Consider the following 54,711-nt stretch of genomic DNA (forward strand, 5'->3'; position numbering starts at 1 on the left):
CCCGCGCCCAGATCCGCGCAAGCCTCGAAGCCGAGATGGCCGGGTTCGACGTGACCGCCACGCCCGCCGCACTCGCGACGCTGGTGCGCGCCCGCGCCCGCGCCGCCGACCCGGCCGACTCCGTCTACCTGTTCCTCGGTGACGACGGCCGCCGGGCCGGCAATGCCGACGCGATCATCCGGGGCGACCGGGCCAAGCTCGTGCCCGCCGGCCCCGACCGGCAGCTGTCGGACGCGGGCTACGAGCAAGAGGTGCGTCGTCTGTCATCGGGTTGGCTGATCCTCGCCGAGAGCCTTGCCCCGCTCGATGACCTGCGGCGGACGTTCCTGACCCTGCTGGGTCTCAGTCTCGGACCAACGGCGCTGCTGTCGCTTGGGCTCGGCACGTTGATCGCGCGGCGCTCGGCCCGGCGGGTGGCGCGGATCGAGCGGACGCTGGCGGCGCTGGCATCGGGCGATCTGGCGGCGCGCTACGCGGGCGACCACCGCGCCGATGACGACCTCGCGCGGATCGGGCAGAGCGTGAATCGCATGGCCGAGCGGCAGGAGGCCGCCACCGAAGCGCTGCGGCAGGTGTCGAGCGACATCGCCCACGACCTGCGTACGCCCTTGCAGCGGATCAGCGTGACGCTGGCCGATCTGCGCGCGCGGCTCGGGCCGGATCACGAGGCCGCCCATCTGGCCGAGGCCGCGGGCGACGAGGCGGACCGCGCCACGGGTGTCTTCCGCGCGCTCCTGCACATCGCGCAGATCGAGGGGGGCGGGCCGGCACAGCATTTCAGTCCGCTCGACCTGACCGAGGTCGCTGCCGAGATGGCAGAGCTCTACGAACCGGCCGCCGAAGAAGCCGGCGTGGCGCTGCATGTCGCGCCCGCGCATGGCCCGGTGCCGGTCCTCGGCGATCGCGACCTGATCGCGCAGGCGCTCGCCAACCTCATCGAGAACGCGCTGCGCCATGCCGGCGGCGGCGCCGAGGTCTACATCGCCGTGTCGCCGGACCGGGCGCTGACGGTCGAGGACACCGGCCCCGGCATCCCCGAGGCCGAGCGCGACCGCGTTCTTCGCCGCCTCCACCGGCTCGAGCGCAGCCGCACCACGCCGGGCAATGGCCTGGGCCTCGCCCTGGTGGCCGCGATCGCCCAGGTTCACGATGCCCGGCTCGAGCTGACGGATGCGACGCCGGGCCTGCGGGTGCGGCTCGAGTTCCCCGAGCCCGTGGGGGCTGGGACATCCGGCTGACACATTATTTTCGTGCGGGCCTTGTCCGGGGGTCAACCGCTCCCGATTTCCGTCGCGCGTTCACCCCATGTCCGAAGGACACTCCCACATGCGCACCCTCCTCGCCGCACTCGCCCTGTCGACGGCGGCCCTGCCCGCCATGGCCGACAGCGTCACGGGCACCGTCGCCGCCTATGATCGCGTGGACAACGTCCTCGTCCTCGATGACCGCACGATCTGGTCTCTGGAAACCCTCGCCGAGGTGCCGGAAGGCCTTTCCGCAGGCAAGGAAGTGACGATCCGCTACACCTCTAACGCCGACAACGGCTGGCAGAAGATCAATGCCATCGAGGTGAAGGGCTGAGATCAGCCCCCCGCGCGGGCGCCCGGCGTTCCGCCACGCTCCGGGCGCGGAACATGCCCGAAGGGCACCGCATCATCGCCAGCCTGCCCACTCGGGCTGGCGATCCTCTCTGCCCGAGCGCCTTCGGGTCGAAGTCATGTGGGTGCGGCCGGGAGACGTCGGCATCGACTGGCGTGATTGTCGGCTCGCGGGCTGGAGATGGCGCACACTAACGGGTTGGCCCACCACTCGGGACGCACGCTCTGCCCAGGCCGAAGGCCGTTCAGCGCGCGAACACGCGGCTCAGTGAATTCCGTCCGGCCCGTGCTTCAGGATCACCGGAACGATCAGCTCTTCCTCGTCCACCAGGTGCCGGTCGAGCAGGGCGTCGAAGGACAGCAATTCCTCGCGGAACGGGCCGACCTCGGCGCCCTCGCGCAGCACGCCATTGGCCTTGCGGGTGAACCGGTCGAGCAGGCCGTCCATGGCGTCGTGATCCTTGTCGAGAATGCCGAAGCCACGGACCAGACCCGGCTCCATCTTGCTTAGCGCCGGGAAGTAGTGGTGATCCTCGATCTGGTGATGGCCGTGCAGTTCGTTCACCAGCGCCCCGCCATAGCGCGCGAGCCGGGCCTGCTGCTGCTCGGGGTCGAGCGCGCCATCCATCTGGCGCTCGGCATCCTCGCGCAAAAGCGCGGTGATCTTGCGGAACATCATGTGCCGCTCGAGCCAGAACTGCACCAGCCCGGCAAAGTTGGCGTGCGCGTCCCATTCGGAACGCGGATAGGTCTGCAGCAGCACGCGCAGGGCGTCGGGCAGTCCGGTGCGCGCGTCGAGCGCGAGATCGTCAGTCATGGCTCACCTCCGATGCGGCCATATGCGCGGGTGCGGTGCGGGATCAAGTCAGGGCGGCCATGTCCGGGGCGGGCGGCTGTGCCCCATCGTGGCGCGGGGGGCACGCCGTCTTGGGGTCGGGACATCCTGACTGTCGGGAGCGGTGCAGGCCGGGTTACCCTTGCGTCACCCAGAAACGGCAAACACCGGGATCCGGACATGACCCGCCGCATCTTCACCCTGCTCGCCGCGCTCACGCTGATCGCCCTGCCCCTGATCGGGGCCGCCGATCGCTCCGGGCAGACGGCCACGCCCGACGCCGCCACCGGCGCCGCGGACCTCTGAGCCCCGCGCGGGGCGCCCGCGGCCCGCTCAGGCGGTGCCGTAGACGGTGCCCCAGCGCTTGATGAGCTCCATCTGCCACTTCTTCGCGCGGGTGTTGTAGGTGCGTGCGCCCGGCGGGCCCTCGCGGTCTTCGCGCGCGATGGTGGCGCGGTGATCGAGGTCACCGGAAAAGATCGCGAAGGCCAGTTCGGTCCCGTCGGGACAGTCGATGTAGCCCGCCAGCCCCGAGACGAAGTTCAGCGTGCCGGTCTTGGCGTGCACGTCGAGCGGATGGTTCGACAGGATCCGGCGCGAGTCGTCGCGCATGGGAATGGGCTTGAGGATCGGTTTGAGATCCAGCCGCTCCCGCAGGGCGATCAGCGCGCGCGTCATCGCCACCGGCGCGACACGACTGTCCTCGCCGAGACCCGAATGATCGACCAGCGCGATGCCGGTCACGCCCAGCTCGGCCTCGGCCCAGCCGTTCAGCTCGGCGGCCGACGCCTCGAGCGAGGCGGGCACCGATCCGGTCGCGGCCGCGGTGGCCGCACAGCCGACAACCTCGGCGGTCAGGTTCGTCGACCACTTGAGCATGTCCTGCAGGATGTCGGTCAGCGGCTGGCTCTCGCGGCGTGCCAGTTCGCGCGCGTCCTCGGGCAGCGTGTCGACCACCTCGGGGGACTTCAGGCGCAGACCGTTCGAGCCTGCCACGGCCTGGAACACCTCGCCGGCGTAGAGCGTCGGACGCCGCACCGGCAGCCAGCGCGAGCCGGCATTGCCCAGCGCGGACTTGGCCACGGTCCATTCGTCCCGCGCGTCGCCGTCGTGGTAGGTGTAGACCGGCGTCCGCCGCGCCACGACAACCATGCGCGCCATGTGCACCGGCGGGCGCAGGCTGTCCGAGCGGCCGTCCATCGCCACCTGGTAGCCCTCGCCAGCGCGCTGCCATTCGAAATGCACGCGGTTGTAGTTGAGGTTCAGGCCTGCGACCGACGGGTTGTAGCCGACGTGATCGGGCTGACCGGGATCGATCGCCGGCACCTCGGGCAGTGCGCCGCCCCAGACCAGCAGTCGGCCGGTGACCGACGACACGCCGGCATCGCGCAGATCGCCCGCAAGCGCCGCCAACCCGTCGGTGTCGAGCGTGGGGTCCGCGCCGCCGGCAAGGATCAGGTCGCCGTCGAGCGTGCCGTCCTCGGACACCTCTCCGGTGGTCAGGAGCCGCGTGGCGAAGCGGTGATCGGGGCCCAGATGCTCGAGCGCGTAAGACGCGGTCAGCGCCTTGGCGACGGAGGCGGGCGGCAGGCCTTCGGCGCCGTTCAGGTCTTCCAGCAGTTCGCCGGTCTCGGTGTTGCCCACCGCGCAGCCGAGAAAGCCGTCGAGGTTCGCGGCCGAGGCGATCTCGTCAAGGGTGGGCACCGCGCGCTTGAAGAAGTCCTCGCCACGCGCAAGCGGGCGGAGGGACGTCTCGGGCGCGTTGGCGAAAGCGGGCGCGGCGGCCGTGGTGGCGGCGAGCGCGGCAAGGAAGCGGCGGCGGGTCAAGGGCGCGGTCATGGCGCGGAGTTAACCGGACGCCGCGGGGGGAGACAAGCGGGCCCGTGCGCGTGGGACCGGGCAATTCGTCGTGAGCGCGCCGTGTCATGGGCGAGGCGATGCCGGACACGGCCTTTCACCGGAGGGAATTCCGCCGAGAGCGGCGGAGTGTCTGCGTGGCACCTGCCGCCCCCGCACCAACGGTCAGGATCGACATCGGAGCAGGCCAATGCCCTCGAGACACCGGCGGCTGCGGCGCCCGCTCATCAGCGCGCGACAAAGCCACCGGAACGGGCGGCCTGGCGGAAACCGGACGTCAGCGCTTCCAGCCGCCGCCCGCGCGGATCGCCGACGAGCTGAGGTCGACCATCGGCACGTTCAGGAAGCACCAGGCCGGGGCCTCCATCAGGGGAAGGAGATGCGCCGCCTCCTGCCGCAGGCGCGCGTGGGCATAGACCCGCGCCGCCTTGGAGGTCTGCGCGGACATCCGGCCGCCCGGCCGCGCCAGAACACCCACAGGCACCTGCGCCATGATGCCGTGCCAATTGTCCCAGCGGTGCAGCTGGCGCAGGTTGTCGGCCCCCATGAGCCAGACGAACCGCACCCCGGGATGCCGGGCGCGCAGGTGAAACAGGGTCTCTGCGGTGTATCGTGTGCCGAGCCGGGCCTCGGCGTCACTGATCGTGACGCGGGGGTCATCCACCACCGCGCGCGCCGCGGCCATGCGTTCGGCCAGCGGCGCGGGACCGTGCGCCTTGAGCGGGTTGCCCGGCGAGACCAGCCACACCACGCGATCGAGTCCGAACCTCTTGAGCGCCTCGCGCGTGACATGGGCATGGCCGGCGTGGGCGGGGTCGAAGGACCCGCCAAGAAGACCGACCCGCGTGCCGCGCGGCAGGCTCAGCCCGGTGCTATGCTCGGTGTCGGCCATGATGGTTCCCACTGAAATCCGACCTGTCTCAAACACGGGGTCGGCTTTCGGTGCAACGCCATTCGCTTTTGACACCTGTCGTGCGCGACCCAACTCGTGCACCAGACAAACCCGGAGGAGACCCCATGCAAAGACGCCAATTCCTCGCCACCGCGCCGCTCGTCGGCGCCGCCGCAACGCTCGGCGGCCTTGCCCCCTCGCTCGCTCGCGCAGCCTCCCACAGCGGCGGCGGCAGCGCGCAGGTGCCCGCCTACCAGCGCTTTGCCGTGGGCGACATGACCGTGACCTGCCTCGGTGACGGTTCGCTGCATATCGGGCCCGACTCGCTTATCGGGATCGAGGCCGACGCCTATACCGAGCTCATGCGCGCGCAGTTCCGCGACCCCGAAACCTATCCCACTTCGGTCAACGCCTTCGCGATCCAGCGCGGCGACGAAACCATTCTCGTGGACGCCGGCACCGCCGATGCGATGGGTCCGGGCCTCGGACGCCTGCCCCGGAGCCTCGAGGCCGCTGGCATCGATCCCGCCTCGGTCACGCGCCTCCTGGCCACGCACCTGCACCCCGACCACGTCGCCGGTGCCCTGAGCGGCCAGGACGCGATGTTCCCCAATGCCGAACTCGTGGTCAGCGAGACCGACCGCGCCTTCTGGTCCGACGAGGGCAATTTCTCGGGCGCGCCCGAGATGATGCAGAACTTCGCAAACCTCGCGCGGTCGGTCCTGTCGGCCTATTCGGACCGGCTCGTGACGTTCTCCGGCGAAGAGGACATCGGCTCGGGCATCACCTCGATGCCGCTGCCGGGGCACACGCCGGGTCATTCCGGCTACATGCTGTCCTCGGGCGACGACAGCCTGCTGATCTGGGCCGACATCGTGCACGTCCCGCCGGTGCAGTTCGCCCGGCCCGACGTGGCCATCGGCTTTGACGTCGATCCCGAGCAGGCCGTCGAGACCCGTCAGCGGACCATGGACATGGTGGCCACGGACCGGCTGCAGGTCGCGGGCTCGCATATCGGCTTCCCCGGCGTGGTGAACGTCGAGGCGGCCGAAGACGGCTACCGGATGATCCCGACGGTCTATCACTACGACGTCTAATCCGGACGCGGACGGGCGGCCTTTTTGCCGCCCGTCAGTCCGCCGGACACACCGGATCGCCCAGCGCGACCCGGCCCGGTTCCAGCACCTCGGCGCACCAGCCGCCATGGCCCCGGACCGCGGCGTAGCCGCCGGGGCCGAACGTCTCCTCCATGCGGGAGCACGGCGCGCAAACGACCGTCATGCGCAGCACCGCGCCCCCCACGCGCACGGCGCGGCCCTTCAACGATGCAAGGTTGATCCCCGCGATCAAGAGATTCCGGCGCAGGTCCTCCGGGGCGACCGGCGCGCCCCCGAGATAGGCGCCGATCGCCGCGCAATGTTCGTTCTGAACCAGCGTCACGGCGCGCTTGCCCGCGCGGCCGTGGTCGCCGGACAGCCCGTCCGTCTCGATCCGCGCGGTTTCGACCGCCTGCAGTGGCGCGCGCCGCTCTGACCGGAGGCCGATCCAGGTCACGCGGCCGGGCTGCGCTGTGCGCGCGATCATCTCGGCAAGCTCGCTCATCTCGCCCTCCTTCCGGAAACTTCGGACTTACCGCGAAGCGTGGCTTGAGACACGGCGGCGGCAAGGCCCGGGACCGCCGCACGCAGCACCCCCTCCGTCGCCGCTGTCGCGACGACAGCGTCCCGACACGGCGCGCGCCCCTTGTTTCGCGCGCGTCTCTGGCCAGATCGAACGTATCCGCCGGGCGCGCCGCGCCCGGGCCGTCGAGACAACGACAGGAGGCACGCATGGCCGACCAACTCCGCCGCATCACCCTTGCCAGCCGCCCGCAGGGCGACGCGACAACCGAGCATTTCGCGCTCGAGACAGGTGACATCCCCGAGCCGGGCGCCGGCGAGGCGCTCGTCGCGGTCGATCACTTCTCGCTCGATCCCTACATGCGCGGGCGCATGGACGACGGTCCGAGCTACGCCGAGCCGGTTGCCGTGGGGGCGACCATGGGCGCGCAGGGCGTGGGCCGGGTGATCGCCTCGCGCGCGGACGGCCTGTCCGAAGGCGACGTGGTCACCGGCATGACCGGCTGGGCCAGCCACGCGGTCCTGCCCGCCGAACAGCTGACCAAGGTCCCCGACGGCGTGCCGCCGACGGCGGTGCTGGGCGTCCTTGGCATGCCGGGCTTCACCGGCTGGTTCGGCCTGACCGAGATCGGCAAGCCGAAAGCCGGCGAGACGCTTGTCGTCGGCGCCGCGACCGGGCCGGTCGGCTCGATGGTCGGGCAACTGGCGAAGGCGCACGGGCTTCGGACGGTCGCCGTCGCCGGGGGCGCCGACAAGTGCGAGATGGCGCGCGAGGTCTACGGCTTCGACGCGGCGGTCGATCACCGCGCCTACGGGTCTGTCTCCGAGATGCGCAAGGCGCTGGACGAGGCCGCGCCCGACGGCATCGACATCTACTTCGAGAACGTGGGGGGCAAGACGCTCGAGGCTGTGCTGCCGCTGATGAACACGTTCGGGCGCATCCCGGTCTGCGGCATGGTCGCGTGGTACGATGGCGCGGGCGACGTGCAGACGACGATGCCTGCGCTCTGGCGCACGCTGCTGGTGAAGCGGATGGCCGTGCAAGGCTTCATCATCGCCGACCACTGGGACCGGTTCGGAGCGTTCCAGTCGGACGTGGCTCCGCGCGTGAACAAGGGCGAGATCGAATGGCGCGAGGACGTGGCCAAGGGCATCGAGTCCGCCCCGCAGGCCTTCCTCGACATGCTCAAGGGCGGCAACACCGGCAAGCAGATCGTCGCCGTGTGAGGCGACGGTTGCGTCCCGGGACTGCGTCCCCGGGCCGCCGCCCGGCGGGTCGCCATCGGGAACGCGGCGCATCCCGGCGCCGCGGTTCGACGTTCTGGATTGGCGATTGCGGCAAGGGGCCGGTTCGCCGCCCTTACAACCCGAAGCTCGAGAACGGCAGGTAGCGCACCGGGTCGCCCTGCGTGACCGTCAGTGCCCCGTCCGGCAGCTCGACCAGTCCTTCGGCCCACGACAGGCCGGAGACCCGGCCGGACCCTTCGGAGGGAAACACCTCGGCCCGGCCCTCGCGGATGCGGGCGCGGAGATATTCTCGGCGTCCGGGCTTCTTGCGCTTCTCGAACGCCGCCGGCACGTCGAAGCCCTGCGGCGCGGTCCACTCGGCCCCGGCAAGGCGCGCGAAGGCCGGCCGCGCGAAGATCAGCGCGCAGACGAAGGCCGCGACCGGGTTTCCCGGCAGCCCGAAGACCGGCACGCCCTTCCAGAGGCCCAGCGCGAGGGGCCGCCCGGGCTTGAGCGCGATGCGCCAGTCCTGCATGGCACCGGCCTCCTTCAGCAGCGCGGAGACGTGGTCCTCGTCGCCCGCCGAGGCACCGCCCGACGTGACGATGACGTGCGCCTCGTCCGCCGCCCGATCGAAGCGTGCGCGCAGTTCGTTGCGGTCATCCGGGACACGCCCGAGGTCGAGGCCCGCGTGACCCCAGCGGTCCGCCAGTGCCAGCAGCATCGGACGGTTGGCGTCGTGGATCTGGCCCGGGGCCACCGGCTCTCCGGGTTCGAGGATTTCGTCGCCCGTGGACAGGACCGCGACCCGCAGGCGGTCGCGCACCGGCAGCGCGCCGTGCCCGGATGCCGCCGCCAACGCGAGGTCGGCCGGGGTTAGTACGCGGCCCCCGGGCAGCACGCACGCCCCGGTCTGCACATCCTCACCCGCGCGGCGGGTGTTGGCGCGAGGTTTCACCGGCCCGCGGAACGCCACACGGGTGGCGTCGGCGCGGGTGTCCTCGTCAAGCACCACGGTGTCCACGCCCTCGGGCAGCGCCGCGCCCGTCAGCACGCGCACGGCATGGCCCGCCGGCACCGCTCGGCCCAGCGGACGACCCGCGGCGGCGCGGCCCTCGACCAGCGGCAAGACGATCTCCTCCCCCTGCCCCGCTTCGGCGGCGAAGCCGTAGCCGTCCACGGCGGTGTTGGCCTCGGGCGGGTTCGGACGCAGCGCGTGCAGGTCGGCGGCGAGGACGCGGCCCGCCGCTTCGGCCAGCGGGACTTTCGAGGCCGCGACGACGGGCGACAAGCGATCCCGCAGCGTGGCCAGCGCGGTGTCGACCGGCGTCCACTCCACCCCCGCGGGCAGCGCGAAACAGTCGTCGCGCAAGGGCGGCGGGGCGAGGGTCGGTTGGGCGCCAGCGGCCTCGATCAGCGCCGCCTCGTGGCCAAGCCCGAGGATCCACCCCTCCTCTGTGTCGCCTTCGGCGAGCATGGCGTCCAACGCATCGGATGGCAGCGCCGCGAGCGCCTCGGCCAGCACGCGCACCTGGGCGCGGTCCTTGATCTCGTCCGCTCCGGTGCGCGCGGCGACGGCCCCGGCGATAAGCGAGGGGAAGACCTCGGCCAGCACGATGCCGTTGCCCGCGGCCTCGAACGGCGGCACAGTCAGCTCGGCGCCGAAACGGCTGCGAAGGCGCTGGAGGACCGGCAGCCCGAGCAGCGCCTGAGAGCCGACGGAGCCTGTGGTGTAGAGCTTCCAGCACGGCTGCGCGCGCGGAAGATCGGCCTCGGCGCGCCGCCGTTCCGGCATGCCATGGCCGTCTCGCTCGGTCCCGCGCGCGGGCAGAACGGCGTCGGCCTCGCCCGCCGGGCAGCCCCAGAACGGCCCGGTTCCCGGGAACAGCCCGTTCAGCGTCCGCGCCACGTCCCAGCGGTTGTTGCCATTGTCCGGCCCGTCCTCGACCGCGTCCGCCAGCCAGGCCCAGAGCGCGAAGGGGTCGTCCGAACCGGTCACGGCCCGTGCGAAGCCGCGCGGATAGCCGAAGGGGAAGTCGAAGCCCGCGAGCACCCGCCGCCCCTCCGCGCGCTCGGCCTCGAACAGCGCGACGAGATCGGCCTCGGCCGCCGCGCGGGTCCGGAAGTAGCGGGCCTCCGCCGGGCCTCCGTTCCGCGCGATGCCGATCCAGATCGCGTCCGCCACCGGCCGCGCCGGAGACGGGGCCGACCGCGCCGACCAGTCGACCACGACGACCGTATCGAAGCCGGTCAAAGCCCCACCTCGGACAGCACGAAATCCGCGATGGCGGCGGTGTCGTCCAGGTCGAAGACCGGTCGGTCGAGCGACAGCCGCGAGTCGCTCGCCACCGCGCGGATCGTCGGATCGTCGGGCGCGATCAGCGGCTGCCCGGTTTCGCCGCGATGGGCCTCGATCTTGGGGTGCCGGTCGCGCTTGTAGCCCTCGATCAGGATCAGGTCGACCGGCGCCATGCGGGCGATCAACGTGTCGAGCGTCGGCTCGGCTTCGCCGCGCAGCTCGGTCATCAGCGCGGTGCGGTTGCGCGAGGCCAGCATGACCTCGTGCGCCCCGGCAGTGCGGTGGCGGAACGAGTCGCGGCCCTCCTGGTCCACGTCAAAGCTGTGATGGGCGTGCTTGATGGTGCTCACGCGAAAGCCACGCCCGGTGATCTCGGTCACCAGCCGCTCCATCAGGCCGGTCTTGCCGGAGTTCTTCCAGCCGGTCACGCCATAGAGCCTCATGCGCGTCCCGCCCCAGCGGCGATCATCTCCTGCGCCGCCTCGAGGTCCTCGGGCGTGTTGACGTTGAAGAAGGGCTCTCCGGGTCCGTCGAACAGCGCCTCTCGCCCGTCATGGCGGTCGGTCCAGAGCACCACCTTGCGGACGCCGTCCCCGAGTGCCGCGCGCAGGTCGTCGCGCAGCGCGACCGGCCAGAGGCCGAACGTCGGGTGCCGGGCCGTGCCACGGCGCGGGTCGGGTGTGGCCGCCAGCGCGAGCGGCGCGTCCATGCCCCCGCACTCCGCCTGAAGCCGGGCGACCAGATCGCGCGGAAAGAAGGGCGTATCGGCAGCGACGGTCACGATGGTCTCGGCCCCTTGCCCGGCCGCCCAGTCAAGACCGGCGAGGACACCGGCGAGCGGCCCGGGATAGTCGGCCACGCTGTCGGGCAGGACCGGCAGGCCCCAGTCCGCGAACCGCGCCGGGTCTCCGTTGGCGTTGAGCGCCATGCCCGCGACCTGCGGGGCCAGCCGCGCGATCACCTGGTCGAGAAGCGTCGCTCCGCCCAGCGGCAAGAGGCCCTTGTCGCCCCCGCCCATGCGCGTGGCGCGGCCGCCTGCGAGGATGACACCCAGCGGTGCGGTCATTCCTTCCTCCGGTCGTGCTTGTAGGCGGTGGGCATCAGCGCCGGCATCGGCAGCGTGACAAAGCCCGTCTCTGCCTCGTCCGGGACAGCGATCAGCGCGCCCGGCGCGTAGTCCAGCATCAGTTCGCGGCACGGGCCGCACGGCGGGATCACCCGCCCGTGACGGTTGACGGCCGCGACGAAGGTCACCCGGTCATCGGGGTCAGCGGCCATCGCCATGCCCAGCGCCACCGGCTCGGCGCAGATGCTGGCGCGCGGCAAGGTGCTGTCGAGGTTGATCCCGAGATACTGCCGCCCGGACGCGGTCAGCACCACGGCCGCCACCGCGTGCCAGTCGCCCCGCTGGCGGCTGGCCGAGAACGCCCGCGCCGCCTCGATGGCCGCTGCATGGGCCGGGTCCGGACGCCGGGGGCCTGTCATGCGCCGGCCTTGCGGCGGGACTTGCGGCCCTCGTCAGGTACATCCGCCGGATCGGCGTCGCGCACCAGCCGCTCTTCGCCGGCGAGGCAGACGAAGCGCTGCCCGCGCAGACGCCCGATCAGGGTCAGGTTCACCTGCCGGGCGATCTCGACGCCCCAGGCGGTGAAGCCCGAGCGCGAGGCCAGCGCCGGGATCCCCATGAGAGCGCACTTGATGACCATTTCCGAGGTCAGCCGCCCGGTGGTGTAGAGGATCTTGTCCTCGGCCGTCGCACCTTCGAGCACCATCCAGCCCGCGACCTTGTCCACCGCGTTGTGGCGGCCGACATCCTCCATGTAGACGAGCGGGCGGTCACGCTCGCAGAGGACCGTTCCGTGAATCGCCCCGGCCTCGAGGTAGAGCGACGGCGTCGTGTTGATCTTGCGCGACAGGGCATAGAGCCACGAGGTCCGAAGCTCGGCGTCGGGCAGGCGCACGCCCTCCAGCCCCTCCATCATGTCACCGAAGACGGTGCCCACCGCGCAACCCGACGTGCGGGTCTTTTTCTGCATCTTCTCTTCGTAGGTGGTGGCCGAGGCGGTGCGGACCACGACGGTCTCGACCTCCTCGTCGTAGGAGATGCCGGTGATCTCCTCGCCGTCGCGCAGCATCCCCTGGTTCCGCAGGAAACCCACGGCAAGGTAGTCGGGGTGATCCCCGATGGTCATCGCGGTCACGATCTCCTGGCCGTTCAGGAAGATCGTCAGCGGGCGTTCCTCGACCACCTGCGTCTCGACCGGTGCGCCGGTCTGGTCCGTGCCGGTGACAGCGCGGGTCAGGCCGGGCGTGCCGGGGTCCGGCGCCAGGAGGTAGTCGTCCGTGTAAGGGCGGGCCGTCAATTGCATCTCCCTCGTCCGAGGTCTACGCGAATGGCATGGAATGAAAGGGGTAGCGATGGCGGCGCGCGGCGTAAAGTCACCTTACCGGCAGGGCGTCCTCGACGCGCTGCCTTTCCTGGCGGTCGTCGGGCCGTTCGGTCTGCTCTTCGGCGTGGTCTCGCGCGAGGCGGGGCTGACGATCTTCGAATCGCTGTCCTTTTCAGTCGTGGTGATCGCGGGCGCGGCCCAGTTCACCGCGCTCCAGTTGATGAGCGATCACGCCCCGACGCTGGTGGCCGTGGCCTCGGCGCTGGCGATCAACCTGCGCATGGCCATGTACTCCGCGTCCATGACGCCGCATCTCGGTCACCTGCCGCTGTGGAAGCGGTGCTTCGTGGCCTACTTCCTCGTCGATCAGACCTACGCGCTGGGGGCCCTCAACTTCGAACGCAGCCCCTGGAGCGCCGCCGAGAAGTTCCGCTACTTCATGGGCACGGTCACGCCTGTCTGTTTCCCGTGGTATATCTCGACGCTCATCGGGGCCTGGGCGGGCAGCGCCATCCCCACGGATTTCGGGCTCGATTTCGCAGTGCCGATCGCCTTCCTCGCCATGGTCGGACCGATGCTGCGCACGCCGGCGCACATGGCCGCCGCCTTCACCGGCGCGGTGGTCGCGCTGCTGGCGGCGGGCCTGCCGTTCAACCTCGGCCTCATCGTCGGCGGGCTGGCCGGCATGATCGCGGGCGCGCAGGTCGAACAGCGGATGGAGCGAGAGGAGGAACCGGCATGAACGGCAACGAGATCGCCACCTCCACGCTCTGGATCGTGATCTTCGGCCTCGGGATCGGCAGCTTCGCGCTGCGGATCGTGTTCCTGGGCCTCATCGGCGACCGGGCGTTGCCGCCCTGGGTGCTGCGCCACCTGCGCTATACCGCCGCGGCGATCCTGCCCGCGCTTGTGGCGCCGCTGGTGGTCTGGCCCGCCGCGACCGATGGCGAGCCTGACCCGGTGCGCCTGTTCGCGGCGCTGGCGACCTTTGCCGTCGCCTTCTCGTTCCGCAACGTGCTGGCCGCGATGATCACCGGCGCGGCCACGCTCGGCTTCGGGCTCTGGCTATTCAGCTAGACGCGCGCGGCGTCGGCTCAGCTTCCGCTGCGCTCTTCGAAAAAGGCGTCGACGGCGCGGCTCTTGTCATCGGCGTCGGTCTCGTAGCGCGTGCGCTCGGTCACGCCGGGCAGGCGCGCGAACTGGCGCTTGAGCGACAGCGGGAAGAATGTCGGGCGGATGGTCTCGAACCCGTCGAGCTGGCGCAGGATGCGCGAAGTCGACTGCGTGCAGAAGGCCTGCCCCACCCGGCCGTTCTCCATCACGAGCCGCAGCGCCTTCTCGGCGACCGGCGCGGGCACCTCGCGGCGCTGAACGATCACGTGGTAGGTCTCGCGCGCGTGGGCCCCTTCGTAGAGCTCGGCCAGCTCGGGCGTCATGCCGTAGATCACGTCGCCGCGTTCGATCATCCGGGGGTGGCTGACCGAGCCCGCCGGGTCGAACACCACGCGCTGCGAGGCATTGATCATCATCGAGGTGTGCGCGCCGTCACCGTTCTCGTTCGAGACCATGGTGAACAGCGTGATCGCCGGCGGGCCGTCGAACCGGTAGGCCGCCCGGGAAACCGCATCGGGCGTGGCATCCGGGCCCGACTCGGGCATGCCGCAGCCGGCCAGGCCCGCGGCCGAAGCCGCGGACACGAGAAAAAGACGTCTGTGCATCACGTGGCGCGGATCAGGTGCCGAAGATCGCGAGGAAAATGGCGATCGCCACGATGACGATCCCGGCGCGCGTGGTCCAGGTCACGAAGCCCGCAAAGGTCTTCTCGTGGTCGCTGATGTCCATCTGACCGTGCTTGTGCTCTGCCATGGATCGGGTCCTTCCAGTGTCGTGTTCGGGAACGGTCTCTAGCCGGTTTCCAACCACCTGTCACGAGGGCGAAGCGCCGCAACACGCGTTTGTCGCCGCGCGACCGGGCCTCGGTTCAGCAGGCCCGGAACACCCAGGCCCCGTCGTCCCGCACGGTCCGGGTGGCGCGGCCTGTGTGCCACAGGTGCAGGCAGTGGGCCATCGCCTCGACCAGCGCGAGGCCGTATTCGCCCGCGCCGATCTTGCGCTTGAAGAGCGGTGGAAAACACTCGCCCGCCGCGCGCGGCTCGGCGAGGTGCGTGTGCAGGCGGTCGAGCGCGCCATGGTGGTTGTCGATCAGCTGGCGCATCCGCGTGGGCAGCCCGGTGAACGGCAGCTTGTGCCCTCCGAGAACCAGGTGCTCCGGCCGCGCCAGCGCCGCCAGCCGCTCGCAGGCCTCGAGCCATTCAGCCACGGGATCCGCCTCGGGCTCGGTGGCGTAGACCCCGATGTTCGGGCTGATCGACGGCAGCAGCTGGTCGCCGCCGAGGACGAGATCGTCGTCGCGGCTCCAGAACGTCGCGTGCTCGGGCGCATGACCGTTGCCGATGTGCACGTCCCAGTCGCGCCCTCCCATGCGAATGGTGTCGCCCTGCCGCACCCGGCGAAAGCCGAGCGGCATCGGGTGGACCACGTCGGCGAAGTTGAACGGCCGCTCCTCGGATCGCTGGGCGAGGATCGCGGGGTCCATGCCCGCGCGCCGCCAGTAGTCTAGCGTCTCCTCGGCGGGCCGGTCCTGCTCATCGAGAAGCAGCATCCGCGCGAACAGCCACGCGGTCCGCGTGGTCACCAGCGTGGCGCCGCGCTCTTGGAACCAGCCGGCCATGCCCACATGATCCGGGTGGTGATGGGTGACCACCACGCGCGTCACCGGCTTGCCGGCCAGCGGCCCGTCGAGCAGCGCCTGCCACAGACGCTCGCCCCGGTTGGACCGGAAGCCGGTGTCGATCAGGGTCCAGCCGTCACCCTCGTCGAGCGCGTAGACGTTCACGTGGTCGAGCTTCATCGGCAGCGGCAGGCGCATCCACAGAACGCCCGGCGCCACCTCGATGGCCGCGCCCTCGGCCGGCGGCTCTGACCAGGGATACCGGATACCGTTGCGTGTGCCGTCCATGAAGGTCCTCGTCGGATCGTCGCGCCGGCGTGCGGGGCCGGCAGGTCGCGCGACCATGCGCGCGCGGGCCCCGAGAGGCAACCCGCGCCGCCCTGTGGCGCAGCGTCGGGACGTCCCTCCGCGTCGCACCGCGTCGAGCGTCATCTTTCAAAATGCACCCGCCGGAGGCCCGGTCGCCGCCGCCCATGTTCCGCCTATCAGCGACGGACGCGGCCGCCCGGCACACAACGGGGCACCGGCGAGCCGAAACCGCCCCAGAACGCCCGCAGGGTCTTAGTTGGAAGGAATATCCCCGCCGGAGGCACCCTGTCCCCGCCACGCAGACAGCCGCCGCCGGTCTGCCCGGCGGCGGCCAAGAGCGCTCAGGCCGCGAGGTCGTCCGGCGACACCGCGTAGAGATCCTCGGCCCCGGCGCGCGCGTGGGCCAGGTGACCGGCGTGCTGCGGCAGGAGCCGCGTGATGTAGAACCGCGCCAGCCGCGCGCGCGGGCCCTCGGGATCGGCCATCGCCGCCATCAGGTGCGCGTGACCGCCCAGCACGCGGGCAAAGCCCATCAGGAACGGCACCGAACCGGCGAACCGCGCATTGAGGTCGTCCTGGGCCACCAGCCATTCCACGGTCTCGCGCAGGGTCTCGGCCGCCTCCCAGACCGGGGCCGCGAGGTCGGGCATCCGCTCGCGCGCGGTCTCGGCGAAGCTCTCGATCTCGTCGAGCATGGCGAAGGCCGCCTCGCCGCCGTCCGCCATCTTGCGCGCCACGAGATCCATCGCCTGGATGCCGTTGGTGCCCTCGTAGATCGCCGTCACACGAACGTCGCGCAGGAACTGCGCCGCGCCGGTCTCTTCGACATAGCCCATGCCGCCGTGGACCTGGATGCCCATGTCGGCGACCGCCATGCCTGTCTCGGTCCCGAAGGTCTTGGCGATCGGCGTGAGGAACGCGGCCCGCGCCGCCCAGTCTTCCCCCCCGCCGGACCGCGCGCGGTCGAGCGCCACGGCGCACATCAGGGCGATCGCGCGCGCCGCGAAGATGTCTGCTTTCATCGTGGTCAGCATCCGGCGCACGTCGGCATGATCGACGATGGAGCCGGTGGCGTTCTCGACCTTCGACGCGCCCTGCCTGCGGTCCAAGGCGTAGGCCAGCGCGTGCTGGAACGCGCCTTCCGCGACACCGATCCCCTGCGCGCCGACACCGAGCCGCGCGTTGTTCATCATTGTGAACATCGCCTTCATGCCGCCGTTCTCGGGCCCGACCAGCCACCCGGTGGAGCGGTCGTAGTCCAGCACCGCCGTGGGCGAGCCGTGGATGCCCATCTTTTCCTCGAGAGACACGGTCCGCACGTTGTTGAACGGCCCCGGACCGCCGTCCTCGGTGGGCAGGTACTTGGGCACCATGAAGAGGCTGATCCCCTTCGTGCCCGGCGCCGCGTCGGGCAACCGCGCCAGCACGAGGTGACAGATGTTCGGCGTGAGGTCGTGATCGCCCCAGGTGATGTAGATCTTCTGCCCGGTGATCGCGTAGGTGCCGTCGCCGTTCGGTTCGGCCTTCGTACGCAGCGCGCCCACGTCCGAACCGGCCTGCGGCTCGGTCAGGTTCATCGTCCCGGTCCACTCGCCCGAAATCAGCTTCGGCAGGTAGAGCGCCTTCAGCTCGTCCGAGGCATGCGCCTCGAGCGCGTCGATCTGGCCCTGTGTCAGCATCGGGTTGAGCTGTAGCGCGAGGTTGGCAGACGATACCATGTCGTTGACCGCGGTGGTCAGCGCCATCGGCAGGCCCATGCCGCCGTGCTCGGGATCGGCCGAGATCGCAACCCATCCTCCCTCGGCGATGGCGCCATACGCGGCGTCGAAGCCCTCGGAGGTGCGCGTCACACCGTTCTCGAGACGCGCCGGGTCGGTGTCGCCCGCACGACGGGTGGGCGCGAGGACCTCCTCGCAGAGCCGCCCGGCCTCGGTCAGGATCGCCTCGACGGTCTCGGGCGTGGCCTCGGCAAAGCGCTCGGTGCCGGCGAGCGCGGCCAGGTCGACCACGTGCGCGTAGAGAAAGCGGAACTCGTCCACGGGGGCGCGGTAGGGCATGAGGTCTCCTCCATCGGCTCGGTCGGGTCGGCACAGCGTGGCCCGGCGGAGACGATCCGGCAAGCCGGGACGCGGCGTCCCGACGCGCCCGGGCACGGCCGGAACGTCGCGTCAGAGCGCGCTCAGGTCTCCCGCGGCCCCGGGCGCGGCGCCTCGTCGGCGTAGCGGCGCGAGGCCTCCCCGATCTCGTCCATGTCCGGAAAGCGCGGAAACGACAGCGGCGTATCGAGGTGGACGAACGGCAGTTTCTCGTCGGTCTGGGTCTCGACGAAGGGGGCGAGCTGCGCCGCCTCGTCCAGCATCGTCGCACGCACGTTGACGAAGCCGTAGGGCGCGTCGAACGTCGTGAAGATCCACGAAAGGCACTCCGGGCAGTGCATGTGGTTCTGCCCCTCGGTGCGCGCGCCGCCCCGCACCGGCGTCGCGCCCTCCGCGGCAAAGCCCGCCTCGGGAATCGCCACCGACAGGGAGAACGCGCCGCCCGTCATCTTCTGGCAGCCGCGGCAATGGCAGGCCATGGTCAGGATCGGCGGCGCCCCGATCCGCAGGGTGACGGCGCCGCAGCGGCACGCCCCGTGCCAGGGCAGGTTCCATTCCGGGACGGATTGCGTCATGTCGATCCTCGCCGGGGCGGCGTGCCCCGCGCCCTGCCTACCATGTCCGTTCCAGCCTGTATGCCCCGATGCCCGACACGCCCGCCAAGACCCAGCGCCTGAGCGCCGACGACGCCGGCATCGCCCGGGCGGCCGAACTGCTGCGGGCCGGCCGGCAGGTCGCCTTCCCCACCGAGACGGTCTACGGGCTCGGTGCGGACGCCACCAACGACGATGCCGTGGCGGGCATCTACGCCGCCAAGGACCGCCCGCAATTCAACCCGCTGATCGTGCACCTGCCCGATGTCGATGCGGCCCGCGCGCTGGTGGAGTGGCCCGAGGCGGCCGGACGCGTCGCCGCCGCCCACTGGCCGGGCCCGATCTCGTTGGTGCTTCCGCTGCGCGCCGGCGCGCGCGTCTCGAAGCTGGTGACCGCGGGTCTCGACACCCTGGCGGTGCGCGTGCCCGCCCATCCGGTGGCCCGCGCGCTCCTGCGCGCCACCGGGCGCCTCGTGGCCGCGCCCTCGGCCAATCGCTCGGGCCGGATCAGCCCGACGCGGGCCGACCATGTCCTGCACACGCTCGACGGGCGCATCGCCGCGGTGCTCGAAGGCGGCGGCTCCGAGGTCGGCCTCGAATCGACGATCCTCGGCCTTGCCGGCGCGCCGATGCTCCTGCGGCCCGGCGCGGTCTCCGCGGACGCCCTCGCAGCCACGCTGGGCGGGCCGGTTGCAGCACGGGCGGAGGACGCCGCGATCTCCGCCCCCGGGCAGATCGTCTCGCACTACGCGCCCGACGCCGGCCTTCGGCTCGAGGCGACCGCGTGGCGCCCGGGCGAGGCGCGGCTGGGATTCGGGCCCGTCGACTGCGACCTCAACCTGTCCAAGGCAGGCGACCTGCGCGAGGCCGCCGCCAATCTCTTCGCACATCTTCACGCCCTCGACGCAGGCGGACCGCAGACCATCGCCGTGTCGCCGATCCCGCAGACGGGTCTCGGCGCTGCCATCAACGACCGCCTCACGCGCGCCGCAGCGCCCCGCTAGACGACGCTCCCCCGGCGCAGGCCAACCCGTTCGCCGGTCATCTTCCCGGCAAGGCATACCGTGTCCGGAGGCCTCCGGACGGCTCCGCCCGCGCCCGGCGCGAGCCGCTTCTTCTCGTCCCAAATACTCCCGCCGGAGGCGTCCCGCGGGCGCCGTCCCGCGCACCGGGCGGGCCCTGGCGCAAACGGGGTCTGCCCCGCCGGGGGCTGTCAAAGGCCGAAAATGTTCATAAGTAGCGGACAGGCATTTCAGCGAACGGAGGACCGCATGTCCCTGCGCATCAACGACACCATCCCCGACCTGACCGTCGAGACCGACGCCGGCACCTTCTCCCTGCACGAGTTCGTGGGCGACGGCTGGGCGATCTTCTTCTCGCACCCCAAGGACTTCACGCCGGTCTGCACCACCGAGTTCGGCGCCGTGGCGCAGCTGGCCGACGAATGGGCCAAGCGCAACACCAAGCCGCTCGGCATCTCGGTCGACTCGGTCGACGACCACCGCAAGTGGAAGTCCGACATCGAGGTGGTGAGCAAGGGCGCCAAGGCCGGTTTCCCGATCGTGGCCGACAGCGATCTCGCGGTTTCCAAGGCCTTCGACATGCTGCCCGCCGAAGCCTACCTGCCCGACGGCCGGACCCCGAACGACACCGCCACCGTGCGTGCCGTCTACATCATCGGCCCGGACAAGAAGGTGAAGCTCATCATGACCTACCCGATGAACGTGGGTCGTAACTTCGCCGAGGTGCTGCGCGCGCTCGACGGCCTTCAGACCGCGGCCGAGTACGGCGTGGCCACGCCTGCCAACTGGACTGTCGGCGATGACGTCGTGATCCCGGCGACGGTCTCGGCGGAAGATGCGGCAAACCGGTTCGGTCAGTACCAGACGGTGCTGCCGTACCTGCGTATGGCCAAGCTGCCGAGCTGATCTTCCAGAAAAGGGCGCGGGGCATCGGCTCCGCGCCCTTTTTCATGCGCGCCGCAGGTGCGCGCCCGACCGCTTCCCAGGACAGCCGATGCCCGCACCGTTCCAGATCGGCGACGCCGAGATCGCCCCCGGCACGCGCCAGACCGTCGAGCTGCCGGTCTCGGTGCTGTCGGACCACACGCCCGTGACGCTTTCCGCGCACGTGATCCACGGCCGCAAGCCGGGACCTGCGATGTTCGTCTCCGCCGCGATCCACGGCGACGAGGTGATCGGCGCCGAGATCGTCCGCCGGCTCCTGCGCGCGGCCCCCGTGGCGCGGCTGTCGGGCACGCTGGTCACCGTGCCGATCGTCAACTCGTTCGGTTTCCTCAACCAGTCGCGCTACCTGCCCGACCGGCGCGATCTGAACCGCTGTTTTCCAGGCTCGGCCGAGGGTTCTCTCGCCGGTCGCCTGGCCGACCTGTTCCTGACCGAGGTCGTGCGCCGCTGCGACGTGGGCATCGACCTGCACTCGGCCGCCGTCGGCCGCACCAACCTGCCGCAGATCCGCCTGACCCCCGGCAACGCGCGGCTGCGCCGGCTGGGCGATGCCTTCGCCGCGCCGGTGTCGCTTCTGTCGAAGGTGCGCGACGGTTCGCTGCGCGGCGCCGCCGAGGAAGCGGGCGTGGACGTCCTGCTCTACGAGGCGGGCGAGGGCCTGCGCTTCGACGAGTTCGCGGCGCGGGCCGGTGTCGCGGGAATCCTGCGGGTGATGCACGCGCTCAACATGATCGGCCCGCGCGGCGTGCCCCGGATGCGCGCCCAGCCGGTCTTCTGCGAACGGTCCGGCTGGGTGCGCGCACCTTCGGGCGGGCTTCTCCGGACGCTCAAGGCCAGCGGCGACTACGTCGAGGAAGGGGCCGTGCTGGGTGTCGTCTCGGACCCGTTCGGCGACGTCGACCACGAGGTCACCGCACAGAGCGACGGCGTGGTGATCGGGCGCACGAACCTGCCTGTGGTCAATGAGGGGGACGCGCTTTTCCACATCGCGCAGCCCGCCCGCGAGGTCGCGCCCGAGGCCGCCGAACGCGAGCTGGCGCACCTGCTGGACGCCCCGGCCCTCTTCGACGAGGACGAGATCATCTGAGGCGGCCGGGTTGCACGCGCCACGCGGCGCGGTCCATACCCCGCGCGACACCCGAGAGACCCGGAGGCCCCATGCCGTTCACCCTCGCCACGTGGAACATCAACTCGGTCCGCCTGCGCGCGGGCCTCGTCGCCGACCTCCTGCGCGATGAGGGGCCGGACGTTCTCTGCATGCAGGAGTGCAAGAGCCCGGTGGACAAGATCCCCGCCGAGACCTTCCGCGAGGCGGGCTATGCCCACATGGTCGCCCGCGGCGACAAGGGCTACAACGGCGTGGCGATCCTGTCGAAGGTGCCGCTGGAGGACGCGGGCGATTTCGACTTCGCCGGCCTCAAGCAGTCCCGCCACGTGGCCGCGCGTCTCGAGAACGGTGTCGTCGTCCACAACTTCTATGTCCCGGCAGGCGGCGATGTGCCCGACCGCGAGAAGAACGAAAAGTTCGGTCAGAAGCTCGACTACCTCGCCGACATGCGCGCCCATTTCGCCGACAGCCGCCCCGAAAAGTCGATCCTCGTCGGGGACCTGAACATCGCCCCGCGCGAGGACGACGTCTGGTCGCACAAGCAACTGCTCAAGGTCGTCTCGCACACTCCCGTCGAGGTCGAGGCGCTGACCGCCGCGCAGGAAGCCGGCGGCTGGGTCGACGTCACCCGGAAGGACATCCCCGAGGGACAGCTCTACTCGTGGTGGTCCTATCGCTCGCGCGACTGGGACGCCGCCGACAAGGGCCGCCGGCTCGATCACGTCTGGGCCACGCCCGACATCGCCGGGGCCGCGCACTCCAGCCGCATCCTGCGCCACGTCCGCGGCTGGGAGAAACCGTCGGACCACGCCCCGGTCTTCGCGACGTTCGATCTGTGAGGTCTGGGCGGCGCGCGACCCCCTGCGTCGGGCGCCGCCCTTGCAAGAGCCCATCGGCTAAGCCATCTACCCCACCAACAGCGACGTGATGTCGCCACCGGCCATTGAAGGACAGACGCGATGATCGAACTCGGCGGATCGCAGAGCCAGCCTCAGGGCGGCGGCTCGGAGCACATCAAGGACGTCTCGGAGATGACGTTCATGCAGGACGTGGTCGAGGCCAGCCAGCAGGTCCCGGTGATCGTGGACTTCTGGGCGCCGTGGTGCGGCCCCTGCAAGACGCTTGGGCCGATGCTGGAGGATGCAGTCAAGGCGGCCAATGGCGCGGTCAAGATGGCCAAGGTCAACGTGGACGAGGCGCAGCAGATCGCGGCGCAACTGCGGATCCAGTCGATCCCCACCGTCTACGCCTTCTACCAGGGCCAGCCGATCGACGGCTTCCAGGGCGCGGTGTCTCAGTCCGAAATCAAGGCTTTCGTGGATCGTGTCGCCCAGCAGGGCGGCGGAGCGGCCGGCGACTCCTCCAACGGTCTCGATGACGCGCTCGCCGCGGCGGAAGAGATGCGCGAGGCCGGGCAGACTGACGATGCGCTTCAGATCTACCAAGCCGTGCTGGGCGAGGACGAGAAGAACCCCCGCGCCTATGCCGGTATCGTCGCGACGTTGATCGAGATGGGCGACGTGGACAAGGCGGAGGCGGTGCTGAATGGTGCACCCGCCGAGATTGCCACCACGCCGGAACTCGAGGCCGCGCACGCGCAGATCGCGCTGGCCCGGCAGGCCGAGAACGCCGGCCCGCTGGCCGACCTCCAGACAAAGGTCGAGGCCGACCCCGCGGATCACCAGGCGCGATACGACTACGCGCTGGCGCTTCAGGCGGCGGGCCGCACGGAAGAGGCCGTGGATCAGCTGCTGGAGCTTTTCCGCCGGGACCGGACGTGGAACGACGAGGCTGCGAAAACCCAGCTTTTCACGGTGTTTGACGCTCTCAAACCGAACGATCCCATCGTGTTGAACGGTCGGCGCAAATTGTCCTCGATGATATTTGCCTGATACCGCCACCGGGCTAGCTGGGCTTGGCATGAGCCGCCTCCCAGATCTGCCGGACACGATCCCCGTATTCCCGCTTCCGGGCGCGCTGCTGTTGCCGCGAGCCCGGCTGCCGCTGCACCTGTTCGAGCCACGCTATCTCGCGATGCTCGACGACTGTCTGAAAACCGAATCCCGCCTGATCGGCATGGTCCAGCCTGCCCCGACCCCGAGGAACGAGAAGGCCCTGCACAAGATCGGCTGTGCCGGGCGCCTCACCCAGTTCTCGGAAACCGAGGACGGCAGGTACATGATTACGCTGACCGGCATCTCTCGGTTCCGCGTACAGCGCGAGATCGACGGGTTCACGCCCTATCGCCGGTGCGAGGTCGACTGGGCCGGGTTCGAGGCAGACCGTGGCAAGCCGGAACACGACACCGAGTTCGGCCGCGAGTCGTTCCTCAAGCTCCTCGACAAGTACTTCTCGGCGCGCGAGCTGTCGGCGGACTGGGCGACGCTGAAGGAGGCCGATGACGAACTGCTCATCAACTCGCTGTCGATGCTTCTGGACTTCGATGCCGAGGAAAAGCAGGCGCTTCTCGAGGCGCCCTCGCTGTCGACGCGTCGCGAAACGCTCGTGACCCTCATCGAATACACCCTCCGCGGCGGCGGAGAGACCGGAGAAGGCCCGCTGCAATGACCGATCCCGTGCACGAGCCGCACACGCCGTTCGACCGCCGAATGCTCGAGGCGCTGGTCTGCCCGGTCTCTCAAGGGCGGCTCGATTACGACGCCGAGCGTCAGGAACTGGTCAGCCAGCGCGCCAACCTCGCCTACCCGATCCGCGACGGCATCCCGGTGATGCTGCGCGACGAGGCGCGCATCCTCGACTGAGGCGACCCGCGCCCTAGCTCGCCCCCGGACCATGCAGGCCCGCGCAGACGTCGCGCGGGCCTTCGCTTTTTCGGCCGGAGCCCCGCGATGAGCCAGACACGCGACCTCAACGACATGACCCCTGCGCGTGCGCTCTGGACGGTGAGCGCGCCCATGGCCATCGGCATCCTCGGGGTCATGTCGGTGGGCCTCGCCGACAGCTTCTTCCTCGCCCGCACGGGCGAGACCGAGCTGACCGCCATCGGTTTCGTCTATCCGGTGATCGTGGCGATCACGTCGCTGTCGATCGGACTCGGCGCAGGCGTCAGTGCCGTGGTCAGCCAGCGTCTGGGCGAGACCGCCGACGACCGCGACAGCGCCGCGCTGGCGCAGCACGCGCTGATCATGGCCGGCGGTCTCGCGATGATCGCGGCGCTGATCGTCTGGTCCACGTCAGGGCTGCTGTTCGGTGTGCTCGGCGCCGAGGGCGCGGTTCTCGAAGCGATCCTCGCCTACATGCCGTGGTGGTGCCTCGGCTTCCCGTTCCTCGTTTCGGCGCAGGCGCTCAACAGCGTGTTCCGGGCGGGCGGTCATTCCGAGTTCGCCGCGGCCGCCATGGTCGGCCAGTCGGTGCTGAACGTGGCGCTCGATCCACTGTTCATCTTCGGCCTCGGCCCGGTGCCCGAGCTGGGCATCGCGGGCGCCGGTATCGCCACGGCGACGGCCCGGGCGCTGGCGTTCGTGGCGATCCTCGTTTTTGCGATCCGGTCGGGGCGCATGGACATCTCGCGTGCGGGGCTTGGGAGCTTTCCGGCATCGGCCCGGCGGATCGGACGTATCGGCGTGCCCTCGGCCCTGTCGAACGCGATCAACCCCGCAGGCATGGCTCTGGTAACCGCCGCCGTGGCCGTCGTGGGTGACGCTGCGGTGGGCGGCTTCGGCGCGGCGACCCGGGTGCAGTCGTTGCTGTTCCTTCCGATGCTGGCGCTGTCCGCCGGGATCGGCCCGGTCGTTGGACAGGCCTGGGGCGCCGGGCATCACGACCGCGCCCGCACCACGGTGCGGCTGACCTTCCTGTTCTGCGTGGCCTATGGCGCGGCGACCTGCCTTGCCATGTGGCTGCTGGCGCGCCCGGTCTCGGTCTGGATGACCGACGGGATGGAGGCGGTGTCCTACTCGGCCGATTACCTGCGCTGGGTGTCGATCGGATTCTTCGGCTACGGCATCCTCGTGACCGCGAACGCCGCGATGAACGCGCGGGAAAAGCCGATGCACTCGCTCGGCCTCAGCCTCGGCCGCATCGCGCTGGTCTACGTGCCGGGCGCCTGGGCCGGGGTGAGCCTTCTGGGCTACGGCGGCATCCTCGGCGCGGCGCTTGCGGCGAACCTGGCGGCGGCGGTCGCCGCCGTGGCCCTGTGCAGCCGGGTGGGGCTTCTGGCGCCCTCGGCCTGGATCGGCGGGGCGCCGCGCGGGCGCTCTCCTGCGGCGAATTGACAGGCCGCGGCGGCTTCGCTACGTCGCCCGCTCTGCCGACAGGAGGACATCATGGGACGCACGCGGAAGGGGCGCGACATTTCGGGCTGGCTGGTCGTGGACAAGCCGGCCGGGCTGACCTCGACGGCGGTGGTGAACAAGGTCCGCTGGGCGCTGTCGGCCAAGAAGGCCGGGCACGCGGGCACCCTCGATCCCGCGGCGACCGGGGTGCTGGCGGTGGCCCTCGGAGAGGCGACCAAGACCGTTCCCTACATCACCGACGCGCTCAAGGCCTACCGCTTCACCGTGACCATGGGCGCCGCGACGAACACCGACGATGCCGAGGGCGAAGTGATCGCGACCTCGGAAACACGGCCCGGCGATGACGACATCAAGGAGGCGCTGCACGCCTTCGTCGGAGAGATCATGCAGGTGCCGCCGCAATTCTCGGCTGTGAAGATCGACGGCGAACGCGCCTATGCCAAGGCCCGCGAAGGCGAGGAGGTCGAGATCGCCGCCCGCCCGCTCTGGGTCGAGGAATTGACCATGATCGGCCGTCCCGACGTGGATCACGTCGAGCTGGAAATGGTTTGCGGCAAGGGCGGCTACGTGCGCGCCATCGCGCGGGACCTCGGCGAAAAACTTGGGTGCCTGGGACACGTCCTGTCGCTGCGCCGCGTGTGGTCAGGGCCGTTCGAAGCCTCCGAAAGCATTTCGTTCGAGAAGATCGAGGCCCTGGCCAAGTCGCCGGAGCTGGACGACTACCTGCTGCCCGTCGAGGCTGGTCTTTCCGATCTGCCAGAGGCGCGCTGCACCGCCGAGTCCGCGGTGCGCCTGCGCAACGGCAACCCCGGGATGGTGATCGCCAGCGACCTCGACTACGGCGAGGAATGCTGGGCCTCGCTCGACGGGCGCGCGGTGGCGGTCGGCCGCTACAAGGGAGGCGAGCTGCACCCGGTCCGGGTCTTCCGCTAGGATCAGCGCGGCGCGGCACCCTTCGGCGCTTGGCCGTCGGATGACCCGTGGGTTCGACGGGCCGTGTCGAACGGTGTTTCTTCGTGGGCTTGTTTGCCGGGCGCCGTGTGCCCATGCTCTCTCAGTTCGGTCGGTGATCCACTGGCGATTGACAACCCGGAGGGTTCCGGTGCGCCCGCATCGGAACCGGCGGGCACCGGTCCAATCGAACCGCAGTTAGAACCCCTCTGCGACAGACCAGCTTCTCAGGTCTGAGGCATGGCGGGGGTCCCGCCTCGCGCCAGCCCTCCCTACCGGTCAACGGTATCCGCCCCCGGCGCGCCCTTGTGGAACCACTGCGACGATGCAGCGAACGACCCGGGCATACCCGGACCGCACCGCCCCTCACCCCGGCAGTATGCGCGCCATTTCGGCCTCGTACTCGGCCCAGGTCATCGTGGCCGCGTTGCCAGCGTATCCGTGGTAGTGCGAGCGGCCGGTCGCGGTGGGCAGTCCCGCCCATATCTTCGCGAGGTTGTGCATGAAGGTCCTCCGCGGCAGTCGTCCGGTCATTGCCTCGGCCAGCCCGGCCTCGGCCAGCAGACGATCGCCGAGGCGGTCCTGCACCGCCGGGGTGAACATCGTCGCGGGCGACAGTCCTTCCTCCCGCACGAGGCGGCGCAGGGTCGCGGGGATGAACTGATAGCGTCCGATGGCGTGCGGCTGGCCGGGCGTCGCGCGGGTCCATGCCTCGATCTCGGCCAGCGTCATGCGGGTGGGCGGCTTCGGAGGCTTCCCGCGCGCCCCGTGCTGCACGGCGTCGTAGCCGTCGCGCCCGGCCTCCGCCCGCGCGATGAGATGGCGCAGTCGGTCCGCAATCGACCCGCCGGGACCGATTCCGCCCCACGGCGCGCGCCGGACGCGTCCCGTCGTGTCGCGCCGCGGCGGGGGCGCAAACAGCCCCGCCGCCGCGCGATCGGCAAACAGGCTGCCCCCCGCGGCCGTTCCGCCGCCTTTTTCCGGCGGAGAGACCAGCGCCGCCGCGCGCCCCGATGTCAGGGCGGCGAGGGATAGCTGGTTGGCCATCGCCCCGGGCGGACACAGCAAGCCAAGGACCAACAGCACCGGAAGAAGACGGTCGAGTCGCGGGAGATGGAGAGCCATGCCCCGGTCATCGCAGCCGAAGGTTCACATCCGGTTTCCGGTCTACGCGCCGGACACGGAAAGATGCGCGTCGCGGACCTCGGGGCGGGCGTCGAGCGCGGCGAAGCTGTCATCGAACCGAACCCGTCCGTGGTCGAGGATCACCGCCCGGTCGGCCACCGCGCGGGCGAAGGCGAGGTTCTGCTCGGACAGGACCACGGTCAGGCCCTCGGCCTTGAGCCGCCGCACCGCGCGGGCCATCTGCGCCACGATCACCGGTGCAATCCCCTCGGACGGCTCGTCCAGCAGGACGAGCGCCGGGTTGCCCATCAGCGTGCGCGCGATGGTCAGCATCTGCTGCTCCCCGCCCGACAGCGCCTTGCCAAGATTGCCGCGCCGCTCGGCGAGGTTCGGGAACAGCTCGAACAGCGCGTCCTCGGACCAGCCGACCGCACCCTCGCGCGGCGGCTGGCGGCCGACTTCGAGGTTCTCGGCCACGGTGAGCTGGGTGAAGATGCGCCGCTCTTCGGGCACGTAGCCGAGACCCGCCCGCGCGATCCGGTAGGAGGGCCAGCCGGTGATCTCCTGCCCTCGGAACGTCACCCGCCCGGCGCGCGGCGGGACCAGACCGATGATCGACTTGAGCGTCGTGGTCTTGCCCGCGCCGTTCCGGCCCAGAAGCGCCACGACCTCTCCGGGCGCGACCGAAAAGCTCACCCCGTCCAGGACCTGCGCGCGGCCGTAGAATGTCGCGATGTCCGCGACCTCGAGCATGGGGGCCCCCTCAGCCATCGCGCGCCTCCGCCGCCAGCGCCTCGGCCCCGCCGCCGAGATAGACCTCCTGCACGCGGGCATCGGCGCGGATCGCCTCGGGCGGGCCGTCGGCGATGATCTCCCCCCGGTTCAGGACCAGCACGCGGTGGGCATGGCCGAAGACAGCCTCCATGTCGTGTTCCGTGAAAAGGACCGCCATGCCCTGCCGCGCGACGATCCCGGCCGTCAGTTCCATAAGGGCGGCGCGCTCGGCCGGGGCCATGCCGGCGGTGGGTTCGTCCATCAGCAGAAGGCGCGGCCCGTGCGCCAGTGCCATCGCAAGATCGAGCCGTTTGAGATCGCCGTAGGCCAGCACCGCTGCCGGACGCCCGGCCTGGTCGGCCATGCCCACCTGCTCCAGCAGCGCCATCGCCTCGTCGCGGTAGAGCCGGCGGAACCGGGGCCATGCGGCGAAGGACCGGCGGTGATGCGACATGAGCGCGGTCTGCACGTTCTCGACCACCCGCATGGAGCCGTAGGTCGCCGTCACCTGGAAGGTCCGCCCCACCCCTGCGCGCCACACGCGCCGCGCGGGCCAGCCGCTGATGTCGCGCCCGTCGAGCAGAACCTGGCCCGAGGTCGGGTCGGTCTGGCCCATGAGCATGTCGAAGCAGGTGGATTTGCCCGCGCCGTTCGGCCCGATCAGCGCGAGCATTTCCCCGGGGGCAAGGCGGAACGACACGCCGTCCACGGCGCGGATCGCCCCGAAATGGCGCGACAGGTCGCGGACCTCGAGGATCGGGGTCATCGCGCATCCTCCCGCGCCGGGTCGGCGTCACGGGTGAGCCCCGCGCGCCGCGCGAGCCCGCGCGCCGCGCCGACGATGCCCTCGGGCGCCACGATGACAACGGCGATGATGAGAAGGCCCAGCGTCAGGCGCCAGAACGCGAAGCGGGTCAGCAGGTCCTCGGCGCTTTCGAACACCGCGCCGCCAACCCATCCGCCCGAGAGGGTCTTCACGCCCCCGAGGAACACCACGATCAGGGCGTCGAAGCTGCGCGAGATCTCCAGCTCGTTGGGAAAGACCGAGCCCTTGGAGAACACGAAGAGCCCGCCCGCGAGGCCCGCGAGCGTACCCGCCAGCGCGAAGGCCACGAGTTGCAGGCGACGGGTGTGCAGGCCGGTCGCCTCGGCCCGGAGCGGCGCGTCGCGCGCGGCGCGCAGGGCGTAGCCCAGTGGCGCGTGGGCCATGTGTCGCAGCGCGAGGATGCCGCCCACCGAAAGCGCCAGCGCGAGGTAGAAATAGGCGGTGTTGCCCGAGGCCCAGTCCGCCGGCCAGACGCCCACTATGCCGTCGTCCCCTCCGGTGACCGCCCCCCATTGCAGCACAAGGCTCCAGAGCAGCTGCGCGAAGGCAAGCGTCAGCATGGCGAAATAGACACCGCTGGCGCGCAGGGCAATCCAGCCCACGGCAAGCGCGGCGAGGCCCGCGCCCACCGGCGCGGCCAGCATCGCGACCTCCATCGGCACGTCGAGACGGGCCACGAGCAGGGCGGCCACGTAGGCGCCGCCTCCCCAGAAGGCGGCATGGCCGAAGGACACGAGTCCCCCCAGCCCGATCAGCATGTGCAGGGAGGCGGCGAAGAGACAGAAGATGAGGATGTCGGTCGCCAGGACCACCGAGAACGGGCTGCCCCAGAACGGCAGGGCGGCAAGCACCGCCAGCGCCGCCGCCACGGTCGCGCGGATCGGCCAGCCGGCAGGACGGATCGGCTCCTCGGGCGCGCCGACCTGTCCCAGTTCACCGGCGACCTCGGCCCGGCCCAGCAGGCCGAAGGGCCGCCACATGAGCACCGCGACCATCACCACGTACATCAGCACCAGCGTAGACTGCGGCAGGTAGGACACCCCGAAGACGTTGAGCACCGAGATCAGGACCGATGCGAGCAGCGCCCCCGGCAACGACCCCATGCCGCCGATCACCACGACCACGAAGACCTGCGCGAGAATGGTGAAGTCCATCAGCAGGTCCGCCCCACCCTTGGGCAGCTGCAGCGCGCCGCCGAGGCCGGCCAGCGCACAGCCGAGGAAGAACGTGCCGGTGAAGAGCCACCGCTGGTTCACGCCGAGCGCCGCGACCATCTCGCGGTCCTGCGTTGCGGCGCGCACCAGCACACCCACGCGGGTGCGGGCAATGAGATACCACAGCGCCAGCGCCACCACCGGCGTGATCGCGATCAGGGCAAGATCGTATTGCGGCACCGGCTCGCCCATCACCCGGACGACGCCACGCAGGCCCGGCGCCCGGGGCCCGAGCAGGTCGGTCGGCCCCCAGATCGCCAGCGCGAGGTCCTGCACCACGAGGATCACCCCGAACGTGGCGACGAGCTGAAAGAGCTCGGGCGCGGCGTAGACCCTCCGCAGGACGATCACCTCGACCAGCGCACCGATCAGGCCGACGACGAGACCCGAAAGCAGGATCGCCCCCCAGAAGCCAACGGCGCCCGGCAGAACCTGCATCAGCGAATAGCCGACATAGGCACCCAGCATGTAGAACGAGCCGTGGGCGAAATTGACGATGCGCGTGACGCCGAAGATCAGCGACAGCCCGGACGCCACCATGAACAGCGCCCCGGCGTTGGCGAGGCCGGTGAGGAGCTGGGCGAGGATCAGACCCATCGGGCGTGGTCTCCGGTCCGGTCGGGGCCGCGGCCCGGACGGGCGCGGCGCGGTCTGGTCCGGGTTAGCGGCTTGGCGGGCCGGGGGAAAGGCCGGCGCCGAGGTTTCGCCCTGCGGCGTGCCCGCCGGGCCGGGCCATGCCCGGACTTGCGGCGGAGACACCCCGCGCGTCGGTTCGGGATCCGACCAGAGGGTTGGGCATCGGGCCGGGCGCGGGTCCGTGCCGCGCCCGCGCCGGCTTACTCCGAGGGACGCAGTTCCTGCACGGTCTCGTCGTCGGGCAGGTAGTCCGCGCCGTTCTTGTAGCTCCAGTCCACCATCACGCCACCGCCGTCCCGCAGCGCCGTGGTGCCGACCCAGGCGCCCAGCGTCGACTGGTTGTCGATCTCGCGGTAGGTGATGTCGCCGGCCGGGACCGCGACCTCCAGCCCCTCGAAGGCCTGCCGGATCGCGTCGCTCTCGGTGGAGCCTGCTTTCTCGATCGCGGCGGCGACCGACTTCGCGGTCGAGTATCCCACGAGCGAGCCGTTCTTCGGCGACTCGCCCGCGAACTCCTGGTACGCTGATACGAACTCGGCGTTAGCGTCGCCCTCGAAGTCGTACCAGGGGTAGCCGGTCACGGTCCAACCCTCGGGGGCCTCGTCACCGAGCGGCTCCATGTATTCCGGCTCGCCCGAAAGAAGGCCGAACACCTCGCGGCCCTCGAAGAGCCCGCGGGTGGTGCCCTCGCGCACGAACTTGGGCAGGTCGGGGCCGAAGGTCACGTTGTAGATCGCATCGGGCTTGGCGCGCTCGAGCGCCTGGACCTCGGCGCCCGCGTCGATGCCGAAAAGCGCGGGCCACTGCTCGGCCACGAACTCCACCTCGGGCTTCAGTTCGGTCAGCACCTCCTTGAAGGCCGCGACCGCGTCCTTGCCGTAGGCGTAGTTGGGCGCGATCGTCGCGTAGGTCACCGCGTCGGTTTGGGCGGCCGCCTCGGCGAGCATCGCAGCCTGCATGTAGGTCGAAGGGCGCAGGCGGAAGGTCCACGGGTTGCCCTGACTCCAGACCATCGCATCGGCCAGCGGCTCGGAGGCGAGGTAGACCCACTCGCGCCGGTCCGCGAGCGACGAGATCGCAAGGCCCACGTTCGACAGGATCGCGCCCGTCAGCATCACCGTGCCCTCGCGGGTCATCAGTTCTTCGGCGATGCGGATGGCCTCGCCCGGCTCGCCCTGGTCGTCGCGGAACACGAACTCCAGCGGCCGCCCCAGCACGCCGCCCTCGGCGTTGATCTCCTCGACCGCCATCTCGATGCCGGTGCGGTAGGGCTCGGCGAAGGCAGGCAGACGGGTGAAGTGGTTGATCTCGCCGATCTTGATCGGCTCGCCGTCCTGCGCGGCGGCGGGCAGCCCGGCAATGCCCAGCGCGGCGGCGGCTACGAGCCCGGCGAGGCCGGTCAGGACTGTCTTGCGGTGCATCGGCAAACTCCCGTTTTGCGCGGCCCGGTGGCGGCGGTCCGCGACGGGGCGGTCCGGGCCGGATACCGGGCTGGAACCGGGCGTTCGCGACGTCCGCCCGAATGTCGCGCAACGTCATAGGCGATGGGGGGCTTGGCGTCCATGCGCGTGTCGGGCACCGCTCCGGCGGCAGAATTTGGCACACTCCCGTGTCACTTCGCCCCGGCGCCGCAACTTGGAACAGATTTATTTAACCCCGCATGAAACTTCGCAGCCCCGGATTTGCGTGTGTGGAATGGGGGCAAATGTAATTGGGGAAGATCATGAAGGACTTGCACATCGAAGAGCCAGGTTTCGATACAGATTTTCAACTGGAAGAGCATATCGGATTCCGCCTGCGGCTGGCCGCCCAGAGGCACGTTGAAATCTTTGCACGCCGCCTGCCCGAGGTCACCCCGCCGCAATTCGCGGTGATGGTGAAACTCTCGGAGCAGGGACCGGTCAGCCAGAATTATCTCGGCCGCCTCGTCGGTCTCGACGCGGCCACAGCCAAGGGCGTGGTGGACAGGCTGGAGGGCAAGGGCTTCGTCAGCCGCGCCCGGTCGCCGCGGGACCAGCGCAAGATCGACGTGTCGCTCACCGAGGAGGGCGCGAGCTTCGTCTGCCGCGCGATCCCGGACGCCCAGGCCGTGGCACGCGAGACCATGACCCGCCTGACCGATCGGGAGCGCGAGCGGCTCCTGGCGCTTCTCGCCAAGCTCTGAGGCGAGCGCGGGAGCGACACTTCCGCCCGCACACGTATTCGTCGTGACCACCGGGACGTGGGGTCCCGTGGTCGCGACCATCAGGTGCGGGCCATTCGCAGGTGCGCGAGCGGATGTTGCGGATGTGCGATGCCGGGAGAGTGCCGCCGCTAGCGGCTCCCGACCTGTCCGGATGCGAGCGTGCCGCCTCCGCAGCGCCGCGGGCCGATCCGCGGCGCGGTCTTCCCCCCCGGAGCCGAAAACGGGTGGTGCGCGCGCCCGCCCCCCGGTCCCGGCCCCCTACTCCGCCGCTATGCCGTCGGTGAACTGCAGCCGCGCAAGGCGCGCGTAGAGACCGCCTTCGGCCACCAGCGCGTCGTGCCGGCCGGTCGCGACGACGCGCCCGTCCTGCATGACAACGATCCGGTCCGCCTTCTTCACGGTGGCGAGGCGGTGCGCCACGATGATGGTCGTGCGTGTCTCGGACAGCGTGTCCACCGCAGACTGCACGGCGCGCTCGCTCTCGGCGTCGAGCGCCGAGGTCGCTTCGTCCAGAAGCAGCACCGGGGCGTCCCGCAGGATCGCGCGGGCGATGGCGATGCGCTGCTTCTGACCGCCCGACAGCATCACGCCGCGCTCGCCGAGCCAGGTGTCGTAACCCTCGGGCAGCGCGGTGACGAAGCCGTGCGCCGCAGCGGCACGGGCCGCCGCCTCGACCTCGGCCTCACCGGCGTCCGGGCGTCCGAAGCGGATGTTGTCGCGCGCCGAGGCGGCGAAGATGACCGGATCCTGCGGCACGAGAGCCAGGTGCTGGCGGAAGTCGGCGCGCGCCATGTCGGTCAGTGCCACGCCGTCCAGGGTCACCCGGCCCGCCTGCGGATCGTAGAACCGCTGCAAGAGCTGGATGATGGTGGTCTTGCCAGCACCCGAGGGACCGACCAGCGCCACGGTCTCGCCCGGCTCGACCACGAGGTCCACGCCATCCAGGGCGGCAACGTCAGGGCGCGAGGGATAGGTGAAGCGCACCCCCTCGAACGCCACGCGGCCGCGCACCGGCTCCGGCAGGGCCACCGGGTCGGCGGGGTCGGTCACGCTGTCCTCCGCATCCAGAAGCTCGACGAGGCGCTCGGTCGCACCCGCCGCGCGCTGCAACTCGCCGATGATCTCGGAAAGGGCGGCGACGGCGCCTGCGACCATCACCGAGTAGATCAGGAACTGCACCAGCGCGCCCACGGTCATGTCGCCCGCGCGCACGTCCCACGCCCCGAGCCAGAGCACGCCGACGATCCCGGTAAAGACGAGGAAGATCACGATCGCTGTCATCACCGCGCGGGTCGAGATGCGGCGCTGCGCGGCGTCGAAGCTCTTCTCGGTGATCTCGGAGAAGGCCGCGCGGGACACGGCCTCGTGCGTGTAGCTCTGCACCGTCTGCACGGCGAGCAGCGACTCCGACGCCGCGCCCGATGACTGCGCGATCCAGTCCTGGTTCTCGCGGCTGAGGCGGCGCAGGCGGCGGCCGAGCACCAGGATCGGCACCACCACCGCCGGCACGATCAAGAGCGCGGTCAGCGTGAGCTGCCACGACGTCGCCAGCATCAGCGCCAGCCCGCCCACGAGGATCAGGAGGTTGCGCAACGCGATCGAGATTGACGAACCGATCACCGACAGGATCAGCGTGGTATCGGTGGTGATCCGCGACAGCACCTCGCCGGTCATCGTGCGCTCGTAGAACGCGGGCGAGAGCGAGATCACGCGCTCGAAGACAGCCGTGCGGATGTCGGCCACCACCCGTTCGCCCAGCCGGGTCACCAGCGCATAGCGCAGCGCGGTTCCGACGGCGAGCAGCGCGGCGATGCCGAGCGCGGCAAGGAAGTACTGGTCGAGCAGGCCGGAATCGGGCCGCTCGAAGTTGTCGACCACCCGGCGCACCGCCAGTGGCAGGACCAGCGACACGATCGCGGTCGAGACCAGGGCCGCCACGGCGGCGGCGAGCAGCGCGCGATAGGGGGCGAGAAACGGCCAGAGACGTCCCAGCGTGCCGAGCTTGCGCGACTTCGCCCGCTCGTTCTCGGCGGTCGTTCTGGCCATGGTTCACTCCCCTGTCGATCCCGTCCGTTCTGCCACGCTCAGTCCCGCGGTCAAGCGACGCGATGCCGCGCGACCCCGCGGCGGGGCGTCCGGATGGCGCTGGACGGTCGGGGAAGTGCTGGAGCGGGCAGCGGGAATCGAACCCGCACCAAGAGCTTGGAAGGCTCGTGTGATACCATTTCACCATGCCCGCCCGGAGCCAGACCCGGATAATCCACGTGGACAGTGTGGTCAAGCGGGCGGGTGGCGCAAGTGAGCGCGCGTCCGGACGGCGGTGGCCGGTCCGCCTCCGTTCCGGAGAATTTGACGGTGGGGCGAACTGACAAACTCTGGGCGCAGGCAGCGGTGTCGGGATGCCTTTGGCAGAACATGGCCGCAAAGGAGAAGCGGGTTTCCTCGTGGTGTAGCATCTTGCGGACGCGCGAGAGGCACGTTCGGGCACCACCCCGCGCCGCGCTTCCGCCGCTTACAGGCCCCAGTTCCGCCACGGTCCAAAGCTAGGGGATGAAGTCAACGACACGGGTGGGGACCCTGTATCGTAGACGAGGTGCGAGAGATGCGTCGCAATATCGGAGCCGCCACCATCCTGGCCATGACCGCGCTGGCCACCACGGCCGTCGCGGAAGAGCACGAGGTGGTCATGCTCGGCGCCGGGTTCTTCCCGGAAATCATCCACCCGGTCCCGGGCGACACGGTGGTCTTCACCAACGCCGCCGATCTGCCCATGGCCGCCACGGCGACCGATGAGAGCTGGACCACCGGGCTGATCGCGGCGGGCGCGACATACACGCTCGCCATCACCGAGGGCATGACCAAGACCTACGACGACTCGGTCGTCGCCGCGGTGCTGACCGACACGACGACCTCCGAAGGCACCACGGCAGAGGGCACGACGTCCGAGGACCCCGCAACCGAAGAGACCGCGACGACCGACACGACGACCGATGACGGCACGACCACCTCGGAGGAAAGCACCGGGACCGAGCCAACCGGAACGATCGCCGGGATCATCGAGTGGGAAGAACCCGCGCCAATTCTCCTCGACGAAACCGGCAACCCGGTCGAAGTCGCTGACGAGGGCACCACGACGACCACGACCACCCAGTGATGTTTCCCTTGGCGCGCCGGAACTTCGGTGCGCCAAGGAGATCAGCCCGCTGATGTCGGCATGATCTGACGATCGGCGCTTCACGAATGTCCGGCGCACCGTGGGGCCTAAGACCGTTGCAAGTCGCAGCGGTCGCCCGCCTCTCCCTCGGTTCCCGCGCCGACTCGGCCTTGGGACCGGCGCCCATCCCAGAAAACGCTGGCCGCCGCCCTTCCTACCGGAACGATCAGCCCGGCGCGCGTTCCTCGAAGGCAAGCGTTCCCTCCGGTGCCGCGCGCATCAGGCGGGCGGCGCCCTTTCCCTCTTCGCCAAGCCAGAGCGGCCAGTCGTCTGGCTCGACGATCACCGGCATCCGGTTATGGATCTCGGCCATGCGGCCCTCTGCCTCTGTGGTCACGATGGCGCACGTGACCAGGTGAGTATCGTCGCGCTCCCAGACCTGCCAGATGCCGGCCATGACCAGCGGCGCGCCGTCGCTGCGGGTGATGAGGTACGGCTGTTTGCGGCCATCCTCGAAGCGCAGCCATTCGTAGAAACCCGAGGACGGGATCAGGCACCGGCGCTCGCGCGCGGCGGCACGGAAGGCCGGCTTGTCGGCCACGGTCTCGGCCCGCGCATTGATGAGAAGCGGGCCGCCCTTCACGTCGTCGTACCAGTGCGGCAGGAAGCCCCAGCGCATGGGTGCGAGGCGGCGAGTGCCGGCCTCGTCGGTGCGAATGGTGGCGATTTGCGTGGTCGGACGGACGTCCATGTTCGGCACGTCGGGGAGATCGTTGGCAGGGATCGCGTCGAAGATCTGCGCCATCGCCTCGGGCGGCAGTGTGACGGCAAAGCGGCCGCACATCAGGCGGCCCCGCCTCGACTGGTGCCAGAGAGGACCGAACGCCCCGAACCGAGCACGGATGTATCGCCTTCCGATCGCGGGACCTGTCCATAAGGCATGCCTGTCGCTGCCACCGCGGCTCCGGAGCCGGCGTGCTCTGCCTCGGCGCGCGCGCGCATCAGCCCGCCCCGGCCGCGGCGGCTGCGCCCCGGCCCCGGTAGAGACCCGAGCACAGCAGCAGACCCCACGGTGCGAGCTGATCCTCGATCCGAGCCCAAAGCGACGCGCCCGCGACCGGATCGAGCCCGGAGGCGCGGGTGATCTCGGCCACGCTCGAGCGTCCGTCGATGCGGGCGATCAGGGCGGCGGCGGCCTTGGGCAGCGACAGCCGCGCGGCGGCGCCGGCAAGAGTGATCGGCAGCGGCTTGCCCGCCTGCAGCGCCTTGGCCAATGTGCGGGGATCGGCGCCGCGCAGATGGGGAACGCTCGCGCCCTCGCGGCACGACGCGGTTCCGGGCGCAGACGGCGCCTCGTCCTCAGCCGCGGCAACGATGTAGGCCACGTGGGTCTTGATCGTGCCGCGCAGCTTCTCGGCGGCGGCCATGCGGACGCGCTCGGGCAGATCGCCGCCGTGGCCGGTCAGGCGCGAAAGGTCATAAAGCGCGGGCATGGTGAAAGAGGCGAGTTGCCAGCCGGTGTCGTCCAGCGTCTCGCAGAGCTCGGTCACGGTGTAGGGCCGGTCCTGACCGTGCAGCAGCAGGTCGTAGAACCCCGCGTCCGACGCCGCGTGATCGACGAGATGCGGATTGGTGCGGAAGGGATGACCCTCGGGCACGCGCTCGAGCATGGCACGGGCCGCCGCGAGCCGCTCCTCTGGCGCGAGACCCTCCAGCAGTGTCCCGAACGCGTCCTGCAGCGGGTAGACGCCGGACCGTCCGTAGGGCGCGTAGACCATGATCCCTGCCCCGCCGCCCGGAGCCAGCGCGGCGCGCAACGCGCGGAAGCCCGCGGGCGGATCCGGCAGATGATGCAGCACGCCGCAGCAATCGATGTAATCGAAGGTCCCGAGGTCCGGCGCGTCGAGCAGGCTGCCGGTTTCGAACCGCACGCCGGTGAGGCCGCGCGCCTCGATCCGCGCCTCGGCGATGGCACGCGCCCGATGGGAGAGGTCGATATAGGTGATCTCGTGCGGGACGCCGGCGCTGGCCAGCGTCTGAGCAAGCTGCACCACCCCATCGCCGGTGCCTCCCCCGGCCACCAGAACCCGCAGGGGCCGGGACCAGTCGCGGCGCCCGGCCCAGAGGTGGTGATCCATCTCCACCGGGTGCGACGGCGAGCCGATCACAAGCCGCTTCGCCTCGTCGGCGGGATCGCGTTCCGGATACGGGTAGGCGTCGTAGTGCTCGGTGACGGAAACCATGGGGCCTCGGACTGGCTGCGCCCCGGTGATAGCGCGCGGGCTGGGACCCGTCGAGAGCCGGGCGACGGGGCGCCGTCACCGAGAAGGGGCGGCCCGGTCTCCCGGTCCGCCCCTCGGATCGTGTATCCCGGTCGCGGCCCCTCGCATGGGCCGCCCGACCTTATTGCATGGTGATGCGGTCGTCGGTGTAGGGCTCGTAGGGACCCTGGTCGGCGAGGAATTCCGCGGTCACGTCGGCGAGATCGGGGCCATAGTCGTAGGCGTCCCGCGCGTCGATGAACATCGAGTAGCCGTCGCCACCGTTGCGGACGTAGTTGTTCGACACCACGCCGTAGAGCGTGTCGGGCTCGATCGGCTCACCGCCGATCATCACGTCGCTGACGCGGCTGCCCGGTTCGGCCGACGGATCGACGGCAAAGCTCATGCCCGCGACCTGCGGGAAGCGGCCGCCGCCTTCCTCGATCTGGCTGACGCCGTTCTCGAGAGCCTCGACGATCACCGAGCCGGAGACCCGGAAGGTCGACAGGGTGTTCTGGAACGGCAGCACCGTCAGGACCTCACCCATGGTGACCTCGCCCGAATCGATGGACGCGCGGAGGCCGCCGCCATTGGTGATGGCAACGTCGATGCCCTGGTCCTGAACGCGGTCGAGCATGGCATCGGCGACGAGGACGCCCATCTCGCAGACCTCGGCGCGGCAGGTCTCGCGCGACCCGTCGATCTCGGAGGCGGTTTCGGCGACCACCTCGTTGCGGATCTCGTCGAGAGGCTCCGCCGCCTCCGCGATGCGCGCGACGGTCTCCTCGTTCTCGGTGACGGCGGCATCCATGATGATCGGGGCGCCGGTGGCCTCGGTCACCACGCCCTCGTCGTCGAAGGTCACCGTCAGCTCACCCAGGAACTTGCCGTAGGCGTAGGCCTGCACGATGGCAGTGTCGCCCACCATGGTCGGATAGGGGCCTTCGGCGCCCTCCATGTCGCCCAGCAGCGTGTTGGTGTGGCCGCCCACGATCACGTCGACGCCGGTGGTCTCTTCGGCCACGCGCTGGTCGACGCCGTAACCCGAGTGCGACAGGACCACGATCTTGTTCACGCCTTCCTCGGTCAGGCGGTCGACCTCTGCCTGCACGGCCGGCACCGGATCGGAGAAGCTGATATTCGGGCCGGGGCTGGCCAGTTCGTCGGTGTCCTGCGGCGTCAGGCCGATCAGGCCGATCTTTTCGCCCGCGCGCTCGATCACCGTGGATTTCTGGATCGCGTCGGCCAGTTCGGGCTCTTCCGAAATATCGGCGTTCGACATCAGGATCGGGAAGTCGATGGCGTCCACGAACCCGCGCAGCACCTCGGGGCCGTCGTCGAATTCGTGGTTGCCCACGGTCATCGCGTCGTAGCCGAGCTTGTTCATCATCTCGGCGGCAAGCTCGCCCTTGTAGTAGGTGTAGAACAGCGTGCCCTGGAACTGGTCGCCGCCGTCGAGCAGAACGGGGTTCTCGGCACGTCCGCGGGCCTCTTCGATGGCGGTGACGAGACGGGCGGTGCCACCGAAGCACTCACCGGCCTCGTTGTCCTCGGCCGCGCAGGTCGAATCGTATTTCGAGATCGGCTCGAAGCGGGCGTGGAAGTCGTTCGTGTGCAGGATCGTCATCGTGTAGTCGGCCTGGGCGGCGGTCGCAGCGAGGGCTGCCACGGCGGCGGTCGACAGAAGGCGCAGGGTCATGCGGGATGTCTCCGGTGGGTCGTTCAACCGTTGGATGCTGCCCCGCTTCGCGCGGCCTTGTCAAAAGCCATGTGCGCGTGCGGGGCGTCCAGTTCAGGGCGACGCCACGTCGTTGCCCGCTTGACCGGCTTCTGGCGGCGCGGCATCAGGCAGGCATGACCCTCATCTACAAGATTTTCCGTGCCGACGAGATCGCCCACCTGATGCAGGAGGGCGAGACCGACGGCGCACCGGTCGACGTGGCCGACGGCTACATCCACTTTTCGACCGGAGAGCAGGTCGCGGCGACGGCGGCAAAACACTTTGCCGGCGAAGGCGACCTGACGCTTCTGGCCGCGGAGGCCGAAACGCTCGGTCCCGAGCTGCGGTGGGAGCCGTCGCGGGGCGGCGCGCTGTTCCCGCACCTCTACAGACGCCTGCGCACCGGAGATATCGCGTGGACGGCGCCGCTGCCGCTGCGTGACGGTGCGCACGATTTCGACGGTCTGATCGCATGAGCCTCGAACGGCTGGGCCTGTCGCTGCTGCACCGGCTGGATCCCGAGACCGCGCACGGACTGGCGCTGAAGGGCCTGCGCGCGGGGCTCGTTCCCCTGCCCGGCCCGGTAACCTCGCCGCGGCTGGCGACGTCCGTCGCCGGGCTCGACCTGCCGAATCCGGTGGGCCTCGCGGCCGGGTTCGACAAGAACGCCGAAGCGCTGGCACCGCTTGCGCGCGCCGGCTTCGGCTTCGTCGAGGTCGGCGCCGCGACACCGCGACCGCAGGAAGGCAACCCCCGCCCCCGCCTCTACCGGCTGGCCGAGGACCGCGCAGCCATCAACCGATTCGGCTTCAACAACCAGGGCGTCGGACCGATCGCGGAGCGGCTATCGCGTCGGCCCGAAAACGCGGTGCTCGGTCTGAACCTCGGGGCCAACAAGGACAGCAGCGACCGCGCCGCCGACTTCGCGACGGTGCTCCGGATCGCCGGGCCGCATCTCGACTTCGCGACCGTCAACGTCAGTTCGCCCAACACCGAGAAACTGCGGGACCTGCAGGGCAAGGCCGCCCTCGGCGCGCTTCTCGACGGGGTGATCGCGGCGCGCGATGCGCTGGAGCGGCGGGTGCCGGTGTTCCTCAAGATCGCGCCGGATCTCGACGCCGAGGGCCTGAAGGACGTGGCCGAGGTCGCGCTTGCCCACGGCGCCGACGCCATCGTCGCCACCAACACCACGCTGTCGCGCGACGGGCTGCGGTCGGCCCACGCCTCGGAGACCGGCGGGCTGTCGGGCGCACCGCTCTTCGAGCGCTCGACGGGGGTGCTCGCGCGGCTGTCGCAGCTGACCGGGGGCCGGCTGCCGCTGATCGGCGTGGGCGGCATCGCCACGGGCGCGGACGCCTACGCCAAGATCCGCGCCGGCGCCTCGGCGGTGCAGCTTTACACCGCTCTGGTCTACGAGGGCATCGGCCTTGTTCCGCGCATCGTGCAGGAGCTCGACGAGCTACTCGCCCGCGACGGCTTCGGATCGGTGGCCGACGCGGTGGGAACCGGGCGCGCGGACTGGCTCTGACCCGCCGAGGCCGGAGGGGCGCTGCCCCTCTGGCGCCTGCGGCGCCATTCACCCCGGAGTGCTTGCGACGAGAAGAAGGGCATGCGCGGCGCTTCTGTCCGGCGGGCGCGCGGGACTGACGGCGCCGCGCGGGGGCGGCCCGTGCCGGCGGTCGTCTTTGCGCGGCGAGGCCGGGCGACGGGCGACACCTTCAGAGGCGGGGCGGTGACGCGGTCTGTGCGGCGGTAACGAAGGCGCGGATGCGGTCCGGGTCCTTCAGCCCGGGGGCGCTTTCGACGCCGGACGAGACGTCGACCTGCGCCGCTCCGGTCATCGCTACGGCCTCGGCCACGTTGTCGGGTGTCAGCCCCCCGGCGAGCATCCATGGCACCGCGATGCGGGCGCCCGCGACCAGCCGCCAATCGAAGGCAAGGCCGTTGCCGCCGGGCAGCGCGGCGTCCTTCGGGGCCTTGGCATCCACCAGCACCTGGTCGGCGACGCGGGCGTAGCTGCCGATGCGCGCCACGTCCTCCGGCCCGGCGACCCCCACGGCCTTCATCACCGGCAGCCCGGTTCGGGCGCGCACCTCGGCCACGCGCTCGGGCGTCTCGCGGCCGTGCAGCTGGATCATGTCGAGCGGCACCTGCGCGAGGATATCATCCAGCAGGGTGTCTTCGGGATCGACCATGAGCCCCACCTTGGCGAGGCCCACCGGCGCCGCGAGCGCCAGATCACGGGCCCGGGGGATCTCGACGTGGCGGGGCGAGCGAGGGAAGAACACCAGCCCGCCGTAAGCCGCGCCGGCCTCGGCTGCGGCCTCCATGTCGGCCTCGCGCGTCAGGCCGCAGATTTTCACGCGCACGGGCGCGGTCGGGGTCATGGCGATACCTGTCGGGCGTAAAAGGGCCGGCGGGTGGCCCGGGCGCTCAGGCCCGGGTGCCGGAGTTGTCGAGGATCGCGAGGACCTCGTCCTTGCCACGGTCGCGCTCGGCCTGCGTGCGCTTGAGCTCGCGCTCGAGCTTGCGGGCCTCGGCGTCCTTCCGGGCGGCGCGCGCGCGGTGCTTGTATTCGCGCAGCCACTCCCAGACGAAGCCGATCAGCAGGCCGGCGACGATGCCGAGGAAGATCACAAGGAAGAGCGGCAGATCGCCTTCCCACTGGAACCCCAGCAGCGTTGCGACGTCGGGCGGCAGAAGACGCAGTGTCACGGAGCCGAGATTCGCCAGCGCCACGCAGACGAGGAGCGCCGCGAGCACGGCGAGGAATGCGTATCTGATGTAGCGCATGGGGGTCAGGCCTTTCCGTTCAGTCGGTCGCGCAGAAGCTTTCCGGCCTTGAAGAAGGGCACGTGTTTTTCTTCCACGTCAACCGCTTCTCCGGTGCGGGGGTTGCGACCCACCCGCGCATCTCTCTTCTTCACCGAGAACGCCCCGAAGCCGCGCAATTCGACCCGGTCGCCGCGCGACATCGCGCCGATGATCTCTTCGAAGATCGTGTTCACGATACGCTCCACGTCCCGCTGGTAGAGATGCGGGTTCTCATCGGCGATCTTCTGAATCAATTCGGACCGGATCACGGTGGCCCCTCCCTCGACGCCCCCGGCTGTGTCGCCGGATGTTGACCGGGAGTATAGCCAGACGAAGGCCCGACGGAAACCGAAAGGATGCAGGTAAAGGTTTGTCGGGCAAGGATTCGGCGCCCCGAACCCGGTTGAACGGCTCTTTCGCGCCCGGTGGCGGCTGTCGGGAGCGATGCCGGTGCGCTGCGCCCAAGGCCCCGCGTTGGCCGTACTGCATGATTCGGACGCCCGCAGCGGATGCGCCCTGCCGCTGCCTTCCGCACCCGTCCCGAAACGAGAAACGGCCCCGCCCGAGAGGGGGCGGAGCCGTCCGTGGATGTTTCATGCCCCGCAGGGCAGGCAGATCACTCGTCGTCGCGGTTCAGCGCTGCGCCGAGGATGTCGCCGAGCGACGCGCCGGAGTCGGAGGAGCCGTACTGCTCGACCGCTTCCTTCTCTTCGGCGATCTCGCGGGCCTTGATCGACAGGCCGAGGCGACGCGACTTCATGTCCACGTTGGTCACGCGCACGTCGATCTTGTCGCCAACCGAGAACCGCTCGGGGCGCTGCTCGGCACGGTCGCGCGACAGGTCGGAGCGGCGGATGAAGGACTTCATGCCCTCGTGCTCCACCTCGATGCCGCCGTCCTCGATCGCGGTGACCTCGACGGTCACGATCGAGCCGCGCTTGATGCCACCGGCTGCCTCGGCGAACTTGTCGCCGCCCAGCGCCTTGATGGAGAGCGAGATGCGCTCCTTCTCGACGTCGGTATCCTGAACCACGGCCTGGACGACGTCGCCCTTGCGGTAGTTCTGGATGGCATCCTCGCCACGCTCGTCCCAGCTGAGGTCCGAGAGGTGGACCATGCCGTCGATGTCGCCCTCGAGGCCGATGAACAGACCGAACTCGGTGATGTTCTTGACCTCGCCCTCGACCTCGGTGCCCGGGGGGAACTGCTCGTTGAACACTTCCCACGGGTTGCGCTGGGTCTGCTTGAGACCGAGCGACACGCGGCGCTTGGCCTGGTCGATCTCGAGGACCATGACCTCGACCTCCTGGGAGGTGGACACGATCTTGCCGGGATGGACGTTCTTCTTGGTCCACGACATCTCGGACACGTGCACGAGGCCCTCGACCCCCGGCTCCAGCTCCACGAAGGCGCCGTAGTCGGTGATGTTGGTGACCCGGCCGGTGTGCACCGACGACATCGGGTACTTGGCCGCCACCAGATCCCACGGATCTTCCTGCAGCTGCTTCATGCCGAGGCTGATGCGGTGGGTCTCGCGGTTGATCTTGATGACCTGAACCTTGACCGTCTCGCCGATCGACAGGATCTCGGACGGGTGGTTGACCCGGCGCCATGCCATGTCGGTGACGTGCAGCAGGCCGTCGACGCCCCCGAGGTCGACGAATGCGCCGTACTCGGTGATGTTCTTGACCACACCGTCGACCGCCTGGCCCTCTTCGAGGTTGGCGATGACTTCGGCACGCTGCTCTGCGCGGCTCTCCTCGAGGATCGCGCGGCGCGACACGACGATGTTGCCGCGGCGGCGGTCCATCTTGAGGATCTGGAACGGCTGCTTGAGGCCCATGAGGGGGCCTGCGTCGCGCACGGGGCGCACGTCGACCTGCGAACCGGGCAGGAATGCCACGGCGCCGCCGAGGTCGACGGTGAAGCCGCCCTTGACGCGGCCGAAGATGGCGCCTTCGACGCGCGCGTCGTCGGCATAGGCCTTCTCCAGGCGGTCCCAGGCTTCCTCGCGGCGGGCCATGTCACGGCTGATGACGGCCTCGCCACGTGCGTTCTCGGCAGCGCGGAGGTAGACTTCGACCTCGTCGCCGACGGTGATGCCCGAGTCCTCGCCGGGGTTGGCGAATTCCTTGAGATCGACGCGGCCTTCCATCTTGTAGCCGACGTCGATGATGGCCTGGCCCGCCTCGACGGCGATGACCTTGCCCTTGACGACAGTGCCCTCGTCGGGCGTGTCCATTTCGAGACTTTCGTTAAGGAGGGCCTCGAATTCCTCCATGGATGCGTTCGGCATATGTGGTTCGTTTTCCTTTACACGACGTTTTTCCGGCCGGGCGGTTGTCTCCGCCGGTCTTGGGTTGGTCAGATGGCGTCCGCATACGCGAAAGAGGGCCGGTGAAGTCCGACCCTGCTCATCCTCGTCCACGGCGGTTTCGCTCTGGTTGACGCGGGCCTGATACGGATTCGAAGCGCGTTTGGCAAGCCCGGAGGCCTGGCCAGCCGGCGTTTACCCGGGCGTAAGAGATCGGCGGGTAAGGAGCCAGCCATGTGGCACGGCATCCGAGATTTCTGCCTTCTGGCGATTCCCTGTATCGCGGCGCTGGCCGCGCCTTTCGCGGGCGTCGCTGGTGCGGCACCTGTCGCCGGCGCGCCGGTCCTCGTGATCGCCGGCGATCCGGTGGCGGTGGTGGCTGCGGCAGACGGGCGGCCCGTCGGTCCTGTTGCAGCGCCCCTGGCTGTCGTGGCCGCCGGGGACGGCGACTTTGCCCGCAGGCTTCGGAACGCGGGCGCCTGGCACGTCACCTCGGCCGCGTGGCTGGCCTCACTCTGCCTGATTTCGGGAACAACACGATGACAACGACTGACCTGATAACGGCGGGGGCCGTCAACGCGCCCCGCGTGGAACGCAACGCGCTCTCGACCCTTGCGGGGGTCAACGCTGCCTTCGTCCCGGCTGTCGGCCTGACCGCTTGGGCCACAGGCAACCCGCTGCTGTTTGCGCCGCTGCTGTCGGCGGTATTCGCGCTCTGCGCGCTCGGGGCACGCAGCGCGCGCGGGGGCTCCGCGCCGGTGGTCATGGCGCTGGCCAGCGTGGGACAGCCGATCGCGCTCACGGCGGCGCTCGCCGGACATCCGTGGCAGATCGACAGCCACATGCTCTTCTTCGCCGTGCTTGCGGGGCTCATCATGCTGCGCAGCGTGCCCGCGGTGCTCGCGGCGACGGGGCTCGTGGCGGCCCACCACCTGCTGCTTACCCTGTTCCTGCCGACGCTGGTCTATCCCAGCTTCGATCTCGCCGAGAACCTCGCGCGCACGGCGATGCATGCGGTGATCGTGCTCGGAGAGACCGCCGCCGTAATCTACGCCATCGGCCGGCAGCAGAGCCTTCTGGACGAGAATTCCGCGCAGGTCAGCCAGATGCAGCGCATCACGTCCGAGGCCGAAAGCGCGCGCGATGCCGCGCTCGCCGCGGGAAAGGACGCGGAAGCGCAAAAGGAAGAGGCCGAGACCATGCGAAAGCGATCGGAAGCCGCCTTGTCCCAGATCGAGAAGGAGCGTGCTCTCGCCGCGGACGCCGATGCCCGCGCCAGGGCGTTGGAATCCGAGACCCGGACGGCAGAAGATCGGCAGCGCGAGAGGCAGCGCGAGGTGATGCAGCATCTCGGCCGGGGGCTGAAGGCGCTCTCGGAAGGCAACCTGACCTTCCGCCTGACGGATGCATTCCCCGCCGACTACGAAGACGTTCGCACCCACTTCAATGGCGCGATGGATGCCATCGACGCGGCCGTCGCGCAGGTTTCCTCGCGCGCCGAAAGCATGCTCGAAGAGGTGCGCGGCCTGCGCAGCACCGCAGCCGACCTTTCGGACCGCTCCAAGCGCCAGTCTCACAGCCTCGAAAGCAGCGCGGGCTCTCTCAAGGAGGTGACCGACATCGTTCAGTCCACGGCCACTGGCGCCGCCGAGGCGTCGAAATCTTCGGCCGGGGCGCGCGAAAGCGTCGAGGAAAGTGGTCGCGTCGTCGCCCGCAGCTCCGAGGCGATGACGGCGATCAACGACTCGGCACAGGAGATCAACAAGATCATCGACGTGATCGATCAAATTGCCTTCCAGACGAACCTGCTCGCCCTAAATGCGGGGGTGGAGGCCGCCCGCGCAGGCGAGGCCGGCCGCGGTTTCGCGGTCGTGGCCACGGAGGTCCGAGAACTGGCGCAGCGGTCGTCGGACGCGGCACGCAACATCAGCGAGCTCATCTCCAAAAGCCAGGCGCATGTGGACGACGGCGTCCGCAACGTGGGCGAAACCGTCGCCTCCCTGCAAACCGTGGTCGACGCTGTCGTCGATATTTCCGGGCGCATCGATGCGATCGCCGCATCGGCAACGGAACAGGCGTCGGGCCTGGGCGAAATCAACCGCGCCGTCTCCGAGTTGGACGCCGACACGCGCCGCACCACGAGCCTGTCGAGCGACGCGTCCCGCGCTGCCGACACGCTCGCCGAAAGCGCTGCCGAGATGAAGCGTTTGACCTCGCGGTTCCGGCATTCCAGCGAGAGAGCCGCGCGTTCGGTCGCTGCATGACAGAGCGGCCCCTTGATTCGGATACCCCCAGGTCCAGCGCCGGCGCCAGGCCAAATGGTTTCCCGATCAGGTTTCCGCGCTTCAAAGCGAGAGGCGCGGGGCAGCATTCCTTTGCGATGCAAGTGCTCTTTCGAGGGCACCCCAAAACAATGACGCGCCTGCGCGCCCTGACACGAAAAAAGGGCGGTGTCTTGCGACACCGCCCCACGCCCGAATAATTGGCTCGGCTGGCTCAGCCGGCGTTTTCGCTCTGCATTTCCTGCAGACGCTGCGCGATGCGCTGGTTCAGGTCCTCATCCATCGACGCTGCACGGTTAATGGCCATGTAGTCTTCCATGGTCAGCCCCTCGACCTCTTCGATCGCGGTGCGCATCTCGGTGTTGGCCTCCTCGATCAGCGCCTGCTGCTCGGCCTCGTCCTCGACGCCCTGCAGCTGCGATGCGTACTGATCACGGATCTCGGTGACGTCCATGACTGCCGTCGCGAATGCCTCGATCTGGCTGTCCTCGAAGACCGGGGTTTCGGTCTCGGATTGCGCGTTGGCCTGCGGGGCTGCCGCATCGTCGCCCGACTGCATCGACTGATCGTCCGACTGCATGGTCTGGTCGCCCGACTGCATCGTCTGATCGCTTGTGTCCGGAGTCGCTTCCTGCGCCGCGACGAAGCTTGCCGGTGCGGCCGCGAGGGCGAGCGCCAGCGTGGCGGCGGTGAACGTACGGTTGCGAGCCATGTGAGCTCCTTTCGGTTCTCGTCTCTGCCGCGACGCGGTCATCGCGTCCGGTCGAGGCATACATGGGGAGCGTGCCGCACCGCGCAAACCCGGGCCTGGAAGGTAAGCGAAATCTTGCGTTTACCCCGCGTCGAGCGGGCGGCGATCCGCGCGGGTCGAATGGCTTTCAGGCCGACCGAGCCGCGATCGCGGCAAACGCCCGTGCGCGCACACCACGGGCGATGCGCGCTCGCACCCTTGCGGAACGAGGCAATTCGGAAACAGCGCCTTCGAACCGAGGGACGAAGTCTTGCCCGGTCAGTCCGCCCGCGCGCCTTCCACGAGGGCGATCGCCGCCGCCACGGATTCCTCGAGCGTCAGCGCGCTGGTGTCGAGAACCTCGGCATCGTCCGCCGCCTTCAGAGGCGCGTCGGCGCGCCCCATGTCGCGCGCATCGCGGGCGCGGATATCGTCGAGGACCGCGGCCAACGTGGTGTCATGCCCATCGCCGATCAGTTCGCGGAAACGGCGCTCGGCGCGGACCTCGGCCGTGGCCGTGACGAAGAGCTTGGCCTCGGCCTCTGGGCAGATCACGGTGCCGATGTCGCGTCCGTCGAGGACCGCGCCACCCGACCGGCGTGCGAACGCCCGCTGAAAATCGAGAAGCGCCGCGCGCACCTCCGGTATCGCCCCGACCTTGGAGGCCGCGACACCCACCTCGGCGGTGCGCAGTCCCGGGACGTCGAGATCGTCGGCCCGAAGCGCCTGCGCCACGGCGATGGGCTCTTCCCCTTGCATCATCCGCGCTCCGACCGCCCGGTAAAGCAGCCCGGTGTCGAGGTGCGCGAGGCCGAAGTGTTCGGCCAGCCGCCGCGCCACGCTGCCTTTGCCAGAGGCTGCCGGTCCGTCGATCGCGATCGTGAAGGCCATTCCGCTCACCCTTCGTTGCGTTGGATCTGCGCACCAAGCGCCGCCATCAGCGGCTCGAAGATCGGGAAGGACGTGGCGATGGGGCCACCGTCATCCACCGACATACCGCGCTGCGCCGCCATACCGAGCACGAGGAAAGACATGGCGATGCGATGGTCGAGCCGGCTTTCCACGGTCACACCGCCCGGCACGCCACCCTGGCCGCGACCGGTCACCGCCCACCAGTCCTCGCCCTCCTGGACCTCGACGCCGGCGGCGCGGAGACCCTGCGCCATGGCGTCGATCCGGTCGCTTTCCTTGACCCGAAGCTCCTTCACGCCGGTCATCAGCGTGCGTCCCTCGGCGCAGGCCGCCACGGCCGACAGGACGGGATACTCGTCGATCATCGACGCCGCGCGCTCGGGCGGCACCTCGATGCCGCGCAGGTCGGGCGAGAAACGCGCGCGCAGGTCGGCGACGGGCTCACCGCCCTCCTCGCGCTCGTTCTCGTATGTCAGGTCGGCGCCCATCTCGCGCAGCGTGGTGAAAAGGCCGGCGCGGGTCGGGTTCAGCCCGATGTTCGGGACCAGCACGTCCGAGCCCTCGACGATCAGCGCGGCGCAGACCGGAAAGGCCGCCGAGGACGGGTCGCGCGGCACCGCGATGCTCTGCGGGCGCAGCTCGGGCTGGCCGGTCAACGTGATGACCCGACCCTCGCGCGTATCCTCGGTGACGACCTGCGCGCCGAACCCCGCGAGCATCCGCTCGGAGTGGTCGCGCGTCGCCTCGCGTTCGATCACCACGGTCTCGCCCGGCGCGCCGAGGCCCGCGAGCAGGACCGCGGACTTCACCTGCGCCGAGGGCACCGGGGTCGCGTATCGCACCGGGACGGGTTCGGACGCACCGACGATGGTCATCGGCAGGCGCCCACCCGAGCGGCCGACGGCACGGGCGCCGAAGAGCGCGAGCGGATCGGTCACCCGCGCCATCGGGCGACGGTTGAGCGAGGCATCCCCGGTGAAGGTCGCGGTGATCGGTGTCGTGGCCATAGCGCCCATGATCAGGCGGACGCCGGTGCCCGAATTGCCGCAGTCGATGACGGTTTCGGGTTCGGCAAAGCCGCCCACGCCGACACCGTGGATGTGCCAGGTGTCGCCGCGCGTCTCGATCTCGGCGCCGAACGCCTGCATCGCCTTGGCGGTGTCGAGCACATCCTGCCCCTCTAGCAGGCCGGTCACGGTGGTCTCTCCCACCGCCAGCGCGCCCAGGATCAGCGCACGGTGCGAGATCGACTTGTCGCCGGGCACCTCGGCCGTGCCGGTCAGCGGGCCGGCGCGGTGGGCGGTCATGGGGATCGGCGTGCCGTGGCTCGACATTCTGGCGTGCTCCGCAGGGTCAGGTCACCGGGTGTTAGCAAGCACTGCGGCCGGGGTCCATCGTGGCCGCGCCGCCGCGACCGGGCGTGGCAGGCGCGCCGCGCTCAGGCCCGGCGAAAGGCGAGGTAGTGCGGCGTGCGTCCCTCGCGAAGGGCCTTCTGCTCGTAGCGGGTGGACAGCCAGCCCTCCCACGGCGTGCGCCAGTCGTCCGGCCCCTCGGCCAGCCACTCGAAGCCCGCCTTGGGCACTTCGGTCAGAGTCTGGCGTACATAGTCGGGAATGTCGGTGGCGACGCGGAACGGCGCGCCCGGCTTCAGCGCGCGGTGGAGCGGCGCGAGATGCTCCTCGGTCACGAAGCGGCGGCGGTGATGGCGCGCCTTGGGCCACGGATCGGGATAAAGAAGATAGGCGGCCGACAGGCTCTCGGGCGGGAGCACATCGAACAGGTCGCGGACGTCGCCGGGATGGATGCGGACGTTATCGGCCGCGCTGTCGCGCAGCTTGCCAAGCAACATGGCGACGCCGTTGATGTAGGGCTCGCACCCGATGAAGGCGCGGTCAGGAGAACCCTCGGCCATGTGGACAAGATGCTCTCCCCCGCCGAAGCCGACCTCCAGCACCACCTCGCGCTCGCCAAAAAGGTCGACGAGATCGAGAGGCGCGCGATCGGGGTTCGCGTCCCAGTCCACACCCGCCAGCGACAGCCGGGGCAGGTCCTCGTCGAGATAGCGCTCCTGCGCCGGGCGCAGGGCCTTGCCCTTGAGCCGTCCGTAGAAGTTGCGCCAGGGCGCACCGCTCTGATGTCGCGTGTCGGTCATGGCCGCGGCGGATAGCGCGCCGCGCGCGTCGTGGCAACAACGCGCGGTGCGCGGCCGGTCAGCCGCGGCGCAGGTGGGTGTGGGCGAAGGACAGCTTGTCCCGCACCCCTTGCGCCAGCACGAACGGGTAGAGGTCCGGCAGGTCGAGCGCGCGGTTCACGTGGTTCACCGCGATCGACATGGCCACCGCCTGCGTCACCAGCGCGTCGGTGTCGGCCTCGGCATAGGCGTCGTAGCCCGGCGGCGGCCCGTCGGGCAGCGCCAGTCCGGCGGACGCCGCGCTGTCCAGTAGGTCTGTCAGGTGCAACAGGTGTGCCAGCGTCTCTGCCCAGTCTTCGTGCGGGTGGGCGGTGGCGTAGCTGGTGACGTGGTTCTCTCCGGGTTGACCGGGGTCGGCGTAATGCCGTTCGAGCGCCTCGCCGTAATCCGCGCGTTCGTCGCCGAACAGGTCGCGGAAGCCCGAGAGGAAGGCCTCGTCCTCGGCCAGCCGCAGTTGCAGGAAGTGCGCCGTCTCGTGGCGCATGTGGCCCAGCATGGTGCGGTAGAGCTCGCCCAGCTGCTGCTGCCGCTCGGCCGACACCGTGTCCGAAGCCTCGGTCACGTTGATGGTGATGACGCCGTTTGCGTGCCCCATGACCACGTCGGCCTCGCCCCCGGCGGTCTGCTCCGACAGGAGCCGGAAAACCGGGCGCGCGCCGGGATCGGCGGGCGTGAACCAGCCCCACCGCGCGAGGTTGGCCAGCATCCAGCGCTTTGCGGCCTCCGTCTGCGACCAGAGCGGAAGGTTCTCGCCCTCGCGCAGGTCGGGGACGGTCTCGGTCATGGCGCAGGACCGGCAGAGGTCGCCTCCGTCGGCCTGCCAGTTGCAGGCGATGGTGTCGCGATTGGCGCAGGGCGCGGCGTCGCGGCGCATCCGCTGCTCGTCGGGGTCGAAGAAGACGGCGGCGCCGCAGGTGCACGACAGGTTGTGAAACCAGATGGGCGCATCGCAGGCGGGGCAGCGAAAGACTTGCACGGGAGTGGCTCCTCGAAGGGCGAACGGACGATCCGAGCCGGCTAACCCCCGCGGGGTGCAAAGGTTCCCGCGCGTCAGGCGTCAGCCGGCAAGGATCAGCAGGACGATGGAGATTGTCAGAACGACGATGCCCGCCACTTCTCGCGACGAGACGCGCTCGCCGAAGAACAGCGCCCCGGCGAGGATCGACAACGCCACCTCCACCTGCCCGAGCGCCTGCACGTAAGCCGCGCGTTCGAGGGTGTATGCGCTGAACCAGCAGAAGCTGCCGAGGATCGACGCCGCCCCGATCAAAGCGCCTGTCCGCCGGGCGGCCCAGACGCGGGACAGCTGACCCGGTTGAGCGACGGCCAGCCAGAGCCCGAGGCCCGCGGACTGCGCCGCGGTGACGATCGACAGCGTGACGAGGGAGCGGGTGACGGCGGCATCGGCCGCGACAGCCAGCGTGGCGCCCCGCACGCCGATGGCCGCCACGGCGAAGAGCGCGCCCGCAACCAGCCCGAGGATCAGCGTGCGCGGCGCGATGCGGAAGCCGCCGCCGGTCTCGGGCGGGATCGACAGCAGTCCCACGCCCACGACGCTGACCGACACAGCCGCCCAGCCCGCGACCGACAGCGGCTCGGACAGGACGATCAGCCCGAGGATCGCGGTCTGGACCACGGTCGTCTTCATCAGCGCGATGCCTACGGCAAGGTTGCGCGCCCGGAAGAGCGCGACCATCGCCATGGTCGCGAGGATCTGCGACAGCCCCGCCGCGCCGGCATAGGACCAGAAGCCCGGTGCGAGCGCGGGCAGCGGTGCGCCGTCGATTGTCAGCCACACCAGCGCCGCCAGCAACGCCAGCGGCGCGCCGAAGGCAAAGCGGGCAAAGCTCGACCCCGCGTCCGACAGCCCGCCGAGACTCAGCCGCTTGTGCAACGCGAAGCGCAGCGACTGCACCGTCGCCGCGCCCAGCGTGAAGGCGATCCAGGGGCTCAGCACCGGGCCGGGCTCAGTACGGGAACGGGTGCGCCTTCCACGCCGCGTCGAGGTCGGCGAGAAGGTCGTCGGACAACGTCACCTCGGCCGCGCCGAGCGCCCGCTCGAGTTGCTCGACCGTCGTCGCCCCGAGGATCGAGGACGACACGAAAGGCCGACGCGCCGACCATGCCAGCGCCATGTGCACCGGGTCGATCTCGTGCTTTCTCGCGATCTCCAGGTAGGCGTCCACGGCCGGGAACACGCGGTCCGAAAGCCGTCCACCCAGCGTGCCGTTCAGTGCCATGCGGCTGCCCTCGGGGACCGCGCCGTTCTGGTACTTGCCGCTCAGCAGGCCCGCGCCCAGCGGCGAATAGGGCAGAAGGCCCACGCCCTCGTTCACGCAGAGCTCGGCGATGTCGGTGTCGGCGTGCCGATACAGCAGCGAGTACTCGTTCTGGATCGTCTGCACTTCGGGTGCGCCGGCCTCACGGGCAAGACGCAGCCATTCCGCGGTGCCCCAGGTCGACTCGTTCGACAGGCCGAAATGGCGGATCGTGCCGCGCGTCACCTGGTCCTGCAGCCAGCCCAGCACGTCCTGCATGTGTTGCAGCGTGTCGGCGCGGTCCTGCTCCCACGGGGTGTAGGACCACATCTGCCGGAAGGCGAAGCTGCCGCGATTCGGCCAGTGCAGCTGGTAGAGGTCAATCACGTCGGTCTGCAGGCGGCGCAGAGAGCCTTCGAGCGCCTGCGTCAGCGTTTCGGGCGAGATAGGCGCGCCGTCGCGGACGGCCTGCTGGCCCTCGCCCGTGATCTTTGTGGCGACGATCCACTCGTCGCGGCGCCCGGTGGCGGCGAACCACTCGCCGATGATCTCTTCGGTGCGGCCGACCTTCTCTTTCGAAATGGGGT

The 54,711-nt window shown here is 70.1% G+C and carries 56 protein-coding genes and 1 tRNA gene (2 of these 57 only partly in view); 22 read left to right on the forward strand and 35 right to left on the reverse strand.

Annotated elements, in window-relative coordinates; all coding sequences use genetic code 11:
- Together BMX29_RS03145 and BMX29_RS03150 are read left to right on the forward strand one after the other, a co-directional pair.
- On the forward strand, positions 1-1,238 hold the 3' portion of the coding sequence (locus tag BMX29_RS03145; protein WP_092810335.1) for a sensor histidine kinase. It extends 124 nt beyond the left edge of the window; 1,238 of the gene's 1,362 nt are visible here — the last part of the coding sequence; the start codon falls outside the window, past its left edge; the stop codon is at positions 1,236-1,238.
- A gap of 88 nt (positions 1,239-1,326) precedes the next feature.
- Positions 1,327-1,581, forward strand: a complete 255-nt coding sequence (locus BMX29_RS03150; protein WP_092810337.1) for a hypothetical protein — start codon at positions 1,327-1,329, stop codon at positions 1,579-1,581.
- A 282-nt stretch (positions 1,582-1,863) separates the two neighbouring features.
- On the opposite strand, the gene BMX29_RS03155 is transcribed toward BMX29_RS03150, so the two are convergent.
- A complete protein-coding gene (locus tag BMX29_RS03155; RefSeq protein ID WP_092810339.1) occupies positions 1,864-2,415 on the reverse strand; it encodes a hemerythrin domain-containing protein in 552 nt (183 codons plus the stop codon).
- Positions 2,416-2,613: 198 nt separating this feature from the next.
- Between BMX29_RS03155 and BMX29_RS19720 the strand changes: the two genes are divergently transcribed.
- Entirely contained in the window at positions 2,614-2,739 is a 126-nt protein-coding gene (locus BMX29_RS19720; protein ID WP_276202306.1) for a hypothetical protein, read from the forward strand.
- Positions 2,740-2,766: 27 nt separating this feature from the next.
- On the opposite strand, the gene dacB is transcribed toward BMX29_RS19720, so the two are convergent.
- Complete coding sequence (dacB, locus tag BMX29_RS03160) at positions 2,767-4,272, reverse strand: D-alanyl-D-alanine carboxypeptidase/D-alanyl-D-alanine endopeptidase (RefSeq protein WP_092810340.1); 1,506 nt, start codon at positions 4,270-4,272, stop codon at positions 2,767-2,769.
- A 295-nt stretch (positions 4,273-4,567) separates the two neighbouring features.
- Positions 4,568-5,182: a nicotinate-nucleotide adenylyltransferase gene (locus BMX29_RS03165; protein WP_092810342.1), complete on the reverse strand. Its 615-nt coding sequence runs from the start codon at positions 5,180-5,182 to the stop codon at positions 4,568-4,570.
- Between the two features lie 125 nt (positions 5,183-5,307).
- On the opposite strand from BMX29_RS03165, the gene BMX29_RS03170 reads away from it, so the two are divergent.
- Complete coding sequence (locus tag BMX29_RS03170; RefSeq protein ID WP_092810344.1) at positions 5,308-6,279, forward strand: MBL fold metallo-hydrolase; 972 nt, start codon at positions 5,308-5,310, stop codon at positions 6,277-6,279.
- Positions 6,280-6,313: 34 nt separating this feature from the next.
- Here BMX29_RS03170 and BMX29_RS03175 read toward each other — a convergent pair whose 3' ends face one another.
- Positions 6,314-6,784, reverse strand: coding sequence for an MOSC domain-containing protein (locus tag BMX29_RS03175; protein ID WP_092810346.1), 471 nt, complete (start codon positions 6,782-6,784; stop codon positions 6,314-6,316).
- Between the two features lie 227 nt (positions 6,785-7,011).
- Here BMX29_RS03175 and BMX29_RS03180 point away from each other — a divergent pair, with 227 nt between their 5' ends.
- Positions 7,012-8,028 (forward strand): NADP-dependent oxidoreductase, encoded by a 1,017-nt coding sequence (locus BMX29_RS03180; protein ID WP_092810348.1) that lies wholly within the window; start codon positions 7,012-7,014, stop codon positions 8,026-8,028.
- Positions 8,029-8,161: 133 nt separating this feature from the next.
- Here BMX29_RS03180 and BMX29_RS03185 read toward each other — a convergent pair whose 3' ends face one another.
- The 5 genes from BMX29_RS03185 to fdhD are packed head-to-tail and all read right to left on the reverse strand — an operon-like array spanning position 8,162 to position 12,696.
- Complete coding sequence (locus BMX29_RS03185; RefSeq protein WP_092810350.1) at positions 8,162-10,282, reverse strand: molybdenum cofactor synthesis domain-containing protein; 2,121 nt, start codon at positions 10,280-10,282, stop codon at positions 8,162-8,164.
- Positions 10,279-10,770 carry a molybdopterin-guanine dinucleotide biosynthesis protein B gene (mobB, locus tag BMX29_RS03190; RefSeq protein ID WP_092810352.1) on the reverse strand — a complete coding sequence of 164 codons (492 nt, stop codon included), beginning with the start codon at positions 10,768-10,770 and terminating at the stop codon, positions 10,279-10,281. Before mobB ends, BMX29_RS03185 begins: the two co-directional genes overlap by 4 nt.
- Positions 10,767-11,393, reverse strand: coding sequence for a molybdenum cofactor guanylyltransferase MobA (gene mobA, locus BMX29_RS03195; protein WP_092810354.1), 627 nt, complete (start codon positions 11,391-11,393; stop codon positions 10,767-10,769). The genes mobB and mobA overlap by 4 nt, the downstream gene beginning before the upstream one ends.
- The gene (locus tag BMX29_RS03200) at positions 11,390-11,812 is read right to left on the reverse strand and encodes a cytidine/deoxycytidylate deaminase family protein (protein WP_051487447.1); all 423 of its coding nucleotides are present in this window, start codon (positions 11,810-11,812) and stop codon (positions 11,390-11,392) included. The genes mobA and BMX29_RS03200 overlap by 4 nt, the downstream gene beginning before the upstream one ends.
- Complete coding sequence (gene fdhD / locus BMX29_RS03205; protein ID WP_043843006.1) at positions 11,809-12,696, reverse strand: formate dehydrogenase accessory sulfurtransferase FdhD; 888 nt, start codon at positions 12,694-12,696, stop codon at positions 11,809-11,811. The genes BMX29_RS03200 and fdhD overlap by 4 nt, the downstream gene beginning before the upstream one ends.
- 49 nt (positions 12,697-12,745) lie before the next feature.
- Here fdhD and BMX29_RS03210 point away from each other — a divergent pair, with 49 nt between their 5' ends.
- Both BMX29_RS03210 and BMX29_RS03215 read left to right on the forward strand, forming a co-directional pair.
- On the forward strand, positions 12,746-13,459 hold the full coding sequence (locus BMX29_RS03210; protein WP_092810356.1) for an AzlC family ABC transporter permease: 714 nt from the start codon (positions 12,746-12,748) through the stop codon (positions 13,457-13,459).
- Positions 13,456-13,794, forward strand: a complete 339-nt coding sequence (locus BMX29_RS03215; RefSeq protein ID WP_043843003.1) for an AzlD domain-containing protein — start codon at positions 13,456-13,458, stop codon at positions 13,792-13,794. Before BMX29_RS03210 ends, BMX29_RS03215 begins: the two co-directional genes overlap by 4 nt.
- Before the next feature lie 17 nt (positions 13,795-13,811).
- Here BMX29_RS03215 and BMX29_RS03220 read toward each other — a convergent pair whose 3' ends face one another.
- The 5 genes from BMX29_RS03220 to BMX29_RS03240 all read right to left on the reverse strand — a co-directional run bounded on the left by BMX29_RS03220 (position 13,812) and on the right by BMX29_RS03240 (position 18,428).
- Positions 13,812-14,435, reverse strand: a complete 624-nt coding sequence (locus tag BMX29_RS03220; RefSeq protein ID WP_092810358.1) for a hypothetical protein — start codon at positions 14,433-14,435, stop codon at positions 13,812-13,814.
- 13 nt (positions 14,436-14,448) lie between these two features.
- Positions 14,449-14,583, reverse strand: coding sequence for an aa3-type cytochrome c oxidase subunit IV (locus BMX29_RS03225; protein ID WP_043843001.1), 135 nt, complete (start codon positions 14,581-14,583; stop codon positions 14,449-14,451).
- A gap of 115 nt (positions 14,584-14,698) precedes the next feature.
- Positions 14,699-15,736, reverse strand: coding sequence for an MBL fold metallo-hydrolase (locus BMX29_RS03230; protein ID WP_092810360.1), 1,038 nt, complete (start codon positions 15,734-15,736; stop codon positions 14,699-14,701).
- 362 nt (positions 15,737-16,098) lie between these two features.
- Positions 16,099-17,814 (reverse strand): acyl-CoA dehydrogenase, encoded by a 1,716-nt coding sequence (locus BMX29_RS03235; protein ID WP_092810362.1) that lies wholly within the window; start codon positions 17,812-17,814, stop codon positions 16,099-16,101.
- 122 nt (positions 17,815-17,936) lie between these two features.
- A complete protein-coding gene (locus BMX29_RS03240; RefSeq protein WP_043842996.1) occupies positions 17,937-18,428 on the reverse strand; it encodes a GFA family protein in 492 nt (163 codons plus the stop codon).
- Between the two features lie 68 nt (positions 18,429-18,496).
- On the opposite strand from BMX29_RS03240, the gene BMX29_RS03245 reads away from it, so the two are divergent.
- From BMX29_RS03245 to truB, 9 genes are all read left to right on the forward strand, one after another.
- Complete coding sequence (locus BMX29_RS03245) at positions 18,497-19,450, forward strand: L-threonylcarbamoyladenylate synthase (RefSeq protein WP_092810364.1); 954 nt, start codon at positions 18,497-18,499, stop codon at positions 19,448-19,450.
- A 267-nt stretch (positions 19,451-19,717) separates the two neighbouring features.
- Positions 19,718-20,374: a peroxiredoxin gene (locus BMX29_RS03250; protein ID WP_043842994.1), complete on the forward strand. Its 657-nt coding sequence runs from the start codon at positions 19,718-19,720 to the stop codon at positions 20,372-20,374.
- Between the two features lie 88 nt (positions 20,375-20,462).
- Complete coding sequence (locus BMX29_RS03255; protein ID WP_092810366.1) at positions 20,463-21,500, forward strand: succinylglutamate desuccinylase/aspartoacylase family protein; 1,038 nt, start codon at positions 20,463-20,465, stop codon at positions 21,498-21,500.
- A 71-nt stretch (positions 21,501-21,571) separates the two neighbouring features.
- Positions 21,572-22,360 carry an exodeoxyribonuclease III gene (xth, locus tag BMX29_RS03260; protein WP_092810368.1) on the forward strand — a complete coding sequence of 263 codons (789 nt, stop codon included), beginning with the start codon at positions 21,572-21,574 and terminating at the stop codon, positions 22,358-22,360.
- Between the two features lie 120 nt (positions 22,361-22,480).
- Complete coding sequence (gene trxA / locus BMX29_RS03265; RefSeq protein ID WP_092810370.1) at positions 22,481-23,413, forward strand: thioredoxin; 933 nt, start codon at positions 22,481-22,483, stop codon at positions 23,411-23,413.
- Positions 23,414-23,441: 28 nt separating this feature from the next.
- Positions 23,442-24,089, forward strand: coding sequence for an LON peptidase substrate-binding domain-containing protein (locus BMX29_RS03270; protein ID WP_043842988.1), 648 nt, complete (start codon positions 23,442-23,444; stop codon positions 24,087-24,089).
- Positions 24,086-24,283, forward strand: coding sequence for a Trm112 family protein (locus BMX29_RS03275; protein ID WP_043842986.1), 198 nt, complete (start codon positions 24,086-24,088; stop codon positions 24,281-24,283). Before BMX29_RS03270 ends, BMX29_RS03275 begins: the two co-directional genes overlap by 4 nt.
- A gap of 87 nt (positions 24,284-24,370) precedes the next feature.
- Positions 24,371-25,756, forward strand: coding sequence for an MATE family efflux transporter (locus BMX29_RS03280; RefSeq protein ID WP_092810372.1), 1,386 nt, complete (start codon positions 24,371-24,373; stop codon positions 25,754-25,756).
- A 51-nt stretch (positions 25,757-25,807) separates the two neighbouring features.
- Positions 25,808-26,710 (forward strand): tRNA pseudouridine(55) synthase TruB, encoded by a 903-nt coding sequence (gene truB / locus BMX29_RS03285; RefSeq protein WP_092810374.1) that lies wholly within the window; start codon positions 25,808-25,810, stop codon positions 26,708-26,710.
- A 384-nt stretch (positions 26,711-27,094) separates the two neighbouring features.
- On the opposite strand, the gene BMX29_RS03290 is transcribed toward truB, so the two are convergent.
- From BMX29_RS03290 to BMX29_RS03310, 5 genes are all read right to left on the reverse strand, one after another.
- Complete coding sequence (locus BMX29_RS03290) at positions 27,095-27,853, reverse strand: lysozyme family protein (RefSeq protein WP_092810376.1); 759 nt, start codon at positions 27,851-27,853, stop codon at positions 27,095-27,097.
- A gap of 42 nt (positions 27,854-27,895) precedes the next feature.
- Positions 27,896-28,606: an ABC transporter ATP-binding protein gene (locus BMX29_RS03295; RefSeq protein ID WP_092810378.1), complete on the reverse strand. Its 711-nt coding sequence runs from the start codon at positions 28,604-28,606 to the stop codon at positions 27,896-27,898.
- A gap of 10 nt (positions 28,607-28,616) precedes the next feature.
- Complete coding sequence (locus BMX29_RS03300) at positions 28,617-29,393, reverse strand: ABC transporter ATP-binding protein (RefSeq protein ID WP_092810380.1); 777 nt, start codon at positions 29,391-29,393, stop codon at positions 28,617-28,619.
- On the reverse strand, positions 29,390-31,264 hold the full coding sequence (locus BMX29_RS03305; protein ID WP_092810382.1) for an ABC transporter permease: 1,875 nt from the start codon (positions 31,262-31,264) through the stop codon (positions 29,390-29,392). The genes BMX29_RS03300 and BMX29_RS03305 overlap by 4 nt, the downstream gene beginning before the upstream one ends.
- A 239-nt stretch (positions 31,265-31,503) precedes the next feature.
- Positions 31,504-32,724, reverse strand: a complete 1,221-nt coding sequence (locus BMX29_RS03310) for an ABC transporter substrate-binding protein (protein WP_092810384.1) — start codon at positions 32,722-32,724, stop codon at positions 31,504-31,506.
- Between the two features lie 302 nt (positions 32,725-33,026).
- Between BMX29_RS03310 and BMX29_RS03315 the strand changes: the two genes are divergently transcribed.
- Entirely contained in the window at positions 33,027-33,467 is a 441-nt protein-coding gene (locus BMX29_RS03315; protein WP_092810386.1) for a MarR family winged helix-turn-helix transcriptional regulator, read from the forward strand.
- Positions 33,468-33,746: 279 nt separating this feature from the next.
- Here the strand turns inward: BMX29_RS03315 and BMX29_RS03320 are convergent, their stop codons facing one another.
- Together BMX29_RS03320 and BMX29_RS03325 are read right to left on the reverse strand one after the other, a co-directional pair.
- Positions 33,747-35,534, reverse strand: a complete 1,788-nt coding sequence (locus BMX29_RS03320; RefSeq protein ID WP_092810388.1) for an ABC transporter transmembrane domain-containing protein — start codon at positions 35,532-35,534, stop codon at positions 33,747-33,749.
- A gap of 119 nt (positions 35,535-35,653) precedes the next feature.
- Positions 35,654-35,727, reverse strand: a tRNA-Gly gene (locus BMX29_RS03325).
- A gap of 363 nt (positions 35,728-36,090) precedes the next feature.
- Here BMX29_RS03325 and BMX29_RS03330 point away from each other — a divergent pair.
- Entirely contained in the window at positions 36,091-36,642 is a 552-nt protein-coding gene (locus BMX29_RS03330) for a cupredoxin domain-containing protein (protein WP_051487438.1), read from the forward strand.
- A gap of 226 nt (positions 36,643-36,868) precedes the next feature.
- Here BMX29_RS03330 and BMX29_RS03335 read toward each other — a convergent pair whose 3' ends face one another.
- The 3 genes from BMX29_RS03335 to BMX29_RS03345 form a co-directional block, all read right to left on the reverse strand.
- A complete protein-coding gene (locus tag BMX29_RS03335; RefSeq protein ID WP_092810390.1) occupies positions 36,869-37,486 on the reverse strand; it encodes an SOS response-associated peptidase in 618 nt (205 codons plus the stop codon).
- 157 nt (positions 37,487-37,643) lie between these two features.
- Entirely contained in the window at positions 37,644-38,885 is a 1,242-nt protein-coding gene (locus BMX29_RS03340) for a class I SAM-dependent methyltransferase (protein WP_092810392.1), read from the reverse strand.
- A gap of 160 nt (positions 38,886-39,045) precedes the next feature.
- The gene (locus BMX29_RS03345; protein WP_092810394.1) at positions 39,046-40,602 is read right to left on the reverse strand and encodes a bifunctional metallophosphatase/5'-nucleotidase; all 1,557 of its coding nucleotides are present in this window, start codon (positions 40,600-40,602) and stop codon (positions 39,046-39,048) included.
- 155 nt (positions 40,603-40,757) lie between these two features.
- Here BMX29_RS03345 and BMX29_RS03350 point away from each other — a divergent pair, with 155 nt between their 5' ends.
- Both BMX29_RS03350 and BMX29_RS03355 read left to right on the forward strand, forming a co-directional pair.
- The gene (locus tag BMX29_RS03350; RefSeq protein WP_244889134.1) at positions 40,758-41,099 is read left to right on the forward strand and encodes a DUF952 domain-containing protein; all 342 of its coding nucleotides are present in this window, start codon (positions 40,758-40,760) and stop codon (positions 41,097-41,099) included.
- Entirely contained in the window at positions 41,096-42,151 is a 1,056-nt protein-coding gene (locus BMX29_RS03355) for a quinone-dependent dihydroorotate dehydrogenase (RefSeq protein ID WP_092810398.1), read from the forward strand. Before BMX29_RS03350 ends, BMX29_RS03355 begins: the two co-directional genes overlap by 4 nt.
- Before the next feature lie 190 nt (positions 42,152-42,341).
- Here BMX29_RS03355 and BMX29_RS03360 read toward each other — a convergent pair whose 3' ends face one another.
- From BMX29_RS03360 to rpsA, 4 genes are all read right to left on the reverse strand, one after another.
- The gene (locus BMX29_RS03360; protein ID WP_092810400.1) at positions 42,342-43,010 is read right to left on the reverse strand and encodes a phosphoribosylanthranilate isomerase; all 669 of its coding nucleotides are present in this window, start codon (positions 43,008-43,010) and stop codon (positions 42,342-42,344) included.
- A 46-nt stretch (positions 43,011-43,056) separates the two neighbouring features.
- Positions 43,057-43,416 (reverse strand): LapA family protein, encoded by a 360-nt coding sequence (locus tag BMX29_RS03365; protein WP_043842962.1) that lies wholly within the window; start codon positions 43,414-43,416, stop codon positions 43,057-43,059.
- 5 nt (positions 43,417-43,421) lie between these two features.
- Positions 43,422-43,706, reverse strand: coding sequence for an integration host factor subunit beta (gene ihfB, locus BMX29_RS03370; RefSeq protein ID WP_043842960.1), 285 nt, complete (start codon positions 43,704-43,706; stop codon positions 43,422-43,424).
- Positions 43,707-44,053: 347 nt separating this feature from the next.
- Entirely contained in the window at positions 44,054-45,865 is a 1,812-nt protein-coding gene (gene rpsA, locus BMX29_RS03375; protein WP_276202305.1) for a 30S ribosomal protein S1, read from the reverse strand.
- A 120-nt stretch (positions 45,866-45,985) separates the two neighbouring features.
- Here rpsA and BMX29_RS03380 point away from each other — a divergent pair, with 120 nt between their 5' ends.
- Complete coding sequence (locus BMX29_RS03380; RefSeq protein ID WP_092810402.1) at positions 45,986-46,294, forward strand: hypothetical protein; 309 nt, start codon at positions 45,986-45,988, stop codon at positions 46,292-46,294.
- Positions 46,291-48,015: a methyl-accepting chemotaxis protein gene (locus tag BMX29_RS03385; RefSeq protein WP_092810404.1), complete on the forward strand. Its 1,725-nt coding sequence runs from the start codon at positions 46,291-46,293 to the stop codon at positions 48,013-48,015. Before BMX29_RS03380 ends, BMX29_RS03385 begins: the two co-directional genes overlap by 4 nt.
- A gap of 232 nt (positions 48,016-48,247) precedes the next feature.
- On the opposite strand, the gene BMX29_RS03390 is transcribed toward BMX29_RS03385, so the two are convergent.
- From BMX29_RS03390 to BMX29_RS03420, 7 genes are all read right to left on the reverse strand, one after another.
- Positions 48,248-48,745: a DUF4168 domain-containing protein gene (locus tag BMX29_RS03390; protein WP_043842954.1), complete on the reverse strand. Its 498-nt coding sequence runs from the start codon at positions 48,743-48,745 to the stop codon at positions 48,248-48,250.
- Positions 48,746-49,042: 297 nt separating this feature from the next.
- Positions 49,043-49,654: a (d)CMP kinase gene (locus tag BMX29_RS03395; RefSeq protein WP_092810406.1), complete on the reverse strand. Its 612-nt coding sequence runs from the start codon at positions 49,652-49,654 to the stop codon at positions 49,043-49,045.
- Between the two features lie 5 nt (positions 49,655-49,659).
- Positions 49,660-51,009, reverse strand: a complete 1,350-nt coding sequence (gene aroA, locus BMX29_RS03400) for a 3-phosphoshikimate 1-carboxyvinyltransferase (protein ID WP_092810408.1) — start codon at positions 51,007-51,009, stop codon at positions 49,660-49,662.
- A gap of 104 nt (positions 51,010-51,113) precedes the next feature.
- On the reverse strand, positions 51,114-51,827 hold the full coding sequence (gene trmB / locus BMX29_RS03405) for a tRNA (guanine(46)-N(7))-methyltransferase TrmB (protein WP_092810410.1): 714 nt from the start codon (positions 51,825-51,827) through the stop codon (positions 51,114-51,116).
- 58 nt (positions 51,828-51,885) lie between these two features.
- Complete coding sequence (locus tag BMX29_RS03410; protein ID WP_092810412.1) at positions 51,886-52,842, reverse strand: zinc-binding metallopeptidase family protein; 957 nt, start codon at positions 52,840-52,842, stop codon at positions 51,886-51,888.
- A gap of 81 nt (positions 52,843-52,923) precedes the next feature.
- Complete coding sequence (locus BMX29_RS03415; protein ID WP_244889135.1) at positions 52,924-53,823, reverse strand: DMT family transporter; 900 nt, start codon at positions 53,821-53,823, stop codon at positions 52,924-52,926.
- Positions 53,824-53,833: 10 nt separating this feature from the next.
- Positions 53,834-54,711, reverse strand: partial view of an aldo/keto reductase gene (locus BMX29_RS03420; RefSeq protein ID WP_092810414.1) — the 3' portion only. Its footprint extends 166 nt past the window's final position; 878 of the gene's 1,044 nt are visible here — the last part of the coding sequence; its start codon lies beyond the right edge, outside the window; the stop codon is at positions 53,834-53,836.

Source organism: Roseivivax marinus (assembly GCF_900109705.1).
Lineage (GTDB): Bacteria > Pseudomonadota > Alphaproteobacteria > Rhodobacterales > Rhodobacteraceae > Roseivivax > Roseivivax marinus.

What these genes read in the sequence shown, in the direction of transcription:
- BMX29_RS03275 (WP_043842986.1), top strand. Translation starts at nt 24,086, where the DNA reads ATGACCGATCCCGTGCACGAGCCGCACACGCCGTTCGACCGCCGAATG.
- BMX29_RS03395 (WP_092810406.1), bottom strand. Translation starts at nt 49,654, where the DNA reads ATGGCCTTCACGATCGCGATCGACGGACCGGCAGCCTCTGGCAAAGGC.
- BMX29_RS03345 (WP_092810394.1), bottom strand. Translation starts at nt 40,602, where the DNA reads ATGACCCTGCGCCTTCTGTCGACCGCCGCCGTGGCAGCCCTCGCTGCG.
- BMX29_RS03390 (WP_043842954.1), bottom strand. Translation starts at nt 48,745, where the DNA reads ATGGCTCGCAACCGTACGTTCACCGCCGCCACGCTGGCGCTCGCCCTC.
- BMX29_RS03355 (WP_092810398.1), top strand. Translation starts at nt 41,096, where the DNA reads ATGAGCCTCGAACGGCTGGGCCTGTCGCTGCTGCACCGGCTGGATCCC.
- BMX29_RS03200 (WP_051487447.1), bottom strand. Translation starts at nt 11,812, where the DNA reads ATGACAGGCCCCCGGCGTCCGGACCCGGCCCATGCAGCGGCCATCGAG.
- BMX29_RS03320 (WP_092810388.1), bottom strand. Translation starts at nt 35,534, where the DNA reads ATGGCCAGAACGACCGCCGAGAACGAGCGGGCGAAGTCGCGCAAGCTC.
- BMX29_RS03155 (WP_092810339.1), bottom strand. Translation starts at nt 2,415, where the DNA reads ATGACTGACGATCTCGCGCTCGACGCGCGCACCGGACTGCCCGACGCC.
- aroA (WP_092810408.1), bottom strand. Translation starts at nt 51,009, where the DNA reads ATGTCGAGCCACGGCACGCCGATCCCCATGACCGCCCACCGCGCCGGC.
- BMX29_RS03210 (WP_092810356.1), top strand. Translation starts at nt 12,746, where the DNA reads ATGGCGGCGCGCGGCGTAAAGTCACCTTACCGGCAGGGCGTCCTCGAC.
- BMX29_RS03280 (WP_092810372.1), top strand. Translation starts at nt 24,371, where the DNA reads ATGAGCCAGACACGCGACCTCAACGACATGACCCCTGCGCGTGCGCTC.
- BMX29_RS03300 (WP_092810380.1), bottom strand. Translation starts at nt 29,393, where the DNA reads ATGACCCCGATCCTCGAGGTCCGCGACCTGTCGCGCCATTTCGGGGCG.
- BMX29_RS03220 (WP_092810358.1), bottom strand. Translation starts at nt 14,435, where the DNA reads ATGCACAGACGTCTTTTTCTCGTGTCCGCGGCTTCGGCCGCGGGCCTG.
- BMX29_RS03175 (WP_092810346.1), bottom strand. Translation starts at nt 6,784, where the DNA reads ATGAGCGAGCTTGCCGAGATGATCGCGCGCACAGCGCAGCCCGGCCGC.
- BMX29_RS03330 (WP_051487438.1), top strand. Translation starts at nt 36,091, where the DNA reads ATGCGTCGCAATATCGGAGCCGCCACCATCCTGGCCATGACCGCGCTG.
- truB (WP_092810374.1), top strand. Translation starts at nt 25,808, where the DNA reads ATGGGACGCACGCGGAAGGGGCGCGACATTTCGGGCTGGCTGGTCGTG.
- BMX29_RS03290 (WP_092810376.1), bottom strand. Translation starts at nt 27,853, where the DNA reads ATGGCTCTCCATCTCCCGCGACTCGACCGTCTTCTTCCGGTGCTGTTG.
- BMX29_RS03335 (WP_092810390.1), bottom strand. Translation starts at nt 37,486, where the DNA reads ATGTGCGGCCGCTTTGCCGTCACACTGCCGCCCGAGGCGATGGCGCAG.
- BMX29_RS03170 (WP_092810344.1), top strand. Translation starts at nt 5,308, where the DNA reads ATGCAAAGACGCCAATTCCTCGCCACCGCGCCGCTCGTCGGCGCCGCC.
- BMX29_RS03180 (WP_092810348.1), top strand. Translation starts at nt 7,012, where the DNA reads ATGGCCGACCAACTCCGCCGCATCACCCTTGCCAGCCGCCCGCAGGGC.
- BMX29_RS03150 (WP_092810337.1), top strand. Translation starts at nt 1,327, where the DNA reads ATGCGCACCCTCCTCGCCGCACTCGCCCTGTCGACGGCGGCCCTGCCC.
- BMX29_RS03165 (WP_092810342.1), bottom strand. Translation starts at nt 5,182, where the DNA reads ATGGCCGACACCGAGCATAGCACCGGGCTGAGCCTGCCGCGCGGCACG.
- BMX29_RS03270 (WP_043842988.1), top strand. Translation starts at nt 23,442, where the DNA reads ATGAGCCGCCTCCCAGATCTGCCGGACACGATCCCCGTATTCCCGCTT.
- BMX29_RS03350 (WP_244889134.1), top strand. Translation starts at nt 40,758, where the DNA reads ATGACCCTCATCTACAAGATTTTCCGTGCCGACGAGATCGCCCACCTG.
- BMX29_RS03385 (WP_092810404.1), top strand. Translation starts at nt 46,291, where the DNA reads ATGACAACGACTGACCTGATAACGGCGGGGGCCGTCAACGCGCCCCGC.
- BMX29_RS03245 (WP_092810364.1), top strand. Translation starts at nt 18,497, where the DNA reads ATGCCCGACACGCCCGCCAAGACCCAGCGCCTGAGCGCCGACGACGCC.
- BMX29_RS03305 (WP_092810382.1), bottom strand. Translation starts at nt 31,264, where the DNA reads ATGGGTCTGATCCTCGCCCAGCTCCTCACCGGCCTCGCCAACGCCGGG.
- fdhD (WP_043843006.1), bottom strand. Translation starts at nt 12,696, where the DNA reads ATGCAATTGACGGCCCGCCCTTACACGGACGACTACCTCCTGGCGCCG.
- BMX29_RS03380 (WP_092810402.1), top strand. Translation starts at nt 45,986, where the DNA reads ATGTGGCACGGCATCCGAGATTTCTGCCTTCTGGCGATTCCCTGTATC.
- BMX29_RS03230 (WP_092810360.1), bottom strand. Translation starts at nt 15,736, where the DNA reads ATGGACGGCACACGCAACGGTATCCGGTATCCCTGGTCAGAGCCGCCG.
- trxA (WP_092810370.1), top strand. Translation starts at nt 22,481, where the DNA reads ATGATCGAACTCGGCGGATCGCAGAGCCAGCCTCAGGGCGGCGGCTCG.
- BMX29_RS03315 (WP_092810386.1), top strand. Translation starts at nt 33,027, where the DNA reads ATGAAGGACTTGCACATCGAAGAGCCAGGTTTCGATACAGATTTTCAA.
- BMX29_RS03340 (WP_092810392.1), bottom strand. Translation starts at nt 38,885, where the DNA reads ATGGTTTCCGTCACCGAGCACTACGACGCCTACCCGTATCCGGAACGC.
- dacB (WP_092810340.1), bottom strand. Translation starts at nt 4,272, where the DNA reads ATGACCGCGCCCTTGACCCGCCGCCGCTTCCTTGCCGCGCTCGCCGCC.
- BMX29_RS03310 (WP_092810384.1), bottom strand. Translation starts at nt 32,724, where the DNA reads ATGCACCGCAAGACAGTCCTGACCGGCCTCGCCGGGCTCGTAGCCGCC.
- mobA (WP_092810354.1), bottom strand. Translation starts at nt 11,393, where the DNA reads ATGACCGCACCGCTGGGTGTCATCCTCGCAGGCGGCCGCGCCACGCGC.
- BMX29_RS03250 (WP_043842994.1), top strand. Translation starts at nt 19,718, where the DNA reads ATGTCCCTGCGCATCAACGACACCATCCCCGACCTGACCGTCGAGACC.
- BMX29_RS03255 (WP_092810366.1), top strand. Translation starts at nt 20,463, where the DNA reads ATGCCCGCACCGTTCCAGATCGGCGACGCCGAGATCGCCCCCGGCACG.
- trmB (WP_092810410.1), bottom strand. Translation starts at nt 51,827, where the DNA reads ATGACCGACACGCGACATCAGAGCGGTGCGCCCTGGCGCAACTTCTAC.
- BMX29_RS03295 (WP_092810378.1), bottom strand. Translation starts at nt 28,606, where the DNA reads ATGCTCGAGGTCGCGGACATCGCGACATTCTACGGCCGCGCGCAGGTC.
- BMX29_RS03235 (WP_092810362.1), bottom strand. Translation starts at nt 17,814, where the DNA reads ATGCCCTACCGCGCCCCCGTGGACGAGTTCCGCTTTCTCTACGCGCAC.
- BMX29_RS03365 (WP_043842962.1), bottom strand. Translation starts at nt 43,416, where the DNA reads ATGCGCTACATCAGATACGCATTCCTCGCCGTGCTCGCGGCGCTCCTC.
- BMX29_RS19720 (WP_276202306.1), top strand. Translation starts at nt 2,614, where the DNA reads ATGACCCGCCGCATCTTCACCCTGCTCGCCGCGCTCACGCTGATCGCC.
- BMX29_RS03215 (WP_043843003.1), top strand. Translation starts at nt 13,456, where the DNA reads ATGAACGGCAACGAGATCGCCACCTCCACGCTCTGGATCGTGATCTTC.
- mobB (WP_092810352.1), bottom strand. Translation starts at nt 10,770, where the DNA reads ATGAGGCTCTATGGCGTGACCGGCTGGAAGAACTCCGGCAAGACCGGC.
- BMX29_RS03240 (WP_043842996.1), bottom strand. Translation starts at nt 18,428, where the DNA reads ATGACGCAATCCGTCCCGGAATGGAACCTGCCCTGGCACGGGGCGTGC.
- xth (WP_092810368.1), top strand. Translation starts at nt 21,572, where the DNA reads ATGCCGTTCACCCTCGCCACGTGGAACATCAACTCGGTCCGCCTGCGC.
- BMX29_RS03225 (WP_043843001.1), bottom strand. Translation starts at nt 14,583, where the DNA reads ATGGCAGAGCACAAGCACGGTCAGATGGACATCAGCGACCACGAGAAG.
- BMX29_RS03360 (WP_092810400.1), bottom strand. Translation starts at nt 43,010, where the DNA reads ATGACCCCGACCGCGCCCGTGCGCGTGAAAATCTGCGGCCTGACGCGC.